This is a genomic window from Rhodococcus sovatensis (assembly GCF_037327425.1).
Classification (GTDB): domain Bacteria; phylum Actinomycetota; class Actinomycetes; order Mycobacteriales; family Mycobacteriaceae; genus Rhodococcoides; species Rhodococcoides sovatense.
In genome coordinates this window covers 3,164,271-3,221,688 of sequence record NZ_CP147846.1, presented here as the reverse complement: position 1 = coordinate 3,221,688, position 57,418 = coordinate 3,164,271, and the positions used below count along the sequence as shown (strand labels likewise).

General features: G+C 62.1%; 49 protein-coding genes, 3 rRNA genes and 4 pseudogenes (2 of these 56 only partly in view). 34 read left to right on the top strand and 22 right to left on the bottom strand.

Annotation, left to right across the window (positions count from 1 at the left end; genetic code table 11):
- The 3 genes in view from atpD to WDS16_RS14835 are tightly spaced (at most 33 nt apart) and all read left to right on the top strand, a layout consistent with a single transcriptional unit that may run on beyond the window.
- Positions 1-172: the 3' portion of a F0F1 ATP synthase subunit beta gene (gene atpD / locus WDS16_RS14845; RefSeq protein WP_338886014.1), read on the top strand. The gene continues 1,277 nt to the left of window position 1, outside the view; only the last 172 of its 1,449 coding nucleotides appear in the window; its start codon lies beyond the left edge, outside the window; the stop codon is at positions 170-172.
- Between the two features lie 30 nt (positions 173-202).
- On the top strand, positions 203-562 hold the full coding sequence (locus WDS16_RS14840; RefSeq protein WP_068370087.1) for a F0F1 ATP synthase subunit epsilon: 360 nt from the start codon (positions 203-205) through the stop codon (positions 560-562).
- 33 nt (positions 563-595) lie between these two features.
- A complete protein-coding gene (locus tag WDS16_RS14835; RefSeq protein WP_338886013.1) occupies positions 596-1,033 on the top strand; it encodes a DUF2550 domain-containing protein in 438 nt (145 codons plus the stop codon).
- Positions 1,034-1,035: 2 nt separating this feature from the next.
- On the opposite strand, the gene WDS16_RS14830 is transcribed toward WDS16_RS14835, so the two are convergent.
- Positions 1,036-1,620: a cob(I)yrinic acid a,c-diamide adenosyltransferase gene (locus WDS16_RS14830; protein WP_338886012.1), complete on the bottom strand. Its 585-nt coding sequence runs from the start codon at positions 1,618-1,620 to the stop codon at positions 1,036-1,038.
- Between the two features lie 55 nt (positions 1,621-1,675).
- On the opposite strand from WDS16_RS14830, the gene murA reads away from it, so the two are divergent.
- On the top strand, positions 1,676-2,929 hold the full coding sequence (murA, locus tag WDS16_RS14825) for a UDP-N-acetylglucosamine 1-carboxyvinyltransferase (RefSeq protein ID WP_338886011.1): 1,254 nt from the start codon (positions 1,676-1,678) through the stop codon (positions 2,927-2,929).
- Between the two features lie 6 nt (positions 2,930-2,935).
- Here murA and WDS16_RS14820 read toward each other — a convergent pair whose 3' ends face one another.
- Complete coding sequence (locus WDS16_RS14820; protein WP_338893460.1) at positions 2,936-3,973, bottom strand: PLP-dependent aminotransferase family protein; 1,038 nt, start codon at positions 3,971-3,973, stop codon at positions 2,936-2,938.
- A 186-nt stretch (positions 3,974-4,159) separates the two neighbouring features.
- A pseudogene (locus tag WDS16_RS14815) lies at positions 4,160-4,342 on the bottom strand (GntR family transcriptional regulator); the annotation flags it as partial.
- An 80-nt stretch (positions 4,343-4,422) separates the two neighbouring features.
- On the opposite strand from WDS16_RS14815, the gene WDS16_RS14810 reads away from it, so the two are divergent.
- The 4 genes from WDS16_RS14810 (at position 4,423) to rrf (ending at position 11,076) form a co-directional block, all read left to right on the top strand.
- A complete protein-coding gene (locus tag WDS16_RS14810; RefSeq protein ID WP_338886010.1) occupies positions 4,423-5,121 on the top strand; it encodes a pyridoxamine 5'-phosphate oxidase family protein in 699 nt (232 codons plus the stop codon).
- A gap of 678 nt (positions 5,122-5,799) precedes the next feature.
- Positions 5,800-7,317: ribosomal RNA gene (locus WDS16_RS14805) — 16S ribosomal RNA — on the top strand.
- Positions 7,318-7,656: 339 nt separating this feature from the next.
- Positions 7,657-10,818 (top strand): 23S ribosomal RNA (locus WDS16_RS14800).
- A 141-nt stretch (positions 10,819-10,959) separates the two neighbouring features.
- Positions 10,960-11,076, top strand: a 5S ribosomal RNA gene (gene rrf / locus WDS16_RS14795).
- Together the 16S, 23S and 5S rRNA genes form the textbook arrangement of a ribosomal RNA operon.
- A 327-nt stretch (positions 11,077-11,403) precedes the next feature.
- On the opposite strand, the pseudogene WDS16_RS14790 reads toward rrf, so the two are convergent.
- Positions 11,404-11,652 (bottom strand): annotated as a pseudogene (locus WDS16_RS14790) (ATP-binding protein); the annotation flags it as partial.
- A 135-nt stretch (positions 11,653-11,787) separates the two neighbouring features.
- Here WDS16_RS14790 and WDS16_RS14785 point away from each other — a divergent pair.
- Together WDS16_RS14785 and istB are read left to right on the top strand one after the other, a co-directional pair.
- Complete coding sequence (locus tag WDS16_RS14785) at positions 11,788-13,179, top strand: Mu transposase domain-containing protein (RefSeq protein ID WP_338886009.1); 1,392 nt, start codon at positions 11,788-11,790, stop codon at positions 13,177-13,179.
- On the top strand, positions 13,176-14,018 hold the full coding sequence (istB, locus tag WDS16_RS14780; protein ID WP_338886008.1) for an IS21-like element helper ATPase IstB: 843 nt from the start codon (positions 13,176-13,178) through the stop codon (positions 14,016-14,018). Before WDS16_RS14785 ends, istB begins: the two co-directional genes overlap by 4 nt.
- A 61-nt stretch (positions 14,019-14,079) precedes the next feature.
- On the opposite strand, the pseudogene WDS16_RS14775 reads toward istB, so the two are convergent.
- The 6 genes and pseudogenes from WDS16_RS14775 to WDS16_RS14750 form a co-directional block, all read right to left on the bottom strand.
- A pseudogene (locus WDS16_RS14775) lies at positions 14,080-14,652 on the bottom strand (ATP-binding protein); the annotation flags it as partial.
- A complete protein-coding gene (gene istA / locus WDS16_RS14770) occupies positions 14,649-16,166 on the bottom strand; it encodes an IS21 family transposase (RefSeq protein ID WP_338893458.1) in 1,518 nt (505 codons plus the stop codon). The gene istA and the pseudogene WDS16_RS14775, both read right to left, overlap by 4 nt.
- Before the next feature lie 408 nt (positions 16,167-16,574).
- Complete coding sequence (locus WDS16_RS14765; protein WP_338886007.1) at positions 16,575-17,237, bottom strand: SIMPL domain-containing protein; 663 nt, start codon at positions 17,235-17,237, stop codon at positions 16,575-16,577.
- A 67-nt stretch (positions 17,238-17,304) separates the two neighbouring features.
- Positions 17,305-20,481: a helicase HerA domain-containing protein gene (locus tag WDS16_RS14760; RefSeq protein WP_338893457.1), complete on the bottom strand. Its 3,177-nt coding sequence runs from the start codon at positions 20,479-20,481 to the stop codon at positions 17,305-17,307.
- A complete protein-coding gene (locus WDS16_RS14755; RefSeq protein ID WP_338886006.1) occupies positions 20,481-21,152 on the bottom strand; it encodes a hypothetical protein in 672 nt (223 codons plus the stop codon). The genes WDS16_RS14760 and WDS16_RS14755 overlap by 1 nt, the downstream gene beginning before the upstream one ends.
- Complete coding sequence (locus tag WDS16_RS14750; protein WP_338886005.1) at positions 21,142-22,071, bottom strand: endonuclease domain-containing protein; 930 nt, start codon at positions 22,069-22,071, stop codon at positions 21,142-21,144. Before WDS16_RS14750 ends, WDS16_RS14755 begins: the two co-directional genes overlap by 11 nt.
- Positions 22,072-22,428: 357 nt before the next feature.
- Between WDS16_RS14750 and WDS16_RS14745 the strand changes: the two genes are divergently transcribed.
- Positions 22,429-23,514 carry a DNA polymerase IV gene (locus WDS16_RS14745; protein ID WP_338886004.1) on the top strand — a complete coding sequence of 362 codons (1,086 nt, stop codon included), beginning with the start codon at positions 22,429-22,431 and terminating at the stop codon, positions 23,512-23,514.
- Positions 23,515-23,547: 33 nt separating this feature from the next.
- Here the strand turns inward: WDS16_RS14745 and WDS16_RS14740 are convergent.
- A pseudogene (locus tag WDS16_RS14740) lies at positions 23,548-24,475 on the bottom strand (IS5 family transposase).
- Between the two features lie 190 nt (positions 24,476-24,665).
- Here WDS16_RS14740 and WDS16_RS14735 point away from each other — a divergent pair.
- On the top strand, positions 24,666-25,547 hold the full coding sequence (locus WDS16_RS14735; RefSeq protein WP_338886003.1) for a universal stress protein: 882 nt from the start codon (positions 24,666-24,668) through the stop codon (positions 25,545-25,547).
- Between the two features lie 58 nt (positions 25,548-25,605).
- Positions 25,606-26,484, top strand: a complete 879-nt coding sequence (locus WDS16_RS14730) for a universal stress protein (protein ID WP_338886002.1) — start codon at positions 25,606-25,608, stop codon at positions 26,482-26,484.
- Positions 26,485-26,632: 148 nt separating this feature from the next.
- On the opposite strand, the gene WDS16_RS14725 is transcribed toward WDS16_RS14730, so the two are convergent.
- Entirely contained in the window at positions 26,633-27,559 is a 927-nt protein-coding gene (locus WDS16_RS14725; protein WP_338886001.1) for a universal stress protein, read from the bottom strand.
- Between the two features lie 110 nt (positions 27,560-27,669).
- On the opposite strand from WDS16_RS14725, the gene WDS16_RS14720 reads away from it, so the two are divergent.
- Positions 27,670-27,897: a hypothetical protein gene (locus WDS16_RS14720; RefSeq protein ID WP_338886000.1), complete on the top strand. Its 228-nt coding sequence runs from the start codon at positions 27,670-27,672 to the stop codon at positions 27,895-27,897.
- Positions 27,898-28,038: 141 nt separating this feature from the next.
- Here the strand turns inward: WDS16_RS14720 and WDS16_RS14715 are convergent, their stop codons facing one another.
- Positions 28,039-29,055, bottom strand: a complete 1,017-nt coding sequence (locus tag WDS16_RS14715; protein ID WP_338885999.1) for a zinc-binding alcohol dehydrogenase family protein — start codon at positions 29,053-29,055, stop codon at positions 28,039-28,041.
- 134 nt (positions 29,056-29,189) lie between these two features.
- On the opposite strand from WDS16_RS14715, the gene WDS16_RS14710 reads away from it, so the two are divergent.
- Genes WDS16_RS14710 through WDS16_RS14700 form a run of 3 tightly spaced genes read left to right on the top strand, consistent with a single transcriptional unit; the run spans position 29,190 to position 31,378 of the window.
- Positions 29,190-30,116, top strand: coding sequence for a universal stress protein (locus tag WDS16_RS14710; RefSeq protein WP_338885998.1), 927 nt, complete (start codon positions 29,190-29,192; stop codon positions 30,114-30,116).
- A 14-nt stretch (positions 30,117-30,130) separates the two neighbouring features.
- On the top strand, positions 30,131-30,730 hold the full coding sequence (locus WDS16_RS14705; RefSeq protein WP_338885997.1) for a hypothetical protein: 600 nt from the start codon (positions 30,131-30,133) through the stop codon (positions 30,728-30,730).
- 36 nt (positions 30,731-30,766) lie between these two features.
- Positions 30,767-31,378, top strand: a complete 612-nt coding sequence (locus WDS16_RS14700; RefSeq protein ID WP_338885996.1) for a PLD nuclease N-terminal domain-containing protein — start codon at positions 30,767-30,769, stop codon at positions 31,376-31,378.
- A 41-nt stretch (positions 31,379-31,419) separates the two neighbouring features.
- Here WDS16_RS14700 and WDS16_RS14695 read toward each other — a convergent pair whose 3' ends face one another.
- Positions 31,420-32,949, bottom strand: a complete 1,530-nt coding sequence (locus WDS16_RS14695; RefSeq protein WP_338885995.1) for an AAA family ATPase — start codon at positions 32,947-32,949, stop codon at positions 31,420-31,422.
- A gap of 131 nt (positions 32,950-33,080) precedes the next feature.
- Positions 33,081-33,827, bottom strand: a complete 747-nt coding sequence (lepB, locus tag WDS16_RS14690) for a signal peptidase I (RefSeq protein WP_338885994.1) — start codon at positions 33,825-33,827, stop codon at positions 33,081-33,083.
- Between the two features lie 77 nt (positions 33,828-33,904).
- Here lepB and WDS16_RS14685 point away from each other — a divergent pair, with 77 nt between their 5' ends.
- Positions 33,905-34,708, top strand: a complete 804-nt coding sequence (locus WDS16_RS14685) for a MerR family transcriptional regulator (protein ID WP_338885993.1) — start codon at positions 33,905-33,907, stop codon at positions 34,706-34,708.
- Positions 34,705-35,091 carry a VOC family protein gene (locus WDS16_RS14680; protein WP_338885992.1) on the top strand — a complete coding sequence of 129 codons (387 nt, stop codon included), beginning with the start codon at positions 34,705-34,707 and terminating at the stop codon, positions 35,089-35,091. Before WDS16_RS14685 ends, WDS16_RS14680 begins: the two co-directional genes overlap by 4 nt.
- A 103-nt stretch (positions 35,092-35,194) precedes the next feature.
- Here the strand turns inward: WDS16_RS14680 and WDS16_RS14675 are convergent, their stop codons facing one another.
- Complete coding sequence (locus WDS16_RS14675; protein ID WP_338885991.1) at positions 35,195-35,836, bottom strand: LysE family transporter; 642 nt, start codon at positions 35,834-35,836, stop codon at positions 35,195-35,197.
- Between the two features lie 69 nt (positions 35,837-35,905).
- Here WDS16_RS14675 and WDS16_RS14670 point away from each other — a divergent pair, with 69 nt between their 5' ends.
- Positions 35,906-36,331 (top strand): Lrp/AsnC family transcriptional regulator, encoded by a 426-nt coding sequence (locus WDS16_RS14670; protein ID WP_338885990.1) that lies wholly within the window; start codon positions 35,906-35,908, stop codon positions 36,329-36,331.
- A gap of 147 nt (positions 36,332-36,478) precedes the next feature.
- On the top strand, positions 36,479-37,660 hold the full coding sequence (locus tag WDS16_RS14665) for a zinc-dependent alcohol dehydrogenase (RefSeq protein ID WP_338885989.1): 1,182 nt from the start codon (positions 36,479-36,481) through the stop codon (positions 37,658-37,660).
- A 14-nt stretch (positions 37,661-37,674) separates the two neighbouring features.
- Here WDS16_RS14665 and WDS16_RS14660 read toward each other — a convergent pair whose 3' ends face one another.
- From WDS16_RS14660 to WDS16_RS14645, 4 genes are all read right to left on the bottom strand, one after another.
- Positions 37,675-38,022, bottom strand: coding sequence for a thiocyanate hydrolase (locus WDS16_RS14660; protein ID WP_338885988.1), 348 nt, complete (start codon positions 38,020-38,022; stop codon positions 37,675-37,677).
- Positions 38,019-38,702, bottom strand: a complete 684-nt coding sequence (gene scnC / locus WDS16_RS14655; RefSeq protein ID WP_338893455.1) for a thiocyanate hydrolase subunit gamma — start codon at positions 38,700-38,702, stop codon at positions 38,019-38,021. Before scnC ends, WDS16_RS14660 begins: the two co-directional genes overlap by 4 nt.
- 87 nt (positions 38,703-38,789) lie before the next feature.
- Positions 38,790-39,626 (bottom strand): SH3-like domain-containing protein, encoded by an 837-nt coding sequence (locus tag WDS16_RS14650; RefSeq protein WP_338885987.1) that lies wholly within the window; start codon positions 39,624-39,626, stop codon positions 38,790-38,792.
- Between the two features lie 200 nt (positions 39,627-39,826).
- Positions 39,827-41,410, bottom strand: coding sequence for an MFS transporter (locus WDS16_RS14645; RefSeq protein ID WP_338885986.1), 1,584 nt, complete (start codon positions 41,408-41,410; stop codon positions 39,827-39,829).
- A 122-nt stretch (positions 41,411-41,532) separates the two neighbouring features.
- On the opposite strand from WDS16_RS14645, the gene WDS16_RS14640 reads away from it, so the two are divergent.
- The 11 genes from WDS16_RS14640 to thiD all read left to right on the top strand — a co-directional run bounded on the left by WDS16_RS14640 (position 41,533) and on the right by thiD (position 53,150).
- On the top strand, positions 41,533-42,105 hold the full coding sequence (locus WDS16_RS14640; protein ID WP_338885985.1) for a TetR family transcriptional regulator: 573 nt from the start codon (positions 41,533-41,535) through the stop codon (positions 42,103-42,105).
- Between the two features lie 252 nt (positions 42,106-42,357).
- Positions 42,358-43,242 (top strand): 4-hydroxy-tetrahydrodipicolinate synthase, encoded by an 885-nt coding sequence (dapA, locus tag WDS16_RS14635; RefSeq protein ID WP_338885984.1) that lies wholly within the window; start codon positions 42,358-42,360, stop codon positions 43,240-43,242.
- A gap of 97 nt (positions 43,243-43,339) precedes the next feature.
- Positions 43,340-44,353: a LacI family DNA-binding transcriptional regulator gene (locus tag WDS16_RS14630; protein WP_338885983.1), complete on the top strand. Its 1,014-nt coding sequence runs from the start codon at positions 43,340-43,342 to the stop codon at positions 44,351-44,353.
- Positions 44,354-45,364: a 2-hydroxyacid dehydrogenase gene (locus WDS16_RS14625; protein ID WP_338885982.1), complete on the top strand. Its 1,011-nt coding sequence runs from the start codon at positions 44,354-44,356 to the stop codon at positions 45,362-45,364.
- Entirely contained in the window at positions 45,361-46,578 is a 1,218-nt protein-coding gene (manD, locus tag WDS16_RS14620) for a D-mannonate dehydratase ManD (RefSeq protein WP_338885981.1), read from the top strand. The genes WDS16_RS14625 and manD overlap by 4 nt, the downstream gene beginning before the upstream one ends.
- A 56-nt stretch (positions 46,579-46,634) precedes the next feature.
- A complete protein-coding gene (locus WDS16_RS14615; protein ID WP_338885980.1) occupies positions 46,635-48,113 on the top strand; it encodes a mannitol dehydrogenase family protein in 1,479 nt (492 codons plus the stop codon).
- Between the two features lie 58 nt (positions 48,114-48,171).
- Positions 48,172-49,536: an MFS transporter gene (locus WDS16_RS14610; RefSeq protein ID WP_338885979.1), complete on the top strand. Its 1,365-nt coding sequence runs from the start codon at positions 48,172-48,174 to the stop codon at positions 49,534-49,536.
- A gap of 4 nt (positions 49,537-49,540) precedes the next feature.
- The gene (locus WDS16_RS14605) at positions 49,541-50,200 is read left to right on the top strand and encodes a bifunctional 4-hydroxy-2-oxoglutarate aldolase/2-dehydro-3-deoxy-phosphogluconate aldolase (RefSeq protein ID WP_338885978.1); all 660 of its coding nucleotides are present in this window, start codon (positions 49,541-49,543) and stop codon (positions 50,198-50,200) included.
- The gene (locus WDS16_RS14600) at positions 50,197-51,135 is read left to right on the top strand and encodes a sugar kinase (protein ID WP_338885977.1); all 939 of its coding nucleotides are present in this window, start codon (positions 50,197-50,199) and stop codon (positions 51,133-51,135) included. The genes WDS16_RS14605 and WDS16_RS14600 overlap by 4 nt, the downstream gene beginning before the upstream one ends.
- A complete protein-coding gene (locus tag WDS16_RS14595) occupies positions 51,132-52,205 on the top strand; it encodes an L-idonate 5-dehydrogenase (protein WP_338885976.1) in 1,074 nt (357 codons plus the stop codon). Before WDS16_RS14600 ends, WDS16_RS14595 begins: the two co-directional genes overlap by 4 nt.
- Positions 52,206-52,358: 153 nt before the next feature.
- A complete protein-coding gene (thiD, locus tag WDS16_RS14590) occupies positions 52,359-53,150 on the top strand; it encodes a bifunctional hydroxymethylpyrimidine kinase/phosphomethylpyrimidine kinase (protein WP_338885975.1) in 792 nt (263 codons plus the stop codon).
- On the opposite strand, the gene WDS16_RS14585 is transcribed toward thiD, so the two are convergent.
- Positions 53,125-54,189 carry an Rv1355c family protein gene (locus tag WDS16_RS14585; RefSeq protein WP_338885974.1) on the bottom strand — a complete coding sequence of 355 codons (1,065 nt, stop codon included), beginning with the start codon at positions 54,187-54,189 and terminating at the stop codon, positions 53,125-53,127. The genes thiD and WDS16_RS14585 overlap by 26 nt on opposite strands.
- A 315-nt stretch (positions 54,190-54,504) precedes the next feature.
- On the opposite strand from WDS16_RS14585, the gene WDS16_RS14580 reads away from it, so the two are divergent.
- Positions 54,505-55,296 (top strand): hypothetical protein, encoded by a 792-nt coding sequence (locus tag WDS16_RS14580; RefSeq protein ID WP_338885973.1) that lies wholly within the window; start codon positions 54,505-54,507, stop codon positions 55,294-55,296.
- A gap of 7 nt (positions 55,297-55,303) precedes the next feature.
- Here WDS16_RS14580 and WDS16_RS14575 read toward each other — a convergent pair whose 3' ends face one another.
- The gene (locus tag WDS16_RS14575) at positions 55,304-56,476 is read right to left on the bottom strand and encodes a GGDEF domain-containing protein (RefSeq protein ID WP_338885972.1); all 1,173 of its coding nucleotides are present in this window, start codon (positions 56,474-56,476) and stop codon (positions 55,304-55,306) included.
- A gap of 159 nt (positions 56,477-56,635) precedes the next feature.
- Between WDS16_RS14575 and WDS16_RS14570 the strand changes: the two genes are divergently transcribed.
- A protein-coding gene (locus WDS16_RS14570; protein ID WP_338885971.1) for a YihY/virulence factor BrkB family protein crosses the window boundary here: on the top strand, positions 56,636-57,418 show its 5' portion. It continues 105 nt past the right edge of the window; the window shows 783 of its 888 coding nt (coding positions 1-783); the start codon lies at positions 56,636-56,638; the stop codon falls past the right edge of the window.

Genomic DNA, 57,418 nt, shown 5'->3' with positions numbered 1-57,418 from the left:
CGCGGAGAAGTTCACCGGTGAGCCAGGCTCGGTCGTGTCGCTGTCCGACACCATCGAGGCGTTCGACAAGGTCACCAAGGGCGAGTACGACCACCTCCCTGAGCAGGCATTCAACAGCTGTGGTGGTCTCGACGACGTCGAGGCAGCAGCCAAGAAGATCGCCGGAAAGTAGCCCGACGTGACTTCTTCGGAAACGAACGGCATGGAGGTCTCCCTCGTCGCGGTCGAGCAGAAGCTATGGTCCGGCAACGCGACCTTGGTGAGTGCTCAGACCACAGAGGGCGAGATCGGCATCATGGCCGGTCACGAGCCGGTCCTCGGCCAGCTGGTCGAGGCAGGCACGGTCTCCATCACCACGGTCGACGGCGAGCGAATCGTCGCGGCTGTACACGGTGGATTCCTGTCGGTGACGGGTAAAGCCGTCACTGTCCTCGCGGAGTCTGCGGACTTCGCCAAGGACATCGACGTCGATGCAGCTCGAGCGGTACTGGACGCGGGCGGTGACGACAAGGAGGCACTCGCGATGGCGAAGGGCCGAATTCGCGCCGCCGAGCGGGCCTAGGTTTCACGAGAAAGCCGCGACGGGGCCAGCGAGATGCACATCGGAGTGATTGTTCTGATCACCCTGGTTGTGCTGCTCGCAGGCCTCGTCGCGGCTTTTCTGTATCGTCTGACCATTCTTCGCCGTGGCGGTACCGCGGCGATCATGCGGGTTACTCCGTCGGCTGGCGGCAGCGGCTGGCGGCACGGTGTCATCCGATACGGCGACAACACCCTCGTCTTCTTCAAACTGTCGAGCCTTCGGCCGGGGCCGGATCACCGGATGACACGTCAAGGCATCGAAGTGGGTGAGCGCCGCAAGCCTCGGGCAGACGAGTTCGACATCATGACCGACGAGATCGCGGTTCTCGAGCTCACCGACCACGGTCGACACTTCGAGATTGCTCTGGACAGGGGAGCGCTGACGGCGTTCCTGTCCTGGCTCGAATCTCGCCCGTCGGGCCGCTCACGGCGCGGTCGCCCGGCCGCTTAGATCTATCCGTCGGTGGAGCGAGATGCTCCCGGCACCCATTGGACGTCACCCTCGGGGTTCGCATGTCTACTGAGGATGAACAGCAGGTCAGACAGTCTGTTCAAGTATTTCGCCGGCAATGTGCTCGTATCCTCCGGGCTCGCATCGACGGCCGCCCACGCCGCGCGTTCAGCGCGACGGGCCACCGTGCGCGCGGAGTGCAGCAGAGCGCCCAGTGGCGTTCCACCCGGCAGAATGAAGGACGTCAAGGGCTCGAGGTCCTCGTTGAACTCGTCGCACCATCCTTCGAGTCGGTCGATGTAGGTCTGGTCGATGCGTAGCGGAGGATACTTGGGCTCATGAACCACCGGTGTGGACAGATCAGCACCGGCGTCGAACAGATCGCTCTGGACGGTACGGATGACCTGGACGACCTTCTTCGACGGATTGCCCAGTGCCAGAACGACTCCGAGGCTGGCGTTCGTCTCGTCGCAGTCGGCGTAGGCGACGACGCGCGGGTCGGTCTTCGGTACGCGGGAGAAGTCACTCAACCCGGTCGTGCCGTCGTCGCCGGTGCGGGTGTAGATCCGAGTCAAGTGCACAGCCATGGCGCTACGGTACCGCTCGGCCCTGACCGGCGGGGCGTGGCTACGCTGTCGAACTGTGAGTGAACGCTTTTTGGTCTCCGGTGGTAACCGACTTGTCGGCGAGGTGTCGGTCGGCGGTGCGAAGAACAGCGTCCTCAAGCTGATGGCAGCGGCGCTTCTGGCAGAGGGTACGAGCACGATCACCAACTGCCCCGATATTCTCGATGTGCCGTTGATGGCCGAGGTCTTACGCGGACTCGGGTGTGAGGTCGTGCTCGAAGGCTCGGTCGTGCACATCACGACGCCCGCCGAACCGACCCATCGTGCAGATTTTCCGGCGGTGACGCAGTTCAGGGCGTCGGTCTGCGTGCTTGGTCCGTTGGTCGCTCGCTGCAAGCGTGCGGTGGTCGCGCTGCCGGGTGGGGATGCCATCGGCTCGCGCCCTCTCGACATGCATCAATCCGGACTGCGGTTGCTCGGTGCGCACAGCGAGATACAGCACGGGTGCGTCGTTGCCGAGGCAGAAGAACTGCGCGGAGCCAATATTCGGCTTGCGTTTCCGTCTGTCGGAGCGACCGAGAACATTCTGATGGCAGCGGTCCTCGCCAAGGGTGAGACCGTCATCGACAACGCGGCGCGCGAACCCGACATCGTCGATGTGTGCAACATGCTCAACAAGATGGGCGCTCAAGTCAGTGGTGCCGGTACTTCGACACTGACCATCAAGGGTGTCGAATCGCTGAAGCCCACCACGCACAAGGTGATCGGTGATCGCATCGTGGCGGCCACTTGGGGAATCGCAGCAGCGATGACTCGTGGTGATGTCCGTGTTCGCGGCGTCAATCCGAAGCATCTGTCGTTGGTTCTCGACAAGCTGCGGGCGGCCGGTTCGGAGGTTACGTCCGAAGCCGATGGTTTCCGGGTCGTACAGCACGAGCGCCCGACAGCTGTGAACTTCGCGACGCTTCCGTTCCCCGGTTTCCCGACCGATCTGCAGCCGATGGCGATCGGACTCGCTTCGGTTGCGAACGGAACTGCGATGATCACCGAGAACGTGTTCGAAGCTCGATTCCGATTCGTGGAGGAGATGATTCGGCTGGGTGCGGATGCTCGAACCGACGGACACCACGCTGTTGTGCGTGGGGTTCCGCAGCTATCGAGCGCTCCCGTGTGGTCTTCGGACATCAGGGCCGGTGCGGGTCTGGTCCTGGCGGGGCTGTGCGCCGACGGGGTCACCGAGGTTCACGACGTCTATCACATCGACCGTGGTTATCCCCGGTTCGTCGAGAACTTGACCGATCTCGGCGGCAGCATCGAGCGAGTGAACTGACACGGATCAGGTCAACTGCGTCAGCGCGTCGACGAGCATGTCGAGGGCGTAGTTGAGTTCGTCGTCGGACACCGACCCGTACCCGACGATCAAGCCGGCAACCGGGGAGATGCTTCTTGTCGACCGCGCGAGGGTTTCGACGTCGACCCCCGCTGCTGCGACCTCCAGTGCCACCGACGTTGCAACTTTCGGGTCGAGTAACAGAGTTGTGTGCATTCCGGCGCCGACCCCACGGAGTTCGCCGAACCGCTCGAGGGCCGCTGCGACACGTCGGTCTCGCTCGCGGTAGAGCCGGCGAGCCGCACGGACAGTTCGGTCCCATTCGCCGTCGCGCAGCAACGAGGTCATCGCGTGTTGAACTGGCAGCGACGGGTAGTCGCCCAGATCGATACGCAACTCGGCGATCTGCTCGACGATGTTCGGCGGTGCTACGAGCCAGCCGATCCTGATGCCACCGCCGAGTGTCTTGGCGACCGTGCCCAGGTAGATTGTCCTGTCCGGTGCGAACTCGGCCACAGTCGGTAAAGGTGCTACGTCGTAACGGAATTCGGAATCGTAGTCGTCCTCGACGATCATGATGTCGCGAGAACGTGCGAAGTCAGCAAGTTCGCGTCGTCGGCCGACAGTGAGCAATCCACCGGTCGGGTACTGGTGGGATGGAGTCACGTAGACGGCACGGGTGCGATTGGGTGCTCGGTCGAGCTCGGCGGTGACGAGCCCGTCGCCGTCGACAGCGACGTCGTGTATCGACCAGCCCCAGCGGCGAGCAGTGGAGGTGGCGACGTGGTACCCGGGATTTTCGTGGGCGAGCACAGGTGGGGAGGCGGAGAGACCCTGACCCAGGACGGGCAGCGACAGGCTCATCCCGTGCATGCTGCCGGTCGTGATGACGATGGAATCAGCGTCGGTGTGCAGTCCGCGTGCACGGCCCAGCAGGTCGGCGACCGCCGAGCGGAGGTGCGCCTCGCCGCGCGGATCCGGATAGGCCTGTGGCGGCTGGGCGTTGCCGACGTCTCGCCACGCGCGTTTCCATGCCGCAGACATCTGCGGGATCCATGGTGTCCCGGTGGCCAGTCGTATTCTGCGGCCGCGCGATGAAGGTGTTTCTGCGGTTGTAGCGCGACTGGATACGGCCACGGCTCGAGCCTGCCCGTCGGCTGGAAGGCGTCGAACGAAGGTCCCGGATCCGCGCCGTGCGTGCAACCAGCCCTCGGCAGTCAACTGGTCGTATGCACTCTCTATGACCGCACGAGCGACACCGATTTCGGTGGAAAGTGCTCTGCTGCTGGGTAATCGAACGTCTGGTCCTACTTGTCCGTCACTGATCGCCGTGCGAATTCTGTCAGCAATCTGGACAGGCAGGGTCCGGGGATCCGAGCGGTCCACCGAAATGATCAACGACGACGGAAGCATGACCCACCTTCGAGTGGCCTATGAGTTTCTTGCATCAATGGACCGTGACACTAAGCCAATTATCGAGAACCATCAAGCGCATGAGCATCGACGACATGGCACTTTCTCCCACTCAGCGCTCGACTGTCAGGCGGGGCCGCGCGCGGGCGCGTCTCGTTCGCGCCGAATTGGCCGATGTCCTCGCCTCAGCCCGAATCTGCCACCTCGGTGTCGTGATCGACGGCGCACCCAGGGTTCTTCCTACGGTCTACGGAGTGGACCTCGAAGGTCCTGATCGCGGCGGAACGCTGTACCTCCACGGGTCCGTCGCTGCCCGGAGTCTGGTGGTGGCTCCGGATGCGGACATCTGCGTGACCGTCACGACTGTGGACGGCTTGGTACTCGCGAGATCCGGGTTTCATCACTCCATGAACTACCGAAGTGCAGTTGTCCTGGGTCGGCCCAGGCTGGTGACCGACGCCGCCGAACGGGGACGCGCCCTCGATGCGATCGTCGATCAGGTGATCCCGGGGCGGAGTCAGCACCTGCGCGCTCACACCAAGAAGGAGTTGGCCGCCACGGTCGTGCTGGCGCTCGCGTTGTACGAGGCGTCGGTGAAAACGCGGGACGGCGGACCGGTCGACGACGACGTCGACATAGAGGCCGACAGAGTGTGGGCGGGAGTCGTGCCGATAGGGGAGTGGGTGGGGGTAGCCGAGCCGGCAGACAACCTCGGCAGCTGCGTGAACCAGCCGGCTCACGTCTCTGCGCTCTGCAGCGCATCGCCCGGCCGCGGGTAGAAGTGAATCGTCTCAGACGGGGGTGCTCCGGAAAGCTTTGTGCCACAGGGTTTTTGTTCGACCGTACCCAGGCTTTTGCGGGGTGCCGCCGACGCGGGCGTGGTCGGGGCGCAATGCCTCCGTTGCGAGTTGGTCGCCGGTATGGTCAGCGTCACAGTGGCCAGAAGTCAGCACAGGCTCGATGACACTGCGGCCGTTTGGCCGCCCAGCTGCGGCGATGCGGTCGAAGCGAGCGTCCACCTGCCGATTTGCGCGACGGCATCCGCTCGCGTAACTTTTGTCGAGTCAGAGCGACGGACACCGACCAGGTCTTCACGGATGTGGCAACGAGGTTGTACGGGTTCTGGCGATGGAAGTGTAGTGTTGGTTTGTCCCCCAAGAGTCGGGCCTTGTGTCCGAGACCAAGCTGGGATAGGCTGGAACAGTTGCCCTCGATGCTTGCAGACGGTGTGTCTGTGGGTGTTGGGTGTGTGCGTGTTCTTTGAGAACTCAACAGTGTGTCGATGAATGTCAGTGCCGAAATTTTTTGTTTTGGTGAATGCATTCGATGTATCAGTCATCCGCTTGTGGTGGTTGTTGTCGGGTGTTGTTTTGAATTTGCTAGTTGAGTTTTTTTGCTAGTGATTTGACTCTTTTGTCTATGACTGATTTGTGGTTTCGACCATTGATCGAGAGTCTTTTACGGAGAGTTTGATCCTGGCTCAGGACGAACGCTGGCGGCGTGCTTAACACATGCAAGTCGAGCGGTAAGGCCTTTCGGGGTACACGAGCGGCGAACGGGTGAGTAACACGTGGGTGATCTGCCCTGCACTCTGGGATAAGCCTGGGAAACTGGGTCTAATACTGGATATGACCACAGCATGCATGTGTTGTGGTGGAAAGATTTATCGGTGCAGGATGGGCCCGCGGCCTATCAGCTTGTTGGTGGGGTAATGGCCTACCAAGGCGACGACGGGTAGCCGACCTGAGAGGGTGACCGGCCACACTGGGACTGAGACACGGCCCAGACTCCTACGGGAGGCAGCAGTGGGGAATATTGCACAATGGGCGGAAGCCTGATGCAGCGACGCCGCGTGAGGGATGAAGGCCTTCGGGTTGTAAACCTCTTTCAGCAGGGACGAAGCGTGAGTGACGGTACCTGCAGAAGAAGCACCGGCTAACTACGTGCCAGCAGCCGCGGTAATACGTAGGGTGCGAGCGTTGTCCGGAATTACTGGGCGTAAAGAGTTCGTAGGCGGTTTGTCGCGTCGTTTGTGAAAACCCGGGGCTCAACTTCGGGCTTGCAGGCGATACGGGCAGACTTGAGTGTTTCAGGGGAGACTGGAATTCCTGGTGTAGCGGTGAAATGCGCAGATATCAGGAGGAACACCGGTGGCGAAGGCGGGTCTCTGGGAAACAACTGACGCTGAGGAACGAAAGCGTGGGTAGCAAACAGGATTAGATACCCTGGTAGTCCACGCCGTAAACGGTGGGCGCTAGGTGTGGGTTCCTTCCACGGGATCTGTGCCGTAGCTAACGCATTAAGCGCCCCGCCTGGGGAGTACGGCCGCAAGGCTAAAACTCAAAGGAATTGACGGGGGCCCGCACAAGCGGCGGAGCATGTGGATTAATTCGATGCAACGCGAAGAACCTTACCTGGGTTTGACATACACCGGAAAACCGTAGAGATACGGTCCCCCTTGTGGTCGGTGTACAGGTGGTGCATGGCTGTCGTCAGCTCGTGTCGTGAGATGTTGGGTTAAGTCCCGCAACGAGCGCAACCCTTGTCTTATGTTGCCAGCGCGTTATGGCGGGGACTCGTAAGAGACTGCCGGGGTCAACTCGGAGGAAGGTGGGGACGACGTCAAGTCATCATGCCCCTTATGTCCAGGGCTTCACACATGCTACAATGGCCAGTACAGAGGGCTGCGAGACCGTGAGGTGGAGCGAATCCCTTAAAGCTGGTCTCAGTTCGGATCGGGGTCTGCAACTCGACCCCGTGAAGTCGGAGTCGCTAGTAATCGCAGATCAGCAACGCTGCGGTGAATACGTTCCCGGGCCTTGTACACACCGCCCGTCACGTCATGAAAGTCGGTAACACCCGAAGCCGGTGGCCTAACCCCTTGTGGGAGGGAGCCGTCGAAGGTGGGATCGGCGATTGGGACGAAGTCGTAACAAGGTAGCCGTACCGGAAGGTGCGGCTGGATCACCTCCTTTCTAAGGAGCATTCTCCAGGCCGTGCACTGCTGAACAGTCAGTAGATGATGGTGTGGCAGAGCCCGTTTCGTTCCCACATGTGGAACGGCGGGAGCTCACGGGTGGAACACTGACAATCAGACATCGCGTATCGGGGAGTCTTCAATGACTGTCCGGCGGTGGCTATATCGATGCACTGTTGGGTCCTGAGAGAACACGTGAGTGTTTCTTTCTAGGCAAGACATATACAGGCTTTCGCTTTCTAGCAGACCGCATCACTTCGGTGGTGGTCATGGTGTGGAGTGTGGGTGGGAGTGTGTGTGTTGTTTGAGAATTGCACAGTGGACGCGAGCATCTTTATTGTAAGTAGTTTAGAGCGTACGGTGGATGCCTTGGCACCAGGAGCCGATGAAGGACGTAGGAGGCTGCGATAAGCCTCGGGGAGCTGTCAACCGAGCTGTGATCCGAGGGTGTCCGAATGGGGAAACCCAGCACGAGTGATGTCGTGTTACCTGCACCTGAATATATAGGGTGTGTGGAGGGAACGTGGGGAAGTGAAACATCTCAGTACCCACAGGAAGAGAAAACAATTGTGATTCCGTGAGTAGTGGCGAGCGAAAGCGGAGGAGGCCAAACTTTGTGCGTGTGATACCCGGCAGGGGTTGCGTATGGAGGGTTGTGGGGTTTGCTTTGTCGATTCTGCCGGATCGGCCGACAGTGAGAAATCATGGTGTTAGTCGAAGTGGTCTGGAACGGCCTGTCGTAGAGGGTGAGAGTCCCGTAGACGAAAATACTGTGACTGTTGTAGTGGATACCCAAGTAGCAGCGGGCCCGTGAAATCTGCTGTGAATCTGTCGGGACCACCCGATAAGCCTGAATACTCCCTGGTGACCGATAGCGGACTAGTACCGTGAGGGAAAGGTGAAAAGTACCCCGGGAGGGGAGTGAAATAGTACCTGAAACCGTGCGCTTACAATCCGTCAGAGCCTTCGAGTGACTTGTTCGCTGGGGGTGATGGCGTGCCTTTTGAAGAATGAGCCTGCGAGTTAGTGGCATGTCGCGAGGTTAACCCGTGTGGGGTAGCCGTAGCGAAAGCGAGTCCGAATAGGGCGTATCCATGTTATGTGGTGTAGTGGCGTGTTCTAGACCCGAAGCGGAGTGATCTACCCATGGCCAGGTTGAAGCGACGGTAAGACGTCGTGGAGGACCGAACCCACTTAGGTTGAAAACTGAGGGGATGAGTTGTGGGTAGGGGTGAAAGGCCAATCAAACTCCGTGATAGCTGGTTCTCCCCGAAATGCATTTAGGTGCAGCGTCACGTGTTTCTCATCGGAGGTAGAGCTACTGGATGGTCTAGGGGGCTTACCGGCTTACCGAAATCAGCCAAACTCCGAATGCCGATGAGTGAGAGCGTGGCAGTGAGACTGCGGGCGATAAGGTTCGTAGTCGAGAGGGAAACAGCCCAGATCGCCAGCTAAGGTCCCTAAGCGTGTACTAAGTGGAAAAGGATGTGGGGTCGCGAAGACAACCAGGAGGTTGGCTTAGAAGCAGCCACCCTTGAAAGAGTGCGTAATAGCTCACTGGTCAAGTGATCCTGCGCCGACAATGTAGCGGGGCTCAAGTACACCACCGAAGCTGCGGCACTCACACAATAGCCCGCATATCCCTTACGGGGGGTGTGCCAGGTGTGTGGGTGGGTAGGGGAGCGTCGTGCAGCCGTGGAAGCATCGGAGTGATCCAGGTGTGGAGGCTGCGCGAGTGAGAATGCAGGCATGAGTAGCGAAAGACGAGTGAGAAACTCGTCCGCCGAATGACCAAGGGTTCCTGGGCCAGGTTAATCCGCCCAGGGTGAGTCGGGACCTAAGACGAGGCCGACAGGCGTAGCCGATGGACAACGGGTTGATATTCCCGTACCCGTGTGAACGCGCCCATGGTGAATCAGTGACACTAACCACCCTGAATCCACGTTACCGATCTCTTTCGAGAGTGAGGGGTGTGGTGGATGCGTGGGACCTGATCTGGTAGTAGCCAAGCGATGGGGTGACGCAGGAAGGTAGCTGGGCCAGTCAGTGGTAGTACTGGTGTAAGCCTGTAGGGCGAACGGTAGGCAAATCCGCCGTTCATTCGAGCCTGAGAGGTGATGCGTAGCCGATTGAGGCGAATTCAGTGATCCTATGCTGCCGAGAAAAGCCTCTAGCGAGCTTTCACACGGCCCGTACCCCAAACCGACACAGGTGGTCAGGTAGAGAATACTAAGGCGATCGAGATAACTATGGTTAAGGAACTCGGCAAAATGCCCCCGTAACTTCGGGAGAAGGGGGACCTCGTTCGGTGATCACTCTTGCAGTGTGAGCTGGGTGGGGTCGCAGAGACCAGTGAGAAGCGACTGTTTACTAAAAACACAGGTCCGTGCGAAGTCGTAAGACGATGTATACGGACTGACGCCTGCCCGGTGCTGGAAGGTTAAGAGGACCGGTTAACTGCCCTTGTGGTGGTGAAGCTGAGAATTTAAGCCCCAGTAAACGGCGGTGGTAACTATAACCATCCTAAGGTAGCGAAATTCCTTGTCGGGTAAGTTCCGACCTGCACGAATGGCGTAACGACTTCTCAGCTGTCTCAACCATAGACTCGGCGAAATTGCAGTACGAGTAAAGATGCTCGTTACGCGCGGCAGGACGAAAAGACCCCGGGACCTTCACTATAGCTTGGTATTGGTGTTCGGTTCGGTTTGTGTAGGATAGGTGGGAGACTGTGAAGCGGTGACGCTAGTTACTGTGGAGTCGTTGTTGAAATACCACTCTGATCGTATTGGATACCTCAACCTCGGACCATGATCTGGTTCAGGGACAGTGCCTGGTGGGTAGTTTAACTGGGGCGGTTGCCTCCTAAAATGTAACGGAGGCGCCCAAAGGTTCCCTCAGCCTGGTTGGCAATCAGGTGTCGAGTGCAAGTGCACAAGGGAGCTTGACTGTGAGACTGACAAGTCGAGCAGGGACGAAAGTCGGGACTAGTGATCCGGCACCGGCATGTGGAAGCGGTGTCGCTCAACGGATAAAAGGTACCCCGGGGATAACAGGCTGATCTTCCCCAAGAGTCCATATCGACGGGATGGTTTGGCACCTCGATGTCGGCTCGTCGCATCCTGGGGCTGGAGTAGGTCCCAAGGGTTGGGCTGTTCGCCCATTAAAGCGGCACGCGAGCTGGGTTTAGAACGTCGTGAGACAGTTCGGTCTCTATCCGCCGCGCGCGTTAGAAACTTGAGGAAGGCTGTCCCTAGTACGAGAGGACCGGGACGGACGAACCTCTGGTGTGCCAGTTGTTCCACCAGGAGCACCGCTGGTTAGCTACGTTCGGAAGGGATAACCGCTGAAAGCATCTAAGCGGGAAGCCTGTTCCAAGATGAGGTTTCTCACCCCCTCGAGGGGGTAAGGCCCCCGGCAGACCACCGGGTTGATAGGCCAGAACTGGAAGTCGGGTAACCGATGCAGGTGACTGGTACTAATAGGCCGAGGACTTACCATAAAAACATATGCAAGCGCGTCCACTGTGCAATATCTGAAACAACACACGAGTAGTTGTTCAGTAACACAATCGAATACACGAACCCGCATCCACCCGTATGGGTTGGATACACGGTTCGCTCGTGACACTGTTTCGCAGAGTTACGGCGGCCATAGCGGAGGGGAAACGCCCGGTCCCATTCCGAACCCGGAAGCTAAGCCCTCCAGCGCCGATGGTACTGCACTCGACAGGGTGTGGGAGAGTAGGACACCGCCGAACACAACTTCACAACCAGAACACCCCCGACCACACCACACCGTGGCCGGGGGTGTTCTGCATTCCCCCCCACACCCCATCACGAAGCTGGCACCACTTTTACGAACCTGGCACACCCATTCACCTCCGAGAACCCGTCCCAGGTCGCCAAAAACAGTTCCAACTCCCCAGCACGCAGAACCCGAACGCGAACAACAGGGGATTGGATCACCCGAACCCGGGCTCATTCCAGCAGAGCGCGGATGTCGTCGACCGTTGTCAATGGCCAAGATGAAGTCCCCACTGGTGGCCAAGTAAAAGTCCCCACCCCGTGTTGATGTTTCCGGTTGGTCAGGGGCGGTCCTTTCGGTGTTGTGCGTCTTTCATGCGGTAGGACTCGCCGTCGGTGACGACGATGGTTGCGTGGTGGAGCAGTCGGTCGAGAATCGACGCTGCGGTGGTGTGCTCGGGCAGGAACCGACCCCACTGCTCGAACGGCCAGTGCGAGGCGATCGCCAACGACCGTCGTTCGTAAGCGCCGGCGACGAGCCGGAATAGCAGTTGCGTTCCGGTGTCGTCGAGCGGGGCGAACCCCATTTTGACGGCGCTCGCTGAAATTCCCTAGTTTCGCTTATCGAAATTCCCTACCCGTGTGGCATCGCCAACGAGGGCGGGTCTCCACCGAAGCTGATGGTCTCTGACCACACACCAGCTATCGAAGGAGACCCGCTCCTCATGCTTACACAGGAGGAAGATGTGGAAATACAGGCCCTGAAGAAACGCGGGTGGACGACCGCTGCGATCGCCCGACACACCGGCCGAGACCCGAAGACGATCCGGTCGTATCTGAACGGCACCACCACCCCCGGAGTGCGCAAACGCAGCATCCCGGACCCGTTCGAGGTGTTCCTCGCCTACGTCACCGCACGGCTACTCGACGACCCCCACTTGTGGGTGCGCACGCTCTGCGACGAGCTCGAGGACCTTGGCTACGCGATGTCGTATCAAACGCTCTCCCGCAAGATCCGCGAGTTGGGACTACGCCCGATCTGCCAAGCCTGCCTGACCGCCACCGAAAGACCCAACGCTGTCATCGAACACCCGCCGGGTGAAGAGACACAATGGGATTGGGTCGATCTGCCCAACCCACCTGCCTCGTGGGGATGGGGATCGATGGCACATCTGTTCGTCGGGACCTTGGCGTGCTCGGGGAAATGGCGCGGAATCCTTGCACCCGAGATGACTCAGCCGCGTGTCGTCGACGGGCTCGACCGGATCTGCCGGGGCCTCGGCGGGGTGAGCAGGGTGTGGCGGTTCGACCGAATGGCGACCGTGTGTCTTCCCGAATCGGGTCGGATCACCGCCAGCTTCGCCGGCGTCGCCAAACATTACGGTGTGTCCGTCGCGATCTGCCCACCGAGGCGCGGGAACCGCAAAGGTGCAGTAGAGAAGTCCAATCACACTGCAGCACAGCGTTGGTGGAGAACACTGGCCGACGATCTGACGGTCGAGCAAGCCCAAGCCAGCCTCGATCGGTTCTGTAGTCTCCGCGGCGATACCCGTCTGCGAGCGACGAAAGACGGCAAAACATCGGTAGCAACGCTCGCCACCTCCGAAGGACTGCACCCGATGCCAGCGACCACCTATCCGGCGATCGTGACCACCGAACGAGTGGTCTCCCGGCAGGCGTTGGTGTCCTATCGCGGCAACCGCTACTCCGTCCCTCCCGAGCTCGCATCGGCCACCGTGACGGTCACCCAAGTCCTCGGAACCGATGTCATCGACATCGTCACCCCCTCGAACATCACCATCGCCAGACACCGGCTGGCAGCAGACGGAACCGGTGCGATGGTCCGCGATCACGGCCACATCTACGCCCTCGAACAAGCGGCGATGGCCGGCGCCAACACCGGTCGCCCGCACCGCCGCAAGGAACGCATCCCACCCGGACCCGAGTCTCTCGCTGCAGCGGACATCCTGCGAACCGCCACCGGAACAGCACACCCCACGCACGCAGAGTTGAACGAGGCCGGCAGTGGTGCAACTGAATCCGACACGAGCGATGCAATCGTCTACGACCTCTCGATCTACGAACGCGCCGCGCACGGAAGGAACACCCTGTCATGACCGACAACAAATCCACCGACCGGATACCGGCACCGAACACCGCCGAAGCAGCGAGCCTCTACCAACGCTTGCGCGGACATCTCGCAGTGCTGAAACTGCACGACGCGGCCGAAGCGCTACCGTCGGTCCTCGACCAAGCCGCAGCCGAGGAACTGTCGATGACCGCGGCGCTGGACCGGTTGCTCTCGATCGAGGTCGAGGCCACCGAAGCCCGCCGGTTGACCGGAAGACTTCGGTTCGCATGCCTACCGACACCAGCCTCGCTCGAGGACTTCGACTACGACGCCGCTGCCGGTGTCGACCGCAAGCTCATCGAGGAGCTAGCGACCTGCCGATACCTCGAAACAGCGACGAACGTGCTGCTCATCGGACCGCCCGGGGTCGGGAAGACGCACCTGTCCGTCGGGTTGGCGAGAGCCGCAGCACACGCTGGGTATCGGACGTATTTCACCACCGCAGCCGATCTCGCCGCCCGCTGCCACCGAGCTGCGTTGGAGGGCCGGTGGGCCACGACGATGCGGTTCTATGCCGGACCGACACTTCTCGTCGTCGACGAACTCGGATACCTACCGCTACCCGGTGAGGCAGCATCAGCGCTGTTTCAAGTTGTCTCGCAACGGTATATGAAGACATCGATCGTGATGACCACCAACCGTGGCGTCGGATCCTGGGGTGAAGTGCTCGGAGACAACACCGTCGCCGCAGCCATGCTCGACCGACTTCTACATCGATCGGTCGTGCTCAACCTCGACGGCGATTCCTACCGCCTACGAGACCACAACGCCAGATCGGAGAAGCTCCGCAAAGCCACCACCGGAACCCGCCAACCACTACAGTGAAGACCGCTCACGGGTAGGGAATTTCATTGAGCACGATCAGGGAAATTCGATGAGCGCCGTCAATTTCGTCGACGATGATCAGATCGACCCGTAGCAGCGATTCGATGATCTTGCCGACGGTGTTGTCGGCCAGACCGCGATACAACGTTTCGACCAGATCCGCGGCGGTGAAGTAACGGACCTTGTGCCCGGCGTGGACTGCGGCGACTCCGAGCCCGATCAGGGTGTGCGACTTCCCGGTCCCCGCGGGCCCGATGAGCGCTAGATTCGATTGCGTCCGAACCCATTCCAAGCTGGAGAGATAGTCGAAGACTTTCGGCTGGATCGATGACGCAGCGACGTCGAACGATTCCAATGTCTTCGTCACCGGAAACGCAGCTACCTTGAGTCGGTTGACGATGTTCGAGGCGTCTCGGGCTGCGAGCTCGGATTCGACCAGCGTCCGCAGCACTTCCTCCGGTGTCCAGCGCTGGGTTTTGGCGGTGAGCAGCACTTCGGGTGCGGTCCTGCGGATCGCAGCGAGTTTGAGTCGCCGCAACCCTGCATCGAGATCGGCTGCCAGTTCGGGAACCTGTTGCGGTGCCGCGGTGGTCGGCTTACCTGCTGTGGCGTTAGCGACGGTGGTGTCGGTCATGACGGCACCTGCTGCCCGCTGGACGGCGGCCTGACCGCGTAGGCATCCAACGACCGAGTCGGAGCGGTCGGCAGATCCAGGATCAGCGCATCACCGGCAGGGCGCGGCTGGGGTGTGCCGGCTCCTGCGGCGAGGATCGAGCGGACATCGGCAGCTCTGAACCGCCGGAACGCCACTGCACGTGTCAACGCCCCGACCAACGCCTCATGGCCGTGCGCGGCGCCGAGCGCAAGAAGCACCTCGAGCTCGGAGGACAACCGGGTGTTACCGATTGCCGCGGCACCGACCAGGAACCGCTCGGCGCTGTCACCGAGTGCACAGAACTGTTGCTCGACAGTGGTTCTCGGACGCGGACCCCTGTTCGGTGCAGGCCGGGCGCCGTCGTAGTGCTCGTCGAGCACCGACGCGGTTCCCGGCTGCGTGAGATCATGTTCGGCCAAGACCTCGCCGGAGGACGAATCGATGATCATCAGCCGTCCGTCGACTTGTCTGAGCATGACCGTGGCCCCGATGAACTTCACCGGCACCGAGTACCGGGCCGAGGCGAACCGCACGCAGGAGAGGCGGTCGACTTTCCTGGTGACCGGCGGTGGCCCGATCTCCAAACGCAAAGATGGCAACGCGAACAGCAGTTCTCGCTCCAAATCGAGTTGTTCGTCGGGGACGGCGCAGGTTTCCGAGTGCACCCGTGCGTTGACTTCTGCGCACCAGATCTTCGCGGCCGCGTTCGCGGCGTGGACATCGACGGTGGTGCCGGCAACGGCCGCTTCGGTGAGCAACGGGACGGCGAGATCTCGTTGGGCGTAGCCGACGAGGTTCTCCACCACACCTTTCGATTGTGGATCGTTGGCGTGGCAGAAGTCCGGCGCGAACCCATAATGGGTGGCGAACCGGACGTAGTCCGGGGTTGGAATGACGACGTTCGCGACGACACCGCCCTTGAGGCATGCCATGCGGTCGGCGAGGACTTTCGCCGGGACACCGCCGACCGCGGCGAGCGCTTCTGCGATCAATGCCATTGTCGTGGTTGCTCTCTCGTCGGTCGCGAACGCTACGAACCGCCAGCGGGAGTAGGCCATGACAGCGCAGAACAGGTGCAGACCGCCGATGGTGGCCCAGTCGATGACCAGGTAATCGCCCGGCGCCCACACCGCGGGGCGGCGGCCGCGGTGATGCGCGGCCTTCCATTTCGCTTTCTCCTCGGCGACCAGGCGGCGGAAGTTGCGGTCCGAGCCGTCGTAGCCGGCAGTGCGGGCGATCGGCAGAATCCGTTTCGCGGAGATCCTGCCTTGGGATTTTTCGACGCGTTCGGTGACCAACTCGGTCACGGCGTCGTAGTTGTGTTCACGTTCGACGCGGGCGGCAGGAGTCTGGCCTGCGTGTTCGGCTTCGAATCGTTCGACGGTGCGTCTGACGGTCTTGTGGGTGGTGCCGCACAGTTCGGCGGTTGCGCGGTACGACCCGACTTGGTTGTAGGTGGAAATGATGTCCATACGGTCCCTCGCAGACTTCAATGGAACTCCCCGGGTGGTGCGGTGTGTGGTTGGCACCTTCACCGTCACCGCTCGGGCCAAAAGTTCCTGATCGACACGACGAACACGGGGTGGGGACTTTTAGTTGGCCACCAGTGGGGACCTCGACCTGGCCACCAGTGGGTACTTTTTCATGGCCACGGACAACCGTCAGCCTCCCGAAAACGCGCTGCCTTCGTCTATGACGCTGGTGAGTAGCTTCCGTTGGTGTCCGCTCGGACGTCGGTATGTTGACTTTCCGGGCCCCGACGTACGGCTCCGCGGACGAAAGATGGGCCGCACCGACAGTGGAAGCCGCCGAAAAACACGTGTGTGGTCTCTCTAGCTGAGGAAGAATCAGCGAAATCCTTTGTTGGACAGGCACTGTGGACGAGCCCCGTGCTCACGGGATTAGCTCGCGGCGAATCTCGCATGGACTTCCGTGCGCATCGTGATGTCCTGAGGCTTCAACTCGAACCCGTCGTCCGCGCTCTTGTAGGCGCGAGTGGCCATGGCGTACTCCTGATGTGCGGCAGCAACTCCAAGCAGTCCAGGGTCGGCGATCGCCAGGGCCGTGATTGCAGTCCGCCCGACGCTCTGTGCGTACGCCTCGGCCTTTGCAACGGCATCTTGAACGGCAAGCGTGCGTACATGCCGTCTCTTCTCCGCTGCGCTGTCCTCCGTCAACGTCCAATCGAAATGTTCGATGTCCACCCCGTCGAGAGCGGAGACGGCGTACACGAAGGCGTCGACTACATCGATCTGGCTGAATTTCACCTCGATCGTGGCTTGGGCTTGGTAGACGTAGGGGAGTTGGTCACCGTCGTGATTGAACGGCCTATTACGCGAGTGCCGAACCTGATCCAGCGACCAGGCGTCGATCGGGCCGTCGGACGGGTTGTACAGCGGGTCGATCAACCCGGAGAGCTCCTTCACGAGTCGGTGCGCCGGTTCGGCCGCTGCCTCTGCTGATCGGCCATCCGATCGGACGGCGAGCGATACCGCGCACCGCTCGGGTGGGTACGCGGCCCAGCCTTGACCGACGACGGTGATCTCGACGGGGTTCGAATCCATGGTCTCGAGTGTGGCACAGACGTCGACCGATTCGCGCTCGTTCCGGTGTCGGTCGACGGTGGTCGACCTAGGCGCGTGGGTCGATCGGCCGGTGCGCCAGCTCGATCACTTCCTCCGATGTGAGGGGGCTCTTCGGATGGTAGCTCAGACACAGCGGCGCCTGGATCTTGTTGAACCCTTCGCCCTCGACTGCTGCGTAGAATTGGCCGGTCTTCAGTCGCCCGATGTCGGTTGCGGAGCTCCCCTTGGCCTGCGCCATCTCCTTCGCGGCATCGATTTGCACTGGGCTGTTGAGGAACCCGAAGAACTGGGTCGCCGCGTTGCCTGGGATCCGATTGTTCAACCCCTTGGGAGCCTGGGTTGCGAAGACCAGTCCGAGCCCGTACTTGCGAGCCTGAGATGCGAGCGCAAGCGTGCTCTGCGTGCACGCGGTCATTGCGCCGGACGGCGCCAGGGTCTGCGCTTCGTCCATGACGAACAGTCCGCCCAGTGGCTTCTCGCCTGCCGGGTTCTTCTTGATCCACGCGAACAGTGCCATCTGCAGTTGATTGACGAAACTCTGTCGCTGCTCGTCCGAGGGCAGACCGACCATACTGATGACCGAGATTCGTGCACGCTTTCCTGCCGAGGGGGTTAGGAGCAGGCCCGGGTCGACCGGTGTTCCCTCTCCTCCGAACATGGGATCGTTCACCATCGAAGCGCGCAGATTCTGCGCTATGTCGGCTGCGATCTTCTCGGAGTTCTCGAGATCGCTTATGTAGTCCGGCAACTCGGACAGGAGATCGATGAACTGGACGAGACTGCTGCCGGGGTTTCGGCCGAAGTGCTCGAGTGCTTGACGTAGGACCGCGGTTGCCTGACTGGCCTTGGCAGTCTTGCCGGATATGAGCGCTCGTGGCGCGAGTGTCGCGACAGCTGAGTCGATTGCTTCGCTGAACTCGTCGGGAAAGTCCACCACGCTGGCGAAGTCGGGTAGTGGTTGGAAGCTGATGGGTCGACCGGCGGATCGTCTAGGAGTCCACACCACGACCTCGGTGTTCGCGTGGTAGTCCGCGGCCCTGTTCACCTCCGCGCTGTCCCAATGTGGAGGAGGAGTAGGCCATGCGATTCCGAGGCGAGCCAGATCATTGTTGGGGTCCAGCACGATTGCGGACACCCCGCGCAGTGCGCACTCCTCTACAAGGCGTCGAATCAAGACAGTCTTACCTGAGCCCGAGCCGGCAAAGATTGCGGTGTGTTTGCGCAACGCTTCGAGGTCGATGTGGAGTTTGCCTTCGCTGTCGAGCCGGTTTCCGAGCGGGATGGAACGTGGATCGATATCGGGCTGGCGATCTGCCGAAGGTGCGGTGTCCTGTTGCGTACCGGCCGTCTCGGGCCCTGCGGGGGTCTTGTCTGGCTGGGGACCAGGAACCGGGAATAGTCCCGAGCCAAGGTCGGTCTCGTCACTCAGTGCGTCGACGAGAACCTTGATCTTGTGAGCCGGACGTCGCGACGCCAGCCATGCATCGAGCTGCGGTGAGCCGTCCACCAACATACTGTTCAGCGCTGACAGAGATGCCAATTCATCCTCGGTGATGCTCAGGGTGCGCCCACCGGCCTGCTCGAATTCGTTGACCGCCTGTGCGGTCTTCGGCCCCTTCGACCATGCAACGTTCCGGATGACGAAGAGCTTGCGACGCGAAATCCCGGTGTGGAGCCCAGCAGTCGTACATGCGGCCCGAAGTCGATTCAGTACTGCAACTGCGCTTTCCGACGCGATGGCTCGAAACGCCCAATGCTGCTCATCCTCCGTTGCAGGATCGAGCTTCTGGCGCAGTCGAGCATGGAGGGCAGGCTTCGCGCTCGGCAGATTGTCGAGCGAAAAGGCGTCACCGATGCCACCGAGTTCCTTTATCCACGCAGTGAGACCAGCTGAGAGCAGGGGCGGAATGAGCTTGTCCTCGAACTTGTGGCTCGTAGGGAGGTTCGTGTTCGCCTCCTTTTTCAACTCTTCGAATCTGGTGTCGAGAACAATGAGCTCTGATTCGTCTTCTCGAACATCAGTGATTTCTCCGTGATCGCCCACGAGATCGGTGAGCTCCGAGACTTTGCCTGTCTCCAGACAGCGGCGGATGTGCTTGTCCACATTGATCATCAGTTGCCGCGGAGTTATTCCTTCGGCAGCGGCGAATGCGCTCGTCGATATAGGCCAGGTCGGATGAGGTGGCTCGAAGCCGACGGAAGCGTACTTGGCTTGAAAGCGCCTGGTAAGGATGTCCTCGGCGATCGACCCCTTGGGAAGGCCTTTCAGGACAGGAGTGAGTCGAAAGCGGTCGCTGACGGTACGGCTCGCACGATCTTGAATCAACTCCCACACGATCGGCAGGCACGCGACGACCGATGCTGTACGTCCTAAATTCTCGCGAAGAGACATCAAGCCGTGGGCGACCTGTTCGATGACGAGATTGTCCGAGGATTCGATGTCGCCTTGGGCACCGGTTGCGGAACGGGACTGCGCCAGCAGGGTATCGATCTGGTCCACGGCAAGTACCGACGGTCCCGTAGCTGCGAGCAGCCGCGAAATATCTCTTACCACCTGCTGGGGCGTTAGCACCGCCTGCTGGATTCCCCACTGCTCCCGGGATCCGGGCTGTGCTTCATCGATCGATTGAAGGAACGCATTGCCGATATCCAGCACACTCAAATCGGTTGTGGCATAGAGTGTCAGCGCACGCAGGGTTGACTGGCTTTGGTTGATCAGCCGCGGATGTACCGCATGGACTGCGCTGACGAACTTGTCGAGCGTTTCGGGGGTGAGCTTGTCTTCGCCGATTATGGCTCGACGTTCTGCTCTGGTGATACGCGTAATCGACGCCAAGCGCCACAGGAACAGCTTGAGCTGCGTGTCCTGTTCGGGTGCAGGACGGGTGAGATCATCCAGCATCCCGACCAGTGTCGTCTGCCAGAAGGTCGTCGCGTCGAGCAAGCCGATCAGGAAGAAGTACCCGCCGCTCGCTTGAACTCGTTCACGTACTTGACCGAGCAAGTGCGTCTTGCCGGACCCGGCGGTGCCGCGAAGTGCGACACCGATCGGACTTGCGTCAGCGCTGACTTCTGCGTCGTCGAATGCCTCGAGAATCAGGTTGAATGCGGTGTCGTGGAGCGAGTGCGCATGGAGTTCGGATTGCGAACGCCAGACGTCGTCGGGCGTAGGCGCCCAGTTGAGTCTTACTGACCGCAGTGCCTTGCGTTCGAGTTCCCTCATCATCCCTCGATTGCGATCAGGTGGACCGGCTGGCCGGCGATCGTGATTGCAGCGCTTTTCACCGAGTCCTTCAGGGCCTTCTGGTTCTCCTCCGCTATCAGGCTGACGTCATCGATCCTGTACATCTCGCCGAGCGCTCTGTCCAGCTTCGGTTTAGGTACGTCGGGTAGGGCTGCACGAATGTCTCGGATGGTGACCCAGGCGCCCTTTTTGGGAGCAAGATCGGCGTACGCGGTACGAACGAGGGTTTCGATGTTCGTGCCTACGGGGGCGGCCACGGTTTGAGTGGGAGTCTCGATCTCTGTGATTTCAGGGGCTGGTTCGTCGACGCGGAAGACGTCCGACGGGCGCAGATCCTCACGGTTGAGGTAACGCTGGAGACCCGCCAGAATTGTGTAGAAGCCTTTGGCCTGTGGTTTGGCGCCTGGAGGTGGTCCACCCTTGAGTTCGCGCGCGGCCTCGGCCCACCCCTTGTCGGTGAGGGAGTGGACCATCGGCTTCCTGCTGAAATCTGTTTCGATGAGCTTCAGCCTCAAGAGCTTCTCACGTGGTTTCGCATCCAATTTTGGACCGAGTTCGGCCAGACGAGTGTTCGACGTCTCCTCGGCCTGAGCCATGAGCACCAGGAGTACGAGTCTCTCGGTGCCGTTCAGTTCGTCGTCACTCGCCACGGGGTGTCCCTTCGATCTGTGCAGTGCGGGACGCCGAGTCCCGCTTGTTCCTGATGTACGTCTCGATAGCGGAGACTACAGCCGCTACGTCGTCGATGATCTGTGCGTTGGTGAAGCGCAGAACGGCGTACCCGTCCAGCTGCAGTACGACGTCTCGTTGCCGGTCACGCGCGAATTTGATCGGATGACGGTGATCGTCACCATCGACCTCGACGACGCACTTCTCCGCCGGCCATCTCAGATCCACCACGATGGCCTCGTGCAGAGGGGAGGCCTGGAACCGTCGATTCCACTCCCTGCCGAATGCCCACTCGCAGCTCGCGAGCGCGCGTTCGAGTTTCTTCTCCGCGGTGCTTCCTGGATGGGGTCGACCTGCCAGTGTGGGAATGTGGATGCGACGGACGCTCGGACGTGCGGTCGTGTACGGCCCGACGATCGATATGTCGACAGAACGGATGTGATCCGAGTCGAAGTCGTCGGGACTGACGATCCACACCGCGAACCCGCCATGAGTGGCCAGCCAGACGCACCCCGCGACCAACTGTGACTGCTGGTAGCGACTCTGACCGGCGTCCATACTCACCACCAGGGCGACCGATCGACGGTGGTAGGTCTCGGCAAGTAGCCGTTTCAGACCTTCAGCTCGAGTCTGATCGATGAACCTACGACCGATCGGCCTTCCGAGCAGCGCGGCCTGCGACATCGCGGTCACGAAAGGCCCGAAATGGTCCGATGTGGATGCGAGGTCGAGCGACAACTTCTGCGCTGCGAGAAGGTCCAGTCGGTTGGATCCTTCCACATGCTCACCGCCGGGAAGCCACGCGGGAAACGCTGCGAGGACTGCAGTTTCGATTCCGTCGAGGATAGTCGTGACCACGCCACTCTGCGAATCCACATCGGCGATGTGGATTGTCGCCATGGCTGGCGCATCGTCCGGAAGAGGATCGAGGGATGCTGCGATTCTGTGTGCATCGACCCCGCGCAGGTGCGTTGCGCGACTACCAGGCAGACGGGCGTACCACGATGTGTCGTCCTGCGCTCTCAACGAGCCCCCTGCTCAGGATCGGACGTCGATGCGCCGGAATGCTCTCGGGCCCACACCGCGGGCGAATGGCGTGGGTCGCGCATCCCGTTCATCTTGGCACGCTCAGTGGGTGCGCGCAGGAAGCCGAATGCTGATTCGGAAGCTCAACTGCACCTTTGCTGAGGGAATTCGATCGAATTCATTCAACCGAACGACCTCGATCTCGACGGCTCTGTGGCGCAGAATGGCCACATGACCGCACCGCCGCGCCGACGGTGGGTGCTCCATGTCGACATGGACCAGTTCATCGCTGCGGTCGAGGTGCAGCGCAATCCAGACCTGGCAGGTAAACACGTCGTGGTCGGCGGACGCGGTGACCCGACGGAACGTGGGGTTGTGTCGACAGCGTCGTACGAGGCACGGGCCTTCGGGGTTGGGTCGGGTATGCCGCTGCGTGTGGCAGCCAAGAAACTCCCCGACGCAATATTCCTGCCGGTCGACGGAGAGGCGTACACCGCGGCGTCGAACATCGTCATGGAAGCGCTTCGGAGCCTGGGCGTCGTCGTCGAGGTGATGGGTTGGGACGAGGCGTTCCTCGGTGTCGAGACCGAGGACCCGGTCCAGTTTGCGCGAGGAGTGCACGACACCGTCTTCGACGCGTCGGGCCTGCATTGCTCGGTTGGCATCGGAGACAACAAGTTACGGGCCAAGATTGCGACCGACTTCGGGAAGCCTCAGGGGATTTACACGCTCACCGCGGAGAACTGGTTCGAAGTGATGGGGGAGCGATCGACCGCGGCGCTCTGGGGAATCGGCAAGAAGACCGCGAAAAAGCTTGCCACGCTGGGTATCACGACGGTATCCGAGCTTGCGGCCGCAGACGACTCCACGCTTGCCGTCGCATTCGGGCCGAAGACCGGACCCTGGATCGGTACCAAGGGGCGCGGTGTCGACCTCTCGCCCGTGTCGTCGGAACCATGGATCCCGCGTTCGCATAGCCGCGAGACGACCTTCCAGCAGGATCTCGAGAACTGGGACGCGATCACCGAGGAAGTCCGACGGCTGTCGCTGAAGGTGCGCGAAGATCTTCTCGCCGATGGCAGGAAAGCGGTTCGCGTCACGTTGAAAGTCAGATACGCACCGTTCGAAACTCACACCACGACAGCACCGCTCATCGCCCCGACGTTCGACCCCGACGTCATCTCCGATGCCGCTGCCGCGCTGATCGACCGCCTCGACCGATCGCGGAAAGTCAGGCTGATGGGCGTGCGATTGGAGATGACTCCACCGGCCGATCAGACCCGAGCAAACAATGCGGGTGAAGAACCCGGAACCTGAGCAACCTGATTTCGCGTGACTAGAGCGTGTCTCTTAAATTGGGTCCGTTTTCGTTTTCATCGCCGGGCGGTGGTTGTGGTTGCGGGAGTGCAGAACTGCCGCGCACAGGACAACGCCCCCGAGGAATGTCATGGCGTACTTGTCATATCGAGTGGCCACACCACGCCACTGTTTGAGCCGCCCGAAGCCACGCTCGACGGTGTTGCGGTGCTTGTACATCGTCGGATCGAAACCCGGTGGACGACCACCGGCGGACCCCTTGTCGGCCCGTCGCTGCTTCTGGTCGCTGCGCTCGGGAATGGTGTGTTTGATCTTGCGGCGACGCAGTTCGGTGCGGGTACTGGGATGGGTGTACGCCTTGTCGGCGAGCAATCGGTAGTCCTGGTCCCCACCGGCAGCTCGGTGGGCATCGAGCAACGGCACCAACTGTGGATTGTCCCCGGCTTGCCCACCGGTCAGCAGCATCGTCACCGGCGAGCACGTCAGGTCGGTCAGTGCATGGATCTTCGTGGTGAATCCTCCGCGAGATCGACCCAACGCGTGGTCAGCGGGTTCGTCGACGGATTTCTTGTAATTCGACAAGGCCCCCTGTGAGAGTGTCGGCTCGCGCACCGGCCGCATGCTGATGCGCCCGGACGCTGGTCGAGTCGATCGAGAGCACCGCCCCGATATCGCCGTCGAGTTCTTCCGGGTCGAGACCGAACACCTCGGCCACCGCGGCAAGCATCTCGTCGTAGGTGCCATCGAAGGACCATCGGTGGTGGCGTTTCCACACCGTCTGCCACGGACCGAAGTCCTCCGGCAGATCTCGCCACGGACACCCGGTACGGAATCGGTATGCGATGCCCTCCAGAATTCGCCGGTGCTCGGCGAACCGCCGCCCACGTTTTCCCACGTCGGTGGGTATCACTGGCTCGACGATCTCCCAGAACTCGTCACTGATCACTCCCACGCGCGTCATCGAAATATCATCGCTGACAGCACCTCTCAAATTTGGGAGACACGCTCTAGTCCCTGACATCGGTGACGAAATGCTCTGTATCGGTGACCCGACCGCAGCATCCAATGGACGGAGCATCCACACCGGATGCCTCAACGGCGGACGCCGACATGACGTCGGCAGCTGGCTGTGCCGAAGACAGGGAGAGATCATGGTTCTGGCAAATCATCAGAGGGTCGTCGTGGGTGTCGATGGTTCACCGAACAGTGCATCGGCCGCGCGCTGGGCAGCGAACGTGGCTGAGCTATTGAACGCGCCGCTGCACATCGTCAGTGCCGTTCAAGAGCCGACCTTCTACATGGCCGAGTCGGCAATGGTCATTCCTGCCGAAGTGTGGGAGGAGCAACGGCACAGTGCCGACAAACTTGTCGCGGACTTGTCCACGGCCATTCGCGAAGCGCATCCGTCTCTGTCGGTGACCACAGGAGTGGACACAGCGTCGGCAGCAGTGATGTTGGTCGAACATTCACGTTCGTCACGTGTGGTGGTAGTCGGCAACTCCGGTACCGGACTGTTGATCTCGACCCTGCTCGGAAGTACGGCGAAGCGAACGGTGGACAAAGTCGACTGCCCTGTTGTCGTGTGGCGAGCGGGAGATGCAGCGGTCGACGCGCCGATCGTGGTCGGCGTCGACGGCAGTGCGACGAGTGCCGCGGCGGTCGAGTACGCCTTCGAGCTTGCGTCCAGTCTTGGGATCCCGCTCATCGCTGCGCACACCTGGAATGCGTTCTCGCTCGGCGGTGGTGTTGCTCTACCTGGCTTGGTCGACTTGACCACATTGGAGAACGAGGAGTCTGCTCTGTTGTCGGAGAGCCTCGCAGGGTGGTCGGAGAAGTTCCCCGACGTCGCTGTCGAGCATGTATTGAGGCAGGGGAGCGCGGCCCAGACGCTGGTCGACCTGTCGAAGCGGGCGCAACTGGTGGTGGTCGGCAGTCGAGGACGAGGTTCAGCAGCACAAGCCTTGCTGGGCTCGACGAGCAGCAACCTTGCGCACCACGCGCACTGCCCGGTGATGATCTGCCGAAACAGGTGAAGGTGACGGCCTCCGTCACGAGGTCGGGGCAGACACGACACGAATCGAGGAAGAAGCGATGAACGGTACAGGCGAACGGGTACGACCGGTGGTCGTAGGCATCGACAGTTCCGATGGATCGCGGGCCGCCGCGCGATGGGCGGCAATGTACGCACGGTCGATCGGCGCTCCTCTGCGTCTGATTCACGTAGTCCCAGAGGGTGATTGGTACGGATCGGCCGCGTTCGTCGACGGTGGGGCGCTGGAAGACGATCTTCGACGCGTCGGCAAGGAGTACTTGTCACGCGCGTCAGCGGAGGCGACGGACGCCGCGCCCGGCGTCGTTGTCGAGGCAGTCTGCGCGGACGGGAGCCTGGCTGGAGTACTCGCGACCGTGCCCGCGGAGTTGGTGGTGCTCGGGACTCCGCGAACGAATGTTGCGCGAGACCTACTGCTCGGGAGTAACACAATTCGCGTAGTCAACCACGTGCAGAGCCCGGTACTGGTCTGGCGGTCGGCTGCCGAATCGGGCGAGGAGGTGCGCCCCATCGTGGTGGGTGTGGACGGCAGCAGCGAGTCCGATCGGGCCTTTTCCATCGCACTCGACATGGCGCACACACTCGGTGTGCCGCTTGTCGGCGCCAATTTTTGGGGGGTCGCCGCGCACGTCGGCCTCGGTCTCGGGGCCGGCTACATCGACTGGGACAAGGTTCGTGCCGACGAAAAGCTGTGGCTCGACACACATGTGTCCGTCATGCGCGAAAAGTTCCCCGACGTGAAGTTGTCGACTGTGAGCGCGGATTCGTCACCTGCGCGAGGGCTACGGGCGCTGTCGTCGGGAGCCTTGATCGTTGCGGTCGGGTCCCGCGGACGGGGCACCCTGCGTGGTGCGGCGTTGGGGTCGGTGAGCCAAAACCTGCTGCATCACGCTGAATCTGCTGTATTGATCGTTCGATGATCCCGCGCGCGGCGGCGAGCTATGCGGTCGGCTAACTCGTCCGCGACAGTCTTTCCCGCGAGGACACTGGTGACCACGACAGTCGCACACACGGCTGTCACGATCACGCCGACCGGGGTTTCCGCGATTCGGGTCGCCACAGCCTTGATCATGACCCGCGACCAAGGACGGCTGGTACCACGATGACGGGTATGTCGACATGATGAAGCACGGCGCGGCTGGTCGATCCTATGACTAGCGGTGGGATGGCCCTCCGGCTACGGGTGCCGACAACGATCAGTCGGGCATCACGTGCGTTGTTCAGCAATGCATGGGACGGGCGCTCCGTCGAAATGTGTGTCGTGTAGTCGACAGCGGCGTACTTTTCTCCCCACGTCGCGACGAGCCGGTCGATCCATCGTTTGGGTCCGCTCGCGGGGTCCAGATGGGGACCGTACTCGACATATTCACTGAAGAGCGCAGCTGGATCGGTTTTTTCGCAAGCATGCACTGCACGCAGAGGTGCGCCCAGGTGTGATGCGTGATCGAATGCCGCCCCGAGCACAGCATCGTCGTTCGATGAATGATCGAGGCCCACCACGACTGGACCTGCACCTGGCCCGGATGATCGGTCCGTGTAGTCCTCCGGAATCACTGCAATGGGGCACCTGGCGTGAGCGGCGACGACGCTGCTGACCGAACCGAGCACTGCGCGAGCCAGCACGCCGTGGCGCCTCGATCCCAGGACGAGCATTCGCGCAGTTTCAGCGTAGTGGATGAGTGTTTCGGCTGGGGGTGCGGACTCGAGAACGATCTGGACGTCGATGTCATCATCCACAGCGGAGCGGGCGATGACCCGTGCGGTCGCGAGAGCATCTCTGGCGCGTGCGCGTGCGCTCGTCGTCGTGCCGGAGCGGAGATTGACTGCGGAAGAAAGTGACGTGGCGCTCTTCCCGATGCCCGCGAAGACCAGCAGCATAGGAGTCTTTCGTGCGGCAGCGTCGGCCGCTGCCCACCGGACTGCGCTGTGCGCGGAAGTCGAGCCGTCGACGCCTACGACAGTCATGGTCCCGAGGTCGAAATCAAGATCGATCATGGTTCCATCGTGAATTGCCGGGCGAAGCGAGAATAGGGACTTTTGGCACTGACCGATCACGGCAGCTCGGTCCACACTCGAAGTCATAGTTCGACAACAGGAGGATCGACATGAACGGATACATCACATCCCATAGATCTACGATCACCGAACTCGAGAATGTGCTCACCGAGATACTGATCGTGGCAGGTATCGCGGCCGTCGGGATCTGTCTCACCGTCCTCGCCTCGGGCATGACCGGGTGGGGCGTCGTTGTAGGCGGGTGTGCCCTTGCGATGTTCGTTCTCGCCGTCGTTACCTTCCGCGCAGCACGGCACGGCCGAACAGGATCCTCCTAGTGCTGTCGGTCCACGACGTCCACACCGAACGAGAAGGTCGGGAATATCGGGTGCTGTTGACCGCGCTCACCGCGGTCAACAGCACCCGATCGCTGTCCCGACAGTTCGCCACGAGTTGAGTTGCCAACGCCTTACGTGGATTTACATCGTCACAACTGCAGCCCCAGCGAACCGTCCGTGTCGAAGGTCTCGAAGCGCGGTGGGAATCTGGTCGAACGTGTACGAGGTGGTTGCGATCTGGATCCTGTCTTTCTCGCATCGCGCAAGGAATTCGCGGGCGTCGTCACGGGTGTTGGACTCGACGCTACGTAGTCGCTTCTCGTGAAAGAGATGCTGTTGGTAGTTCAGAGCAGGAATGTCCGACATGTGAATTCCGGCCAGGACTGCGGTTCCGCCGGATTCGAGTGCTTCGAGCGCACGCGGCACCAACTCTCCGACGGGTGCGAACACGATTGCTGAATCGAGGTGCTCGGGTGGGGAGTAGTATGCTCCCTGCACGGACGCCGCCCCCAACGCTTCTGCCAGGATCTGGGCAGCGGGGTCGCGGGTCATGACGTGCACACGGGCACCATCCGCCACGGCGAGCTGTGCAACGATGTGTGCGCTCGCTCCGAAGCCGTACAACCCGAGGCTGCCACCACCAGGGACCAAGGCGGCCGCGAGAGCGCGATAACCGATGATTCCCGCGCACAAGAGCGGTGCCAGTTCGATCGTGCTGTACCCACGTGGCAGTGTCAGAGCGTAGTCCGCGGGCACCAGGGTGAAGTCGGCGAAGCCCCCATCTCGGTCCCACCCGGTGTACAACGAAGCGCGACAGAGGTTCTCGCGTCCGCTGCAACAGTAGATACACGAACCGCAGGTCGATCGCAGCCACGCAGCGCCCACTACGTCACCCACGCGATGACGCGTGACTGTTCCGGGGCCGACAGCAACGATGGTGCCCACTATCTCGTGTCCCGGCACGACGTTGGAGCGGTGAACCGGCAGATCGCCCTCGATCACGTGTAGGTCGGTACGGCACACCGCGCACGCGTTCACTGCAAGGAGTAGCTGGCCGGTGCCAGGTCGGGGTATCGGTTCGACGGACCGCGTGAGCGGGCCGTCGTCCACCGGACACGGTTGCGTCACCCGCCAGGCTTTCATCTGTGCAGCTTTCATCTAAGTAGCCTCGGAGAGTTTCGGCCGCGGTACCAGGGTCGAAGGTCACCGCGAATCCGGTTCCCTGCGAGCCCTTCTCCTCTGGTAGGGCGCCCGCGGAGGGGCGACACTGAAGTCACGGTGAGCATTGTCGAGTGGTCACCATCGTGAACGGGAGGACGACGATGACGGTGCTGGCCAATCATCGAAGGATCGTAGTGGGTGTGGACGGTTCGGCGAATTCCCTCGGTGCAACTCGGTGGGCTGCCTCGGTGGCATCACAGCTGAATCTGCCTCTGCACATCTTGTGCGCGATGGAATTTGCGCTCTCCGCATACCGCGAGTTCGACCTGTCGAGCGCAGGTGACTGGGACGGACAGATGCTTGCCGCATCGGGTGCGATCGCCAACGAGGCGGAGAAGGCCGCGTTGGCCTGGTGCCCCGATATCGAGGTAAGCACCGAGATATCTGGCGACTTCGTGGCTCGTGCTCTGTTGACCGCGTCCGATCACGCTCGGATGCTGGTCGTAGGCCAGTCGGGGTTGGGGTCGGTGGGTGGCGCCTTGGTCGGGTCGACGACCCAGTACGTGGTCGACCAAGCGGGTTGCTCCGTGGTCGTATGGAGAGGTGGGGGTGGCGACGAACCAGGGCGTGGTCCGGTCGTCGTCGGGGTCGACGGCAGCGAGCTGAGCACCCGCGCTGTCGACGAGGCTTTCGGCTTCGCAGCGGCCTTCGGAGCGCCGGTCATTGCGGTACACACGTGGAGCGGTGTACTGACCGCGGGAGTATTCAAGATTCCGTTGATGCTCGACTGGGATGCGGTGAAGGCAGCAGAAGCTGCCGTGCTGTCCGAGGGTCTGGCTGGAAAAAGCGAGCAATATCCCGAGGTGGCCGTACAACGGATACTCCGCGATGCGAACCCGGCCGGAACGTTGATGCACGTCTCTGATGCCGCGCAACTGATCGTCGTCGGCAGCAGGGGCCACACCGGGCTTCTCGGCGCACTTGCTGGTTCGACCAGTCGGAACCTGCTCTACCACGCAAAGACTCCGGTCATGATATGCCGCGCGCCGCGAATCTGAGGAGGGTGGCGACGATGAGTGGAACAATCATTCAATTATGGTTGGCCCGCGCGCCGTGGAGCAAGCACCCACTGGTGCGGCACAGCGACCGTCGAGACAGCGTCGTAGCTGTCCTCGCGGTGGTCTTCTCGCTGCTTCTTCTTCCAGTGGCGGCGACCTTCGGCTCCGTGACGTATACAGACATGAACACGCGCGCGGCGCAGGAACGGGCGACTGCGTCACAAACCATGGCAACCGTGACCGCCCCACCGATACAGCGGGATTCGATGCAGGAACCAGCCGTGCCTGTGCGTGCGTCGGCACCTGCGACATGGACGGCACCGGATGGAAGCCAACGGGCACAGAACGTCCAGGTCGATTCCGATGCCGTGGTCGGTGACACTGTGCTGATCTGGATCGACCCTCGAGGCGAGCAGATTGCGGCGCCGAAGACCGGCGTAGAGGCCGCTGGCATCGGAGTGGTTGTCTCGCTGGCCCTCTGGTTCACAGGATCGTTGATCGCGTTGGCGGGTGTGGTTGCGATGCGGAGCCTGGGAAACCGGCAGCGAATGCGCAAGTGGGAAACAGATTGGTCCACGTTCGACGAGCACCATGGTCGAAACATCGAATGGTAATGCAGCGCTGGAGAGATCGAGGAAAAGGAGTGCGAAATGTTTCATCGAAATCCAGGTAGCTGGAACGAGATGAGTCGACGTGATCGAAGCACGGTGCTCGTGCTGGCAGCGGTTCAGTTCGCGCTGGCGGCTGCGGCATGGGTCGACCTCGCACGGCGTGCGCGCGATGAGGTATTGGGAAGCAAGCGAACCTGGGCGCTGGTGATCTGCGTCAACTTCATCGGACCGCTCGCATACTTCGTGTTCGGCCGCAGGCGTACGCCGTTGCCGCCTTCCGTCGGCGAACTGCCCGGTGGCGAAACCTCCGATTCTCGGGTTCAGATTCAGTCGAAGACGATCACGATCGATGTTCCCGACAGCGAGTCGCCCATCGTGTTTCCGGTGACGACGGCATCGGTGCTCGGGACAGTGCAGGCTGCGGTGATCGGCGAGTACGGCCCCGTCGGAGGAACTGCGCCCGAGGGAATCGCTCTGCGGTCGGCCGTGGTTGCGCGGTGGCCGGGTGCGCGCGTGTTCGAGCGTCGGAGTACGGGCGACCGGGGTGCAGATCCGCGAGGCTACGAACCCTTTTACGTCGAATTGGACGCAGACGGGTGCCGACACGAGGTGAATTCGGGTGAGGTGTCGGACTTGTTGGGCCGCCACTGAGCTTTCCAGTGCGACGCTGTTCTGTTGTCGAGACCACTCCTTCAGTGAACAGCGGATTCCAACAGCGGAATACGAACCACTGCTCTCCACTGTGCGTACGCAGCGTCCAACGACTCCGGGACGGTGTGGGAGCAATCGATATCGGTAGCGGTGGGCCATGCTTTCCTGGTTCGCGCCATTGCTTCGTAGACCTCGCGGGTAGCGTCGGACACGCGCGATGCACGGGTTTCGATCCGGTGCAGAGAGGCCGCGGCCGGTGCCGAACATTCCAATTCGACCAGTTCGGCGCAGCTCATCGCCGCTACCAGTCGAGCGCGATCTCGCATGCTGGGGTCGGACCACGACGCATCGACGATCACCGAACGGCCCGCCGCCAGTTCGGTCCGTGCCCGGCGCATCAGTTCGGCGTAGGCATGGTCGGTCATGCTGGGTGTGTACAGGCCTTGTCCCACTGCCTCGGGATGAGGATCGGACGGCTCGAGCCCAGCGAGTTCCTTGCGGACGATATCGCTGGAAAGAACAACTGCGGCAACTTTTTCCGCCAGCGCAGACGCAAGGGACGATTTTCCTGTGCCCGGAAGCCCACCGATCAAGGTCAAGGTCACCGTCGCCGACTCCAGATGCTGCAACGCCAATTGCGCATGGTGCGATGCGTCGATTCTCGACTCGGTGCACCCCTGAAGGGCACGGATGCATGCGACTTTTGCTCGCATCGTCGCTCGGTACGCGATGTAGTGATGCACGAGTGATGCAGGTGGAGCGTCGCACGCGGCTTCGAGGTAGGCGTCGAGGAAGTCGTGTGCCGCGTCGGGTCGATGGTGATATTCAAGATCCATTGCAAGGCAAGCAGCGTCATCGATTCCATCCAGGTAGCGAAGGGAGTCGTCGAAGTCGAGGCAGTCGAGTATTCGGGGGCCGTCGGGCATGCAGAATACATCGTCGGCAAGTAGGTCTCCGTGGCCGTCCACCACACGCCCACTGGCGATTCGAGCGTCGAACAGAGCACCGCGCCCGTCGATGTACCGTGCGCTTCGCGCCTCGATAGCGTCGACAACAGTGTCATCGATGATGCCGGGTGCCAGCGCCCGGAGTTCGTGCAGGTTCGCCTGCCAGCGACCGCGAAGAGCTTCGCGGGTGCCTTCATGGCTGATCGTGTGGTTACGGGGGCTACGCAAATGGACGGAGGCGACTATGCGCGCGATATCGGACAGATTGTCGGTCAGGTCGGTCCCAGCGGCGGCAAGGGTCGACAATTTTGCGCTGTCCGGGAGTCTGCGCATCTTCAGAAGAGGTTCAGCGGGGCCACCGGTGGGATCGGTCAGTTCGGCGATACCCAAGTAGACGTCCGGCGCGAATCGACAGTTCAAGGTGTACTCGCGATCGAGAGCCGACCATCGAGAGTCCACGGAGCTGAAGTCCAGAAAATCGGTCCGAATCGACTTCTTCTTCTTGTACGCAACTGTGTCGAGTAGGAACACATATGCCGAATGTGTTTCACGTACCAGTGCCGAACCTGTTGTCTTGTAGCGTGACTCGGTGTCTACTGGACTTGGCGGGTCGAGTTCGGTCATTGAAAAGCCTCCGTACGGGTCGCCGACTGTTGCTCGCACACGCTACGACGGTCGAGCCGAGGGCACAGCTGACATAGGTCACCTGTATCGGGGACGTAAGTCAGGCATTGGGAGGCGGTCGGTAGGCCTCCTCAGTGCAGCATCGGTGACTCGATGACGCCCCATCTCGACGGCGGCAGGACGATCAGACGTGCTTTGCCGACTACGTCACCGACTGGGACTGTTCCTGAGAACTCATCTGTGACATGAGCTCGCGAATCCGCTGAGCCACTCCGATTGTCGCCCATGACCCACAGGTTTCCGGTCGGGACCGTCACCGGGCCGAAGCAGCGTCCCGACGCCGGAACCGTCGTGCAGTCGAGGGCGTTGTCCACGAATGGAAAGTCCATTGCGATGTATTGCTCGTCGAGTGGTTGTCCGTCGACCTCGACGCGGCCTTGCGCATCGCAGCACTGCACCGTCTGCCCGCCGGTGGCGACGACACGTTTGACGAGATTGTTCTCGTCCGGCTCAACGAGGCCTGTCCACGCACCCGCGTCCTGCAGCGCGTGGACGATCGGGTCGGTCGAACGGGAAGAGGAGTACCCGACGTTCCAGGAGGCGGTGGGCGCACGAAAGACCACGACATCGCCGGGCCGGGGGTCGGAGAAGCGGTAGCCGATCTTCTCCACGGCAATGCGGTCGCCGGTACAACCCGTGCACCCGTGTAGCGTCGGTTCCATCGATTCGGACGGAATGAGGTAGACCCGTCCGACGAACGTCTGCAGCAGCACACTCAGAATCAGCGCGATTACGACGAGCACCGCAGTCTCGCGTAGCCAGGACGGCACCCTCCTGCGTGTGGTGGCATCGGCCCGGGGGTTCTCTACCTCGCTCATCTCATCAGAGTAAAGATCACCTTCCTGTCATGGCCTGGCTTGCTCCTCACGTTGCGTGAGGTCATACCGTGGTGACCATGAACAGCACCGATCCCGGCAGTTGGGGAATCGGCGACGTCGCCCGACGAACCGGCGTCACCGAGCGCACGCTGCGGTACTACGAAGAGCTCGGTCTCCTGACCCCGGACCGCGACAGTGGTGGCAGGCGTCGCTACGACAGCAGCACCCTGGACCGGCTTTACCGAATTCGGTTGCTTCGCGAGTTGGGGACGCCGGTGGCCGAGGTCGACCCCGATGCTGACGATCTGCACCAGTTGACCCGCCGGCACCTCGCCGATCTCGACGCTCGCCTGGCTGACCTTGCACGTGTGCGAGAACGGGTCCGCGCTGTCGAGGACCGACTACTCCACGGCACCCGACCCGGGGATGAGGCCTTGCTGGACCTGCTGTCAGGTCTGTCGTCCGATGAGCCCGCATTGACTCGGCGAATCACGTTGTTGGTGTACCGCGACATCGCGGCTGGGCATTCCTACCTCGTGGATGTGCTGGGTTTGGCCCCGGGGCCGATCGCGTACGACGGTGACCATGCGGTGCACGGAGAGGTCCACGCGGGTGACGGTGTTGTCTGGCTGCACCGGGAGGCGCCCGAACACCGAATGGTCTCCCCGCTGACAACCGGGTCCGTCACGGCCTCGCTCGCCGTCCTCGTCGACGATGTCGACGCCCACTACGACCGCGTTGCAGCGACCGGCGCCGCGATCGATTACGAACCGACCGACATGCCCTACGGCGTCCGTGAATACAGCGTCCGCGATCCAGAGGGGCACCTCTGGTCGTTCCAGACGCCGCTCACCGAACTCGACGAACAGGAGAACTCGTGAACCCCCTGACTCCCTACCTCTGTGTCGCAGACTGCCGAGCCGCGATCGACTGGTACATCGCCGCGCTGGGCGCCGAGGTGACCTACGAGCCGATCGTCATGGACGACGGTCGAATCGGCCACTGCGAGCTTGCGATCGGAGAGGCCCGCTGGATGATGTCGGATCAGTTCGACTCCGCCGGAGTGGCTGCCCCAGACCCGACACGTGGGTCGGCGGTGTCACTACATCTGATGGTCGCAGACGTCGATGCATCTGCGGCACGCATATCCGCGACCGGGACCACGATGGCACGCGGCCCCGAGGACAGTCCGCCTGCCGGCCGGGTAGCCGTGTTCGTCGATCCGTTCGGCCACCGCTGGTTTCTGAACCAGACGGTTCCGTGAAATCAGGCGCGCCTGAACAGGCTTCACTCGACCCACAGCCCAGCGCGTAACCGCGCACATCGCTCGAATGTGTGACCGGAATGGGCGTGCCCGCAAGTCGGAACTAGCCTTGGAGTGCGGCGAGACCGTTGACCAGGACGACAGCGCCCAAAGTAACGACGAGCAGCGATGCGACTACGCCGACGGCGCGGGTCGTCCTCAGACTCACCGACGTGCCGAAGAGTGAACCCAATCCTGCTAGAAGGAGTTGCCAGGCGAGGGAAGAACCCCCGACTGCAACGACGAAGACGGCCGCTCCGACCCACGAGGCACTGGAGACCGACACAGCGCCCGATAGCGCGACGAAATACACCAGGGTGATCGGATTGATCGCGGTGAGGCCGACGAAGCGTGCGAACGCCTTTGTCGCAGGGGCTCGAACGACCTCCGGTGCCAATGGGTTTCGTTGTTCGAACTCCTGACACAGCTGCCGAATTCCGATGGTGACGATCAAAACCCCCGAGGCGAGTAGAAAGGCTCCGCGATGATCTTCGATTGCACGACTGAATGTCGCGCCGGTGAGGGTCGCGACGGTGCAATAGCAGACATCGACCGTTGCTACTCCCGCCGCCGCCGAGGCTCCCACCCGGAACCCGTTGACCAGCCCCTCGCGCAGGAGTAGCGCCGCGATTGCGCCCATCGGCATGGCAACGCCGAGTCCCGCAAGGATGCCTGCGGCTGCCGGGGTCCATATGTCATCCACCATGTGACCACTGTGCGGAGTCGATTTCGAGAGTACCGACAGAATCTCGGTACAACAGCTAATCTAATGGCCATGGACGGCGTAGACAAGCATATTCTCGGCCTATTGCGGGAGAATGCCCGGTGTTCGTTCAGTGAGCTCGGCCGTCTGGTCGGGCTCAGCACCAACGCCACGGCAGCGCGAGTTCGAAAACTGGAGACCGAGGGTGTGATTCTCGGTTACACCCTTCTCGAGGGGCAGAACGCAGCTGGTCCTCGCGGCGGCCTCGAGGTATTCATCGACGTACGCCTCGATCCGGCAGTCGACTACGACACGTTCACCAGGCGGATCGAGCTCGTGCGACAGGTCGTCGAGGCAATCCACATGACCGGACCGTACGACTACTTGTTGCGGGCGTACGTCCCTGATACCGGTGCGTTGGATCTGCTTCTGCGCCGACTCAAGAGTGAGTGTGGGGCCGCACAGACACAGACGCGAGTTGCGCTGCGCGCCCGCTGACCGCAGATTGTGCCGATCCCGCCAACTCGAGCAGGAATGGTGTGAGTCGGCTCGTATGGGGTAGTCGACATGTGTCGGGTTCGGAGGAGCGATCAACGGACTCCAGACGTACCCCCACATTCGTACCCACTTCGAGGAGAGAGTCGCATGAGAGCAGTAACGTGGCACGGCAAGCGAGACGTTCGGGTCGATACAGTGCCTGATCCGGTCATCCAAAAACCGACCGATGCAATCATCGAGGTGACGTCGACCAACATCTGCGGATCGGATCTGCATCTGTACGAGGTGCTCGGGGCATTCATGAACCCCGGGGACATTTTAGGACACGAACCGATGGGAATCGTCCGCGAAGTCGGCGCACAGGTTGGGGATTTGGCCGTCGGTGACAGAGTTGTGGTTCCGTTCCAAATCTCCTGCGGCAGCTGCTATATGTGCAACAAGGCGCTGTACACCCAGTGTGAGACCACGCAGGTTCGAGATCAGGGAATGGGTGCTGCTCTGTTCGGCTACTCGGAATTGTACGGAAGCGTTCCTGGTGGTCAGGCCGAGTTGCTACGTATACCGCAAGCCCAGTTCACTCACATCAAAGTGCCGGACGGCCCGGCGGATTCGCGGTTCGTGTATCTCTCGGACGTCCTCCCGACTGCTTGGCAGGCAGTGGCGTACGCCGCGATTCCCGAAGGCGGGTCGGTGACGGTGCTCGGGCTCGGTCCGATCGGCGACATGGCGGCCCGTATCGCAACGCATCTCGGATACGACGTCATTGCAGTGGATCGCGTACCGGAGCGGCTGGCTCGCGCGCAGGCGCGGGGGATCAGGATTGTCGATTTGGGCCAGCATGCCGGTGAGCTCGGCGACGTCATTCGTGACATGACAGACGGTCGTGGCACCGATTCCGTCATCGACGCGGTGGGCATGGAAGCACACGGCTCACCCGTGGCGAAGGCTGCCCAGCAGATCACCGGTACGTTGCCCGACTTCATGGGCAAAGTGATGATGCAGAAGGCGGGAGTCGACCGGCTCGGTGCGCTCTACGCCGCGATCGACATCGTTCGCCGCGGCGGCACGATCTCGCTGAGCGGCGTGTATGGAGGGATGGCCGATCCACTTCCGATGTTGACGATGTTCGACAAGCAGATTCAGCTCCGTATGGGTCAGGCGAATGTGAAGAAATGGGTCGACGAGATCATGCCGTTACTGACCGGTGAGGATCCTCTCGGTGTCGACACCTTCGCCACCCATGAGCTTCCCCTCGATCAAGCTCCGCATGCATACGAGATCTTTCAGAAGAAGCAGGATGGCGCGGTGAAGGTGATTTTGAAGCCGTAACGCGGGCTTCGGTACTAGTGCATCTCCAGCCGTTCGCGAACGACTGCAAGGCGCTGCCGCAACTCCGCTTCGTCGATGACTCCACGTGCGATCAGTGAGTGTGCGAGCGCGACCAGTTGGTTCTCTGGATAGGGAAGGTCGGCATACGTCGACGCGGACAAGTCGTCTTCCTCGTTCCGGCGCTGCGAGAAATCGGGGATGTCGGCGTCGCACGAGGCCCGATCGAGAACGTCACACAGAGCGTCCAGGCTCGATTTCCACGGCGGTAGCGGGTTGGTGACGCCGTGTTTGGCGGCCATTCGGGGCCAGACATGGTCGCGGGCAACTATGTCGCTCAGTACTGCGATCTGGGTGTCGCTCATGACGCGCCCTCGGCCGCAGCGCTACTCGCAGGATGAATGGCAGGCCTGGTGTCGGTGATCACGTTGGTGGTCACTCCCGGCGTGGGTAGTGCGACCCCGATCAAGCAGTCGCGCGTGATGATCTCCGCCAGCTGATCCTCGGTCCATCCTTCGGTTCCGTCCGGGCGAACAGGCATCACCATGAAACGATGCTTCTGATTCGAATCCTGCACTCGGACAGCGATGTCCTCGGGTACAACGAGTCCGAACTCGGCAAGAACTTGCCGGGGCCAGCGCACGAGGCGGCGCCGGTAGTTCGGCGTCCGGTACCACTCCGGTGAGTTCCCGAGAATCGGCCGGGGATAGCATGAGCAGAGGGTACAGACGATGACGTGGTGAAGGGTCGGTGTGTCTTCGAGAATCTCGAAGGCAGTGAAGTCACTCGGTGTTCCGAAACCTGTCGGCTCCATCCAGTCCACGCCGACCTCGCGGCTGGCCGCCATCGCGTCGGTGACAGCGAGTTGACGAAAGGTGGGGTCGAGCCACGCGCGTGCGACCAGGCGGGCAGCGGGCGTCGGACCGATCTGCTCCGCGAATTCGGTGAAGTGGCGATGCTCTTCGGCGGTGAAAATTCCCTTTTCGATGCACAGTTCGCGAAGGGCGATCTCGAGCACCTCGAAGTCGGTGATTTCGTCGACCATGGGTGCCACAGTGCGGGTGTGGTCGTGATCGTGATCGTGATCGGACACGCTGCCTCCAGGGGGTGTGGACCGAGAATGTCGATGTGGTCAGCTCGATCGGAGCCAGCGCTCCGGTAGTTCTGTTTGCAGAGAGTCGGATGACGATCCTCTGTAGCCGTCCCACAGGTGCGCGAGATCGAATCGAACGACGTAGAACCACTCCGGCGTAGCGTCGGGCCGATCCCAGGTTTCGTCCTCGGGGGCCGGACTTTCGTACGCCACCGCGGCTATCTCGCCGGTGGCGCCGCGGACGTATTCAGGAGTGCGGGTGTAGAAGAGAACAGGGAAGTCCCGAACCACCACAGAATCGCCCACGGCGAACCTCGGGGTGCCTGCTCGGCCTGCGAACACCTGCGGATCGCCCTTGCCGAGGGCATGAATGTGATGAGAGTTGCGCTCGATCTGTGACCCGTCGCCTTCGAACGCCGGGTGTGCGTCTGGCGTCTCGCCCTTCAGCCCGCCCTCGTAGCGCAGCTGGACCCTCTCCATGCGGTCGCTGAGTTCGCCGGAACTTATGTACCGCTTCTCCGTGAGAATCCGAGCGACGGCCAGTAGCCATCGGCCGTAGTAGGGAATGCCGAGATAGACCGCTCGGCCCACGTCGACATTTCCTATTCGTCGACGTTCCTCGGAGACCCACACTCCTCGCCACGCCAGCACCTCGCAGATGACGTAGGTCAAGTGTTCCCAGTGTTCGTATTCCTTGTTCTCGTACTTGATCGGCGCGTCGGGTTCACCGCCCACATCATGGGACGGTTTCATGTACGCCGCGTACCGAGAATGATCGATCAGATCAGGGGTGGGTGCGTCAGGAAGCTCGGGATAGGCCGATTTCAGACGCGATACGAGGTCGAGCTGCGCTGCACGTTCTGCCGAGTTGGTCATCGAAGATGCCTTCGTGTTTCGGACACACTCACTTACAACCACTGGTCGCGGCAGTCGCCTCCGTGCGAGCTATCCGCTTTCTCCGAACTCGATCGTGGGGCACAGTCGGATGCCGCACGCCGACCTGGATCGTGAAATCCAAGATCTCACATCCAGGCTCGACGCGTCGGCAAAATCGACGATCGAAGGCTCGAGAATAATTACCCGATGTGGACCGGGGTGTCGCTGACCTTGACGTCGTCCTTCTTCGCGCGGACGAGCAACACCACGACGGGGCTGACGAGGGCGACCATGATCGCGGCGGTGCCGAAGGCCCATGCGTAACCGGAGACCTCGGCCGAGAATGCGTGATCGATGGTGTCTGCGACGAAGTCCCTGATGGGCTCCGGCATCGATGCGAGGACCTCGTCGGACGGAATTACCTGCGTTGCAAGCGTTTCCGCGGGGACACCCGCCGGGGGAGTCGGGGCGGGATTGTCGGCGAGGTACGAGGATTTGCTGGAGGTGTAGACGGTGGTGAATACGGCAGCGCCGAGTGCGCCACCGACCTGCAGTGTCGCATTGATGAGCGCGCTCGCCGCTCCTGCGTCGTGATCGGGCACGCCTATCAGAGCCACGTTCTGCATGGGAACCATCAGCAATCCGAGGCCGAGGCCGAGGAGTACGACGCCGGGGAGGACATGGGTCCAGTACGAGGTGTGCACACCGATCTGCGTCAGCAATGCCAGACCGATCGCCGAGACGAGTGGCCCCACAGCCATCATCGGCTTCGGTCCGATTCTCGGCATCAGTGCCGATGCAATGGCAGCGGTGACCAGAATGCCTGCGGTCATCGGCAACGATGCGACGCCGGCAACGACCGGACTCATCTCCAGCACGATCTGGAAGTAGAACGTCAGGTACAACGTGCCGCCCAGCAGGGCGGCGCCGATCACGGCGGATCCGATGTAGGCCGCACCGCGGTCGCGGTCGAGCAAGACACTCAGAGGGAGTAGCGGATGGTCCGACTTCGCCTCCACCACGACGAAGGCGGCCAGTAGCAGCAGTCCGATTGCGATGAACGAGATGGTGGACGCTGTCGCCCAGCCGTCTTCGGCCTCGGTGAAGCCGTAGACCAGCGAGGCAAGACCGAGTGCGACGAGAATGGCGCCAGGCAGGTCGTATCGTGTGTTTCCGTCCGCCTTGCTCTCGTTGACGAAAGGCACGGCGGCGGCAATGGCGAAGACGGCGACCGGGATGTTCACGAGCAGGCACCACCGCCAGTTCGCATACTCGGTGAGCACGCCACCGAGTAGGAGACCGACCGCAGCGCCACCACCGGCAATGGCACCGAACACACCGAATGCCTTCGCGCGTTCCTTGGGTTCGGTGAACGTGACGGTGAGGATGGCCAGTGCGGCAGGCGCGAGTAGGGCAGCAAAGACGCCCTGGCCGGCGCGGGCAACGAACAGCTGCCAACCTTCCTGCGCCAAACCGCCCACAGCGGAGGCAACCGCGAAACCGGCCATACCGACGATGAACGAACGCTTGCGTCCCCAGTAGTCGGCGATGCGCCCGCCGAGTAGCAGCAACGCGCCGAAAGCCAGTGCGTATGCGGTGATGACCCAGGCGCGGGCGCCATCGCTGATGCCGAGATCCAGCTGCGCCTGTGGCAGAGCGATATTGACGATGGTGCCGTCCAGCACGATCGTGAGCTGTGTGATGGCGACGATGCACAGCACCAGCCATCGGCGCTCGTAGTTCGGGTTCGCGGCGGGCGCGTGCCCGTCGAGTTGCTGGTCCATGATCGTTTCCCCACTGAAGTTCGCTGAAGAGTCTCGGGCGCAGAAGACCCTGTCGAAACTTATGGGGCAGCGAGGCAAGAGTCAAACGAACTAGTTGGTTGGCGCATAGTAAGGTCGGTCACATGAGAGCTGACTCTGGAGCCACGCGGGCGCGTATCGTGGCCGCTGCCCGGACGGAGTTCGCAGCCTACGGACTCGCCGGCGCACGCGTCGACCGTATTTCTGCAAACGCGAGCGCAAGCAAGGAACGGTTGTACGCGTACTTCGGGGACAAGGAGTCGCTGTTCGCCGCGGCGGTAGCCGACGGTTTTGCGCGCTTCGTCGGCGCCGTGCCGTTCACCGTGGATGATCTCGGGCAATTTGCTGTACGTGTGTATCGGCATCTGTGCTCGGAACCCGAAGAGCATCGAATCCTGTTGTGGGCGCAACTACAGCATGCCTCGGGCCTGCGCGGCGATGACGCAATCGGAGGAGTCCTGGACGCCCGAGCGGCCGAGGTGGCTCAGGCGCAGCGGAAGGGCGCTCTCAACGCGGATATTGCCGCCGAGGACCTGCTGACCTTGATATTCGGCATCGTGTCGGCTTGGTTGACCACGCCGGGACAGGTGGGGGTTATCTCCGACGCCGAGCTGGATCGGCGATGCCACGTGATCGAGTCGGCTGTTCGACGCCTGTGCGAGGTCCGGAGGGACTGATCTGGTGGAGGCCGCGACGGACGGTTGCATAGCTGTGTGCTCAACCACGCACCCGTCCGCGGGAGTCGCACACAAGCTACGGCGCCCTCTCTCGGCATTCCTCGGCAAGCCCGACTCGAAACCCCCGGTGACAAAGCGAGGTTCACCGCGCAGAACTTGGAGACGGTCGGATGGTCGGCATCGGAACGGACTCCTAGGTCGTCTACGATTCGGAGCGAAGTTTCGACCCTCATGACGGAAGGCGTCAGAAGCGTGATCACCGGCAGCATCGTTGCAATTGTCACCCCTATGGCCGAGACCGGAGAGGTCGACTACGCCGCCCTCGACAGACTGGTGGAGCGTCAAGTCCTCGGAGGTACGTCGGCGATCGTGTCCGTCGGGACCAGCGGTGAGTCCTCCACACTGTCGGTCACCGAACATACCGAGGTCATTCGACGCACTATCGACGCAGTGGCAGGGAGAGTGCCGGTCATCGCCGGCACCGGTGCCAACTCGACGTCCGAGGCGATCGAACTCACCCGCGCTGCGCTGAAAGCGGGAGCAGATGGCGCCCTCCTCGTTACCCCGTACTACGTCAAGCCTCCGCAGGAAGGTCTGTACCGACACTTCCGTGCGATCGCCGAAGCCGTCGACATTCCGCAGTACCTGTACAACGTCCCGGCACGAACCGGTTGCGACATGCTGCCGTCGACCGTCGCGCGGCTGGCCGAGATTCCCAACATCGTCGGATTGAAGGAAGCACTCGGTGACCTCGATCGAGTTCGCGAGCTGGTGGCACTCGAACTTGCGGATTTCGCGCTCTACTCCGGCGACGACAGTACGGCTCGGGCCAGCATGCTGGCGGGATTCCACGGAAACATCTCGGTGACCGCCAACGTGGCGCCCGATGCGATGGCGCGAATGTGCGAGGCGGCGATGGCAGGCGACGCGGAAACGGCGTCGGAGATCGATACCACTCTTGCTGGCTTGCACAGTGCTCTGTTCGCGGAGCCGAACCCAATTCCGGTGAAGTGGGCGCTCGCAGAAATGGGACTCATGCCGGGGGGCATCAGGCTGCCGCTCGTCGAACTCGACGCCTGGCACCACGAAGATGTCCGCGCTGCCTTGCGTACTGCGGGGCTGCTCGACTGCCCCTAGGAAAGCCCTCCCTGCAAGTTTGCGCAAGCCGTTGACAATATTGCGCAAGCTGTGTCAATGTTGTGTCTGTAATCACAACGAGCAGACAGGGTGAGGCATGGCACCGACATTGACCCAGGTTGCGGAGAGGGCGGGAGTATCGCTCTCCACCGCGTCGCGGGCCTTCAGCGCACCCGACCGAATCGGCGCCGACACTCTCGCGCGCATCATCGCTGCAGCCGACGAGATCGGCTACAGCGCGGCGTCGGGACGCACGTTCGATGTGCGGCGTGCGGCCAGCACTGTCGCTGTCGTGGTACCCGATATCGGTCACACCGTCTTCGCCAGCTTCGTCAAATCGGCTCAGGCGCAGGGTTGGCATCGTCGACAGACCGTCGTGCTGACCGACACCGATGGCAGTGCCGACCGCGAACGGGAGGTGATCGGTGAGCTGCAGTCGCGTGTCGATGCTCTCGTAGTATGCGCACCGCGTCTGCCTGCCGAGGACATCGTGCAGTTGGCGGGGGACACACCGCTGGTGTTGGTGAACCGCTTGTCCGACCAATGCGATTGTGTCGTAGCGGATTCGGAGGACGGGATCCGGCAGGCCGTCGACTATCTCGTGGCGCTCGGGCATTCGCACATCGCATACGTTCAAGGGTCGCCACAGTCCTGGTCCAACTCTCGCCGAGTCGAGGCAATCCAGAAGTTCGGCGCAGAGCGAGACATCGAAATCGAGATACTCGGCTGGCAGCAGGAAACCCTCGCCGGTGGACATGCGGCAGCGGCAAGTGTCATCGCGACCGGGGCATCCGCGGTCATGACCCACAACGACCCTATGGCGATCGGCGTCATGAATGGTGTTCGCTCGATGGGCTTTTCGGTGCCGGGCGATCTCAGCGTCATCGGTATCGACGATTCACCCCTGGCCGAGCTTGCACACCCGGCGCTGACGAGCATCAGTGTCCCGATGGGCCGCGCCGGGCTCGTCAGTTCCGACCTCGTCTTCCAGCGCGCTGCCGAACCGGATTCGGAACCTCGTGTGGTGCATCTTCCCACTCAATTGGTCGTACGCGCGTCGTCCGGGCCATCCCGTGACCGCACCGGACGTTTACGAAAGGACGAGTCCTAGATGAAGATCGTCGTAGCAGATTCCAATCTCCTCCCGCATCGAGACCGCTTCGAGAGCCAGCTTCCATCGGACTTCGAAGTTTTGTGGCACAACAACTTCGACGAGCAGGCGCTTGTTGCCGACATAGCAGACGCCGAGGTGTACGTCGGTGGCAAATTCACATCGGCATTGGCGTCGGCCGCCCAGGGGCTGCGCCTCGTTCATGTCGCAGGAGCCGGTACCGACGGCATCGCATTCGACGCACTGTCCGGGGATACTCTCGTCGCCAACACGTTCCATCACGAACGTTCGATCGCCGAATACGTGACGTCGACCGCGGTTGTTCTCCGACGTGGATTTCTCGGGCAGGACCGCGCACTGCGACATGGCCGGTGGGCGTCCCCCGTGTACGACAAGACACTGAACCAACCGGCAACCTTCGGCTCTGCAACTGTCGGCTTCGTAGGGTTCGGTCACATCGGCGCGCAATCGTGGTCCCTGATGCGTGGATTCGGATGCTCCGGAATCGCTGTCACGGGAAGCGGATCCGTCGACGCGCACGCGCATGGACTTTCCTGGGCAGGGACGATCGATCGACTGGACGAGCTGATGGCGGAGGCCGACATCGTCGTGGTATCGGCACCGCTGAACGACGGCACGGCCGGAATGATCGGTGCCCCGCAACTTGCAAAGCTCGGTGGCGCGGGAGTGCTCATCAATGTCGGGCGCGGACCGCTGGTGCAGCAGGAAGCGCTGTACGAGGCCTTGGCTTCGGGCGCACTCGGCAGCGCTGCGATCGATGTCTGGTACGACTATCCGAGCTCGGACGGTCTCGGCGCGCCGTCGGCTCATCCGTTCCACACGTTGGACAACCTCGTGATGACGCCGCACTCGTCCGGTATCACCAGCGAGACCTTCGAAGGCCGAGTGGATGACATCACCGCAAACATCGGTCGCCTGGTTCGGGTCGAACCGCTTTCCAATCTGGTTGCAGGACAGCATGTTGCGGGACGGAAGGTGTCCGCATCGTGACCGATCGCATCGTGTCCGCAGAGGTCATCGTCTGCAGCCCGACTCGTAACTTCGTCACGCTCAAGGTGACCACGACGGACGGGGTCGTCGGCTACGGCGACGCCACTCTCAATGGCCGTGAGTTGGCTGTGGCGTCGTACCTGCGCGACCACGTCGCACCGCTTCTGCTCGGACGAGATCCGGCGCGCATCGAGGACACCTGGCAGTACCTCTACCGCGGTGTGTACTGGCGCCGTGGACCGGTGACCATGTCTGCAATCGGCGCAGTCGACCTGGCGCTGTGGGACATCAAGGGCAAGACCCTCGGACAGCCGGTGTACCAGCTGCTCGGCGGCGCGGTTCGCGACCGCATCCTGTCCTACACCCACGCGACCGGTTGGGACGTACCGCAGCTCCTCGATTCCGTCGATCAGCGACGTGAACAGGGATTTCGAGCGGTTCGCGCGCAGTCCGGCGTGCCGGGACTCGAGTCGGTATACGGCGTGCACAAGGGCGCAGCAGGGTACGAGCCAGCTGGGCGCGGCGCACACCCGGTGGAAGAGGTGTGGGATACCGACGCGTACCTCAACCATGTTCCGGGGGTATTGACCGCCGTGCGTGAACATGTCGGCTCCGAACTCAAATTGCTGCACGACGCTCACCACAGACTCACTCCGCAGCAGGCCGCCCGGTTGGGTAAGTCACTCGAAGCGGTGGATCTCTTCTGGCTCGAGGATGTGACCCCGGCCGAGGACCAACATGCGCTTCGACTTGTACGCAATCACACCACGACGCCGCTCGCGATCGGCGAAGTGTTCAACACGATCTGGGACTGCCAGCAGCTGATCTCGGAGAACTTGATCGACTTCATCCGCGTCGCGATCGCCCACGCCGGTGGAATCAGCCATGTGCGAAAGATATTCGCGCTCGCCGAGATTCATCAGGTCCGGTGCGGACCGCACGGCCCGTCCGACGTCTCGCCCATCACAATGGCGGCCAGCGTTCATCTGGGCATGTCCACTCCGAATTTCGGAATTCAGGAGTTCATGGGCTACGGACCACTGGTCGACGAGGTGTTCCCACACGCGTGGTCGTTCGCCGACGGCTACCTGACGCCGGGGGAGGCGCCTGGCCTCGGAGTCGACTTCGACGAAGCGCTCGCTTCGCAATATCCCTACGAGCCCGCGTACCTTCCGGTCGCGCGTCGGCTCGACGGCTCCATGACGGATTGGTGAGCACGATGACTATCCGAAAGCTCTCGCGCAGTACTGCTCCCGCAGGATCGCTCACCATGCCCGATCGGCCTGAGGGGACGGCGATCGTCCATCTCGGTCTCGGCAACTTCCATCGAGCCCACCAGGCCGTCTATACGGCGCGTGCCATGGCCGAACACGGCGGCCCGTGGGGCATCCTCGGGGTCGCCAATCGCTCTCGTTCGGTCGTCGACGCCATGCTCGGGCAGGATCTGCTCTACGGCGTCGTGGAGATCTCGCCGACGGGGTCGAAGGTCGGTGTGCCTGGATCTCACACCGGTGTGATGGTGGCCGCCGAAGACCCCGAGGGCGTCGTGGCGGCAATCGCGGACCCACAGGTCAAGATCGTGACCGTCACGGTCACCGAACACGGTTACACGTTCTCCCCCGAGACCGGGACGTTGGACGTCCAGTCCACCTCGGTGCAGCGTGATCTGGCGGACGAGCGGGCTCCTCTGACGACGATCGGGCAGATCGCGCGGGGGATCGCGCTGCGTGCCCGGACCCACGGAGCGCCGATCACGATCGCCAGCTGCGACAACGTGCTGTCCAACGGTCGGCGAACAGGCGCGCTCGTGCACGAGTTTCTCGAACGAGCCGGTGCGACCGACGTTCTCGACTGGCTGGCGCTCTCGGTGCAGTTCCCCAACTCGATGGTCGATCGCATCGTCCCCGCGAGTGGTGATCTGTACAACGAAGCGTCGAGTTCGGCACTCTCGGCAACGGATTCCATCGCGGTACCTGCCGAGCCTTTCACGATGTGGGTCATGGAGGACCTCTTCGCGGCCGGACGCCCCAGCTGGGAGGTCGCCGGTGCCAGATTCACTTCCGACGTCGAACCGTTCGAGTTGATGAAGGTTCGACTGCTCAACGGAACCCATTCGCTCATAGCCTATCTGGGCGCACTCGATGGAAAAGGGACCATACCCGATTCGACAGCCGAGTCCTTCGTCGAGGGAGCCGCCAGAGCCGTACTGGTCGACGAGTACCTACCGACCGTCCCCGTTCCCGAGTCTGTCGACATCGATGACTACATCGCACAACTCTTCGTGCGGTGGTCGAATTCGGCACTCGGACATAGGACGTCGCAGGTAGGATCCGATGGTTCCGTCAAGTTGGCACAGCGAATTCCTGCTCCGGCGCTGGCGCACCTTCGCAACGGCGTTGTGCCACAGCATCTGTCCCTCACTGTTGCGGCGTACCTGTGCTGTATCGCGCCGCCGCAGAATTTCGATCCCGGTCCGCACGCCCGTGCCATGGCCGACCCCGCACGACCGCGACTGGCAGGACTTGCCGATTCGGCAGCGTCCATCGAAGACTTCGTCGAGAGAGTATTCACCGACGGAGACATCTTCCCGAGCGAGATCGGCGAATTCGTCGAATTCGTATCACGCACAGCCGAATACGTGGATATGATCGTACGGCACGGTCCACGTGCAGCAGCCGCAGAAGCGGCGACATCGAGCGCACGATACGCGGCCGTTCATTCCCCAGCCGTTCCTGCAGCTCTTCACTGATCGATACCCCACCCTCTCTTTTTCCGCCGGTCGACCCGGCCAGAACGAGGACATTGACATGGACACAACGACAGGCGCTTCGCCGACCCATAAAGAGTCCGGGCCGGCTCACGATCCCTCGGCCGTGCGCCGAGCCGCATGGGCAGGTCTCATCGGCACAACCCTCGAACAGTACGACTTCGTCATCTACGGGACGGCGTCTGCACTGATCTTCAACAAGCTGTTCTTCCCAAACATCTCGCCTGCAGCCGGCATCATCGCCAGCTTCAGTGCATACGCGGTCGGCTTCCTGGCTCGTCCGCTCGGTGGCTTGTTCTTCTCCAGATACGGTGACCGACTGGGGCGCAAGTGGGTATTGGTGGCCACGTTGATGCTCATGGGTGGTGCCACGATGGCAATCGGCATGCTTCCCACGTTCGAGCAAGTGGGTCTGTTGGCCCCCGTCCTTCTTGTCGCGTGCCGCTTCCTTCAGGGCTTCGGAGCGGGAGCCGAACAATCGGGCGGTGCAACGCTACTCACCGAGACTGCGGCAATCGGCAGACGTGGTCGACTCGCCGCGCTCGTCATGACCGGTGCGGCGTTGGGAACCGCTCTGGGCGCGATTGCCTGGATCCTCGCGCAGCTGCTTCCAGACGAGCAGTTGATGTCGTGGGGTTGGCGCCTGGTCTTCCTCAGCAGCATTCTGGTGACCATCGCAGCGTTCATCATCCGTCGCAAGCTGACCGAATCTCCCGTGTTCCAGGAACTCAAGGCGGCGCAGGAGCGCCCGAAGGCTCCGGTCAAGGAAGTTTTCAAGAACGGCAAGAAGCCACTGTTCATCGTCATGTTCATGACGGTCGGTATCAGCGCGCAGTCCTACACGTATCAGGTCTTCATGGCGTCGTACATGAAGAACGACCTTGCGATCGACCCGACCTTCATCCCCAAAGTTCTCCTCGTCGGCGCAATTTGCGGTGGTATAGCGGCGTACGGGTTCGGTCGACTGTCGGATGCGGTTGGGCGCAAGCCGGTCTACATCGGCATAGTCAGCCTGTTGGTGATCCTGCCCATTCCGACCTTCATGGCGCTGAACACCGGCTCGCACCTGTTGATCACGGTCGCGATGATCATCGGATTCATCCTGGCGTGCCAGGGCGCGGTAGGCGTCACGATGAGCTACTTCCCGGAGATCTTCGGAGCGCGTTACCGGTATGCAGGAGTGACTCTCGGTCGTGAATTCGCGTCGGTGTTCGGAGGTGGCGTCGCCCCACTGATCTGCGCTGGGCTGATCACCGCCTTCTCCGGATCCTGGGTCCCGGTCGCGGTGTACATGATGATCATGGCGGTCTCGGTGCTCGTTGCGTCGATGTTCGCGCCCGAGACGCGTGACCGCGATCTGACCGACCTCGCGAATGCAACCGATCCTGTCCTCGAGAAGGTCTGACCGCATGTCTGTTGCCGAGTACACAGACTCGAGCACACCTGCCGTCGTGACGCCGTCCATCATCGCGGTGCTGCGGGCCGAGGATGCATCGGCGTACGGCCCGGTCGTTCGAACCCTCGCAGACAACGGAATCGGCGGCATCGAGCTGACGATGAGTACACCGGGCACTCTCGAGCAGTTCGAGCGCGTCCGCGCCGAAGCACCAGAGGGCGCACGGATCGGTCTCGGTACGGTGACGGCCGCGGAACAGGTGTGGCGAGCGGATGCACTCGAAGTGGATTTCATCGTCACTCCTACAACCGATCCCGACATCATCGCAGCTGCTGTCGAGGCGCGGATTCCGATCTATCCCGGTGGCCTGACGCCAACTGAGTTGTGGAGCGGATGGAACGCAGGCGCGACCGCCGTGAAGATCTTCCCCGCGTCGCTGTTCGGACCCGATTACCTCGCACATCTACGTGGACCGTTTCCCGACATCGAGGTGGTCCCATCCGGAGGAGTCGGCCTGGCCGAAGCACAGGCGTGGATACGCGCGGGTGCGAAGTCCGTGAGCGTCGGTGGCCCATTGCTGGGTGACGCATTGCGCGGAGGCGATCTCGGTGCCCTCGCCGATAGGTGTGCCCAGTTCGTCGACGCCGTGAACAAGGGGAGATCAGCGCAATGACCGTACTCACCTTCGGCGAGACCATGGCGCTCGTCGGTGCGGTCGGCACCGGGCCGCTGGCTCACACAGCGACGATGGAACTGGGCATCGGCGGTTCGGAATCGAACTTCGCAATAGCGTTGCGTCGCTTGGGCGTCGAGGTTTCCTGGGTGGGCAGAGTCGGCTCGGACAGTCTCGGTGACCGCGTCGAACGGGAACTGCATGCCGAGAGGCTCGACGTGCATCTTGTCCGTGACGCCGAGGCTCCGACCGGCCTCATGGTCAAGGAGAGGCGAACCTCGACCGCTGCGCGGGTCTGGTACTACCGGGCAGGGAGTGCCGGGTCTCGCTTCGAGATCGGCGACATTCCGGAAGCGGTGTGGGCGAATACGTCTCACCTTCACGTCACCGGAATTACTCCGGCGCTGTCCGACTCGGCTCTGAAAGCGACTCTGCACTATGTCGAATTGGCAGGGGTCGACGGAGTGACAGTGTCGTTCGATCTCAACTATCGACAGGCGCTGTGGTCGAGAGCGCAAGCAACTCCGGTGTACCGACGGATCATCGAGCAGTCGGACGTCGTCTTCGCCGGCACCGACGAAGCTGCCATTGCGGTCGAAGACGGAACGCCGACCGAGATGGCTCGCAGGATATGCGGCATGGGCCCGGCGGAGGCGGTGATAAAGCTGGGTGAGCGAGGTGCGCTCGCCCTCGTCGACGGCGAGTTGTACCAGGCGCCCGCCGTGCCCGTCACCGTCGTCGATTCGGTCGGTGCCGGGGACGGTTTCGTCGCAGGCTACCTCGCAGAATGGCGTGCGGGTTCGCCGCCGCAGCAGCGTCTTGCAATCGGCGCGCAGGTCGGCGCGTTCGCCTGCACGGTTGCCGGTGACTGGGAAGGAATGCCCAAACGGGAAGAGTTGGCCATGCTCACCGCCGAGGAAGCGGTGACACGATGATTTCACAACAGAACGGAACGACGATGTCCCTCCCCACCACCGCCATTGCCGTCGTCGCACACGGCGCCGACGACATCCGCGTGGAGGATGTAGCCGTTGCGGCTGCGGCCGAGAACGAAGCGCTCGTAAGCATCGCGTACGGCGGAATCTGTGGATCGGATCTGCACTATTGGCAGCACGGCGCCGCGGGCGAGTCGATCCTGAAGGCGCCCATGCGTCTGGGCCACGAGGCTTCGGGGGTTGTCACGGTGGCGGCGGCCGATGGAAGTGGTCCCGCGGCCGGCACGCAGGTGACCGTCCATCCTGCGACGCCTGCACCCGGAAACGTGCGGTATCCGGTGGACCGTCCCAATCTGTCTCCCGGTTGCCGTTACATGGGCAGCGCCGCGCAGATTCCACACAACGACGGGCTTTTCGTCGAACACGTGGCCATCCCGACTCGGATGCTCCGCCTTGTGCCCGACAGCCTCGACCTTCGGGTCGCGTCACTCGCCGAACCGGCCAGCGTGGCCTGGCACGCGGTTGCGCGCGCCGGTGATGTGGCAGGCAAGACGGTACTTGTCGTCGGCACTGGACCGATCGGGGCGCTGACGGTCGCGGTGGCCAAGCGAAACGGAGCGTCGGAGATAGTTGCGGTGGATCTCGAGGACTATTCGCTCGAGATTGCGCGGGCACTCGGGGCCACGCGGACCATCGATGCGCGCAACACAGACGCGATTGCTGACGTCGACGCCGATGTGACGTTCGAATGTTCGGGCAACCACCGGGGATTGGCGTCGGCCATCGCCGGAACGACGCGCGGCGGCCGGCTGGTGATGGTGGGTCTGCTTCCTACCGGTGATCAGCCGGTCCCCATCTCACTCGCGATCACGCGCGAGCTGGAACTGGTCGGATCGTTCCGGTTCAACGACGAAATCGACTCGGTCGTCGAAGCACTCGCGGACGGGACCCTCGACGTGTCCGCGGTGATCACGGGTGAATTTGCTGCTGCGGACGCGCTCGACGCATTCGCGCTGGCACGAGACGCGTCCCGGTCGAGCAAGGTGCTGCTGCGGTTCGGCTCGCCCTAGACGCCGGCTCTGATCTTCTTGGTGACGAAGAACCCGACCGCCGCGACGACTACACCGATGACGACGTTGTAACGAAACGGACATGATGCCCTCTCTGCCGATCCGTCCGCGTCCGATTCGAGTCGTCGGCTCGCACTCGGCAATAATGGGCGCATGTCGAAGATCGCGTACGTCATCGCAGGTTCCGAAGCCACTGGTGGGGCGGGTGTGCAGGCCGACCTCAAGACCTTCGAGAAGCTCGGGGTCTACGGCGTCGCGACTATCACCTGCATCGTGTCGTTCGATCCCAAGGCTGGGTGGGGTCATCGCTTCGTGCCCATCTCCGGATCTGTGATCGCCGACCAGATCGAGGCAGCGACGTCGGCGCACGCGCTCGACGTCGTCAAGATCGGCATGTTGGGTACCCCCGAAACCGTCAGCACCGTTGCAGGTTCACTCAGGCAGCAGCAATGGCGACACGTCGTCGTCGACCCGGTGTTGATCTGCAAAGGGCAAGAACCCGGCGCTGCGCTGGACACCGACAACGCGCTTCGCAGCGAGATCCTTCCCCTTGCCACCGTCATCACGCCCAATCTGTTCGAGGCGCAGACGCTCGCCGGCATGGATGCGCTCGACACTGTCGATGACCTTGCCGAGGCGGCACGTAGGATCGCCGATCTCGGCCCTCGCTACGTCGTGGTGAAGGGCGGCGCCGGACTACGAGGCGACGACGCTGTGGACGTGTTCTTCGACGGCGACGACGTCACGGTTCTGCGCGCTCCGAAGATCGGCAACGAGAGGGTGTCCGGTGCTGGATGCATCTTTGCCGCAGCTCTCACAGCGGAACTGGCGCAAGGGACGTCCGTAGCCGACGCAGTGAAGTCGGCGAAGGACTTCGCGCACGCAGGCATCGTCGGTCGCATCACGACCGAGGCACCGTTCACCGCGGTTGGTTGGCAGGGCTGATCGATTCACCACTCGCCGTCGGCTCGACTTCGCTGATCGCTGCGAGATGGGCGTCGAGATTGATTCGAATCCGGCCGGACGGCGGTGGCGTACCGATTCCGAACGCACGGACGACGGCAGCGACAGATGCCCCACCGAGTGCGACATCGCTGCCGAGTTGAGGCCACGTGGACAGAGTTCGCCCGATCTCGGGAACCGATGCGAGCATGCGCGGAGTCAATTTCGACGGGTCGAGTATTCGGGCAGCGAGAGGAGCCTTCTGTTCGGGGGTGATGTTCTTCAGGGCGGACGCGTCCAGGTCGCCGAGTAAACCGTGTAGCAAAGGGCGCTCGGGTTCCAGATCGAAACGTTCGACGTCGAGAATCCCGCCGTCGCTGGTTTCCATCACCACTGGAATCCCGCGTCTGCGTGCGTGTTCGCGGAGCACCAATTTCGTGTCGAGGGAATCGCATTCGTCGATGACGATGTCGAGGCCATCCATGAACGACTCGAAAGTGCTCTCCACCAGTCCATCGGGATACGGCACCACGGACATGTACGGATCGAGTTCGGCAATTCGGCGCGCTGCTACGACGGTTTTGTTGATATCGAGATCGAAGAGCGAGGCGGGGACGCGATTGAGATTCGACAGGTCCAGGTCGTCGAAATCCGCGAGACGTAGCTCGCCGCACAACCCTTCGATAGCCAGTGTGTGTGCGACCGCGTGCCCGACGCTGAGGCCGACGACACCGACGCAGAGCCGGGCCATGTCGTCCTGCTCTGCCGCAGTGATCTTGTTTCTGTTCCGGTCGAGCCTCAGAAGTCGAAATCCCCGGGGACCGAGGACACGCACCAGCGAGCGGCGCCAGGGGTAGTGAACCCAGCGAACTTCCTCTCCTAGTACGTCCTCGGGCGGGGTCGGTAGAAGCGCTCGAAGCGAATGCAACTGAGTTGCCGTCGTGTCGAACACGTGCACTCCACCGAGTTCGACCAATCGGTCGTATATCGAGCGGTCGTCGCTGCTGGCTGGATCGAATACGCGATGCTCTGGCACAACCATCGAAGTTCATCCTCTGTACGTTCGTTGCGGCGCTGGTTAGGCCTGCTGCCGTCAAAGTAGTCGACGAATACAGTTTCTCGCACCGGTGCACGTACGAACATGCTCGTGAACTGCCACAGATTTGGCGAGCGGATTCTGGGTACATACCAGTTCGGCTGTGTGCTATCTCATCAGTTTTGCCTACGCGTGGGGCCTCCAAGGGTGTCTAGCCGGGAAAAATCTCGACGCTAGCGGGAAGAATGTGACTACTGCCGTACGGCAGTAGTCCTCGACCGGTTCCAGTCGGAACCCCGGACTTTCACCAAGGAGCAGAATGTGGTTGTACACGCGGCAAGTCCCAGATTCCCGTCGACCCTTCTCCGCAAAGGCCGAGATGTCCGAACGAACAGGCCTGGGCGGGGAGTACGCAACGGCGTTCTCGGCCAGTCGTTCGGACCGCGAACGAGTGTGTCCGCCGACGGCGAGATGTCACTCGTTGCGGCTACCCCGGCGGCTGCACCCGAGCTGTGGGATCGCTATGTCGACGGCGCCTGGGCGTCCTACTCTCGCCACGGGGTGACCCGGGCCCTCGACATCGACGAAGTGGCGTCCGGGGCGACCACCACGCTGTTCTACGTGGTTCTCGACCGTGCAGGCGAGATGCTCGGCGGGGTCCGCGCCCAGGGGCCGTACACCGTGATCGAGCAATCCCACGTGCTCACGGAATGGGAGCACTCGCCCGGTCTCGACGTGGTTGCCGGGCAACTGCGGTCGAGACTTCCGCACGGAATCGTCGAGATGAAGAGCGCATGGGTGGGCAAAGGAAGTCCGGGGAGGGAGGTCTCGGGAATGCTCGCCAGGACAGCTCTGCCGACAATCGAGTTGACCGGTAGCCGGTACCTGTTCGCCAGTGCCGCAGACCACGTACTCCGGCAGTGGGAATCGTCCGGCGGACGCATCGACGTGAACGTTCCTGCGGCCGCGTATCCCAGTGATCAGTACCGAACGCGACTGATGTGGTGGGACCGTGAGACGTTTGCGCGTGAGGCACAACCTGCGGTCTGGGAGGCGATGGTGGCCGACGCGCAGGCTCTGTGTGGACGTGCTGTGTCCGCGGCGGTGGCGTGACGCCCGCTCACGGCATTGCGCGTCGCACGACCTCCGCGGCCAGCTCGCCGCGTTCCTCGGGAGTGTGCGCTTCCCACGTCACCAGGACGGCACCGGCGTGGGATGCTCTGTCCCGCCCGCTTGTCTTCGCATCGTAGAGAGCGTTGTCGGCAGCATGCATGATCGTGTCGATGACGTGCTCTACGTGCGGACTCTCACCAGCAGTGCCGAAGCTCAGTCGCGGGTCGAGCGACGCCCGGACGTCGACAGTTACTGAACCGACACTGACCGTGACGTCGCATTCCGACCTGACGCGCTCGAGAATCGCGGTTTCGAGTGGGGTCCTCGGTTGCAGTTCGGTCAGGATCAGAAACTCCTCCCCTCCGATCCTGGAGACGATGGCTTCCTGCGAACCGGTCCGGTCGGTGGCGTGCCTGAGTGCATCGGCGATAGTCACCAGAACTCGGTCGCCTGCCGCGTGACCGAGGCTGTCGTTGACCGCCTTGAAGTGGTCTATGTCGACAACGTAGGCCCATAGCTGGCCCCGGCTCATGCAAGCCTTGTCCAGGAGCGCTTCGACCTGGGACAGCATCCCGCGACGGTTCAGCAGCCGGGTCAGGGGATCGGTGTTGGCCAGCACGCTGAGGCGACCGTTTACCGCGAGCAGGGACCGTCGCAACGCCGCGATCAAGATGACCGGGACGAGAACTGCAGTCACTGCTGCACCGACGGCGACGAACGTCACTGCAAGACCGGAATCGGACAGCGTGATGATCGAGAGCCAGGTAGCCAGTAGCACCGACGCCGTCGTGAGTCCGGCAGTTACGCGTGGCGGTGATCCGGAGGCCGCGATAGCAGGCACCACGGCGAGCATCGAGGTGACCGCTCTAGTTCCGGACGGATCCGCGATCAGGTAGGCCGAGACCGCGACGCCGATCATGCCACCCGATCCGAGAACGGCGAACTGCGCATCGGTCAGGCGGCCGATCTTGATTGCGGACAAGACGGTGACTGCCGTGAATGCGACGATTGCGGACAACAGGGGGAGAGCGCCGGGTTTGAGAAATGTGGGGGAGATCATCGCGATGCCCAGCAGCGGGAGGGCGCCCGATGCGCTCACGATCACCATCGCGGTACGCGTGTCGAACCGAGACACGAAGCGATGCGGTTCTGCACTCGTGCGGCGCAGTATCACGCTCATATGTCGATTGCCTCGGGTCTCAGCGGATAGGACTGAAGCCAGCATAGCCCCGACATACTTCGAATCGAACGTGCAAACCTCGCGCTGAACCGACCTACCGGTCTGATCGTCGGTGGCTGTGGACGTTTCGTGCACCGACGTTGCGGACATGCAGGCACCATGGTCGACGTCCTTCGTAGTGCTCCGCCCGGAGCGAGGGCGATCGCCGCGCGCCTGATCGTCGCCGCGCGGGTGGCGAGAGTCGATCTGGGGCGTCAGGACATGGCGATCGTCGCCGGCGGATTGACGTTCTACGCCGCGATCGCGATCGTCCCGCTGCTCTTGCTGACCACGAGAGCAACCAGCGCGTTGATCTCGAGGGAGTGGGTCGTCGATCGATTCGAGGACATGGCACTGCTGTTACCGGACACTCTCGGTGCTCGCGCGGCGCTGTCCGCACTCGTGCAGGCCGGAGTTGGCTTGGGTCCGTTGGGAATCGTCGTCGCACTGTTCCCCGCCTCATTCTATGGAGAGGGTCTGCGTCGCGCGCTGACGCAGTTCACTCCGGCGACAGAACGGTTCATGGGCTGGCGTGGTCGTGTGCTGGTGCTGCCCTTCGTGCTGTTGGCGCCGGTGCTGCTGTCGGTGCTCCTAGCAGTCTCGGCAGGCTTGAAACAGTTCACGACCGATGGAGGTGCTGGGGCGCTCACTCTGCGAGTCTGGCTTGGATTTCAGTGCCTGTGGCTGGTGCTCGCAGTACCGCTGGGATGGGTATACGGCGTTATCGCACCGCACCGAATTCGATGGCGGGTCTTGATCGTCGGGTCTTTGGTGGCCTCGTCGTTCATCGCGGGCTTCGTGCAGGGGTTCGTGCTGTTCCTGGCGATACCGGTCGACCTGGGAGCTCCCTTCGGTGGCCTCGATGTCATCGGCGGCGGTATCGCAGTCGCGTTGTGGATGTTC

Coding starts and splice junctions, on each gene's coding strand:
- WDS16_RS14585 (WP_338885974.1), bottom strand. CDS start 54,189: ATGGTTGTGCCAGAGCATCGCGTATTCGATCCAGCCAGCAGCGACGAC.
- WDS16_RS14695 (WP_338885995.1), bottom strand. CDS start 32,949: ATGACCGAACTCGACCCGCCAAGTCCAGTAGACACCGAGTCACGCTAC.
- WDS16_RS14765 (WP_338886007.1), bottom strand. CDS start 17,237: ATGGATTCGAACCCCGTCGAGATCACCGTCGTCGGTCAAGGCTGGGCC.
- WDS16_RS14615 (WP_338885980.1), top strand. CDS start 46,635: ATGCCCGATCGGCCTGAGGGGACGGCGATCGTCCATCTCGGTCTCGGC.
- WDS16_RS14645 (WP_338885986.1), bottom strand. CDS start 41,410: ATGGACCAGCAACTCGACGGGCACGCGCCCGCCGCGAACCCGAACTAC.
- WDS16_RS14630 (WP_338885983.1), top strand. CDS start 43,340: ATGGCACCGACATTGACCCAGGTTGCGGAGAGGGCGGGAGTATCGCTC.
- WDS16_RS14625 (WP_338885982.1), top strand. CDS start 44,354: ATGAAGATCGTCGTAGCAGATTCCAATCTCCTCCCGCATCGAGACCGC.
- thiD (WP_338885975.1), top strand. CDS start 52,359: ATGTCGAAGATCGCGTACGTCATCGCAGGTTCCGAAGCCACTGGTGGG.
- WDS16_RS14735 (WP_338886003.1), top strand. CDS start 24,666: ATGGTTCTGGCAAATCATCAGAGGGTCGTCGTGGGTGTCGATGGTTCA.
- lepB (WP_338885994.1), bottom strand. CDS start 33,827: ATGAGCGAGGTAGAGAACCCCCGGGCCGATGCCACCACACGCAGGAGG.
- WDS16_RS14745 (WP_338886004.1), top strand. CDS start 22,429: ATGACCGCACCGCCGCGCCGACGGTGGGTGCTCCATGTCGACATGGAC.
- WDS16_RS14675 (WP_338885991.1), bottom strand. CDS start 35,836: ATGGTGGATGACATATGGACCCCGGCAGCCGCAGGCATCCTTGCGGGA.
- WDS16_RS14810 (WP_338886010.1), top strand. CDS start 4,423: ATGAGCATCGACGACATGGCACTTTCTCCCACTCAGCGCTCGACTGTC.
- WDS16_RS14830 (WP_338886012.1), bottom strand. CDS start 1,620: ATGGCTGTGCACTTGACTCGGATCTACACCCGCACCGGCGACGACGGC.
- WDS16_RS14720 (WP_338886000.1), top strand. CDS start 27,670: ATGAACGGATACATCACATCCCATAGATCTACGATCACCGAACTCGAG.
- WDS16_RS14785 (WP_338886009.1), top strand. CDS start 11,788: ATGCTTACACAGGAGGAAGATGTGGAAATACAGGCCCTGAAGAAACGC.
- WDS16_RS14750 (WP_338886005.1), bottom strand. CDS start 22,071: ATGGCGACAATCCACATCGCCGATGTGGATTCGCAGAGTGGCGTGGTC.
- WDS16_RS14685 (WP_338885993.1), top strand. CDS start 33,905: ATGAACAGCACCGATCCCGGCAGTTGGGGAATCGGCGACGTCGCCCGA.
- WDS16_RS14700 (WP_338885996.1), top strand. CDS start 30,767: ATGTTTCATCGAAATCCAGGTAGCTGGAACGAGATGAGTCGACGTGAT.
- WDS16_RS14705 (WP_338885997.1), top strand. CDS start 30,131: ATGAGTGGAACAATCATTCAATTATGGTTGGCCCGCGCGCCGTGGAGC.
- WDS16_RS14725 (WP_338886001.1), bottom strand. CDS start 27,559: ATGATCGATCTTGATTTCGACCTCGGGACCATGACTGTCGTAGGCGTC.
- WDS16_RS14715 (WP_338885999.1), bottom strand. CDS start 29,055: ATGAAAGCTGCACAGATGAAAGCCTGGCGGGTGACGCAACCGTGTCCG.
- WDS16_RS14640 (WP_338885985.1), top strand. CDS start 41,533: ATGAGAGCTGACTCTGGAGCCACGCGGGCGCGTATCGTGGCCGCTGCC.
- WDS16_RS14660 (WP_338885988.1), bottom strand. CDS start 38,022: ATGAGCGACACCCAGATCGCAGTACTGAGCGACATAGTTGCCCGCGAC.
- istB (WP_338886008.1), top strand. CDS start 13,176: ATGACCGACAACAAATCCACCGACCGGATACCGGCACCGAACACCGCC.
- WDS16_RS14600 (WP_338885977.1), top strand. CDS start 50,197: ATGACCGTACTCACCTTCGGCGAGACCATGGCGCTCGTCGGTGCGGTC.
- WDS16_RS14595 (WP_338885976.1), top strand. CDS start 51,132: ATGATTTCACAACAGAACGGAACGACGATGTCCCTCCCCACCACCGCC.
- WDS16_RS14670 (WP_338885990.1), top strand. CDS start 35,906: ATGGACGGCGTAGACAAGCATATTCTCGGCCTATTGCGGGAGAATGCC.
- WDS16_RS14730 (WP_338886002.1), top strand. CDS start 25,606: ATGAACGGTACAGGCGAACGGGTACGACCGGTGGTCGTAGGCATCGAC.
- WDS16_RS14650 (WP_338885987.1), bottom strand. CDS start 39,626: ATGACCAACTCGGCAGAACGTGCAGCGCAGCTCGACCTCGTATCGCGT.
- WDS16_RS14665 (WP_338885989.1), top strand. CDS start 36,479: ATGAGAGCAGTAACGTGGCACGGCAAGCGAGACGTTCGGGTCGATACA.
- WDS16_RS14760 (WP_338893457.1), bottom strand. CDS start 20,481: ATGAGGGAACTCGAACGCAAGGCACTGCGGTCAGTAAGACTCAACTGG.
- WDS16_RS14840 (WP_068370087.1), top strand. CDS start 203: ATGGAGGTCTCCCTCGTCGCGGTCGAGCAGAAGCTATGGTCCGGCAAC.
- WDS16_RS14605 (WP_338885978.1), top strand. CDS start 49,541: ATGTCTGTTGCCGAGTACACAGACTCGAGCACACCTGCCGTCGTGACG.
- WDS16_RS14575 (WP_338885972.1), bottom strand. CDS start 56,476: ATGAGCGTGATACTGCGCCGCACGAGTGCAGAACCGCATCGCTTCGTG.
- scnC (WP_338893455.1), bottom strand. CDS start 38,702: ATGGTCGACGAAATCACCGACTTCGAGGTGCTCGAGATCGCCCTTCGC.
- WDS16_RS14835 (WP_338886013.1), top strand. CDS start 596: ATGCACATCGGAGTGATTGTTCTGATCACCCTGGTTGTGCTGCTCGCA.
- WDS16_RS14610 (WP_338885979.1), top strand. CDS start 48,172: ATGGACACAACGACAGGCGCTTCGCCGACCCATAAAGAGTCCGGGCCG.
- WDS16_RS14820 (WP_338893460.1), bottom strand. CDS start 3,973: ATGTCTGCGGCATGGAAACGCGCGTGGCGAGACGTCGGCAACGCCCAG.